This window comes from Dactylosporangium sp. NPDC049140 (assembly GCF_040648435.1).
Genome location: NZ_JBEZDS010000005.1, coordinates 1 through 57,319 on the forward strand (window position 1 = coordinate 1; position 57,319 = coordinate 57,319).

The following is a 57,319-nucleotide window of genomic DNA, read 5'->3' on the forward strand; positions in this document are numbered from 1 at the left end:
CGCAACGACCGCCCCACGAACAAGAACGTCGCGACACCCACGATCACCGTCAACAACGGCAACCCGACCGCAAGAGCGCCGACCGCGGCCTCGGTACCGTCGTCGATCTCGTCGATGGACTGCCCGACGAGCACGGTGCGCGGCCCGGCATCGGTCGCGACGCCGAGCGCGGTGATCCGGAAGTACTCGTCGTGGGCCACGGCCAGCCGCCGCTGCTCCCGGCGCGTCTGACCGGCGGCCGGGCGCAGCGACGAGATCGGCTGGGCGCCCATGATCAGCGCGGAGGCGCGCAGCACCCGGCCGTCGGGGCCGAGGACCTGCACGACGGTACGGTCGCGCAGCGAAGGCCGCATCACCGCCGCGAGCGCCGCCTCGTCGTCGAGCTCCCCGGCCACCTGGGCCGCGCGGTCGCCGGTGTCCTGGTCGACGTTGCCGGTGAGGATGACCCGGGCGGCGACCACGAACGCGACCCCGGTGAACACGGACGCGACCGCGACGACGGCGGACGCGGCGAGCGCCGAGCGCATACGCACCCCGAGCCGCTGCCGAATCCGCCCCGCAAACCCAGACACGCCCCGACGCTACCTCGTGTTCGAAGCCCTCAGCTCAGCACCGCCGACGGCATCCGGCGCGGGGTGGCCGGCGGCGCGTCGTCCGGCCCCGGCACCCCGATGCGCATCCCGACGGCCGGGTTGCCGACCCCGCCGAGCAGCGACCGCAGCGCGTTGCGTACCCCGGCGACCTCCACGACCTCGCTGATCGGCGACGCGGCCAGCCCCCGCGCGGTGAGCGTGAGCCACACGTCGGAGAGCGCCTCGCCGGCCGCCAGCCAGTCGCGGGGCTCGTCGCCGTCGGTGACGAACAGCGCGTACACGGTGCCGCGGTCGCTCCCGCCCCCGGCCGCCAGCCCCGCCTTGATCGCGAAGTCCCGCGGCGCGACGGTCCGCCGCGCGGTCGCCACGACGCTCTCGGTCGTCACCCCGTCCCCGTGGGCCCGGTTCGTCCAGGCCCGCAGGTCGGCGCGGAACCGCGGATCGTCCCGCTCCACCTCGGCCGCGTGGGCGACGGCGCCCGCAAACGCGGTGACCTGATCCTCCCGGACAACCTGCAGGTGTACCCCATGCCGCCCCGCCACCGCCCGCAGCTCGTCCAGCACCGCCTCGGCGGGGCGCTCGTCGCCGAACGGCCGCCGGTCGGTGTGCCGCCGCTCGATCGCCGCCGCCACGTCGGCATCGCTGAGCCGGCCGGGCTCGACCGCCGCACCCACCTCGGCGTCGCCGGGCCGGTCGGGCGCGGTCGCCGCCGCCACCTGGGCGTCGCCGACACGGTCGGGCCCGGTCGCCGCGGCCACCTCGGTGTCGCCGGGCCGGGCGGCGCCGCCGCCGGTGGCGCCCCGACCGTCCCGGGCCGGGCGCTCGCCCCCGCGTCCGAACCGGGCCACGAGATCGGGCCGGTCGGCGTCCGGGAGCCGGTCGACGTCGGCCTCGAACCCGGCCGCGTGCAGCGCGGCGACCGCATGGTGCAGCGCGGCGCCGCAGCTGAGCAGGAGCAGCCGCCCGTCCGGGTCGAGCCCGGTGAGCTGCCGCGACCGGTCGGCCCACAGCTCGGCGTGGTCGCCGGCGAGCCGCCAGCGCCACGGCTGGCTGTTGAGGATCGACGGGGCCCGCAGCGCCGCGACGGACGCCTCGGCCACCAGGTCGATCTCGGCCCGAAGGTTGCGGTTCATGGCGTTCTCCTCTGGCGGCGGTACCGGTGTCACCTCCACGGTCGCTCCGCCCCGCCCCCGCCGGCAGGGCCGAAAGTCACTGATTCCCCGGGACCCGGCCGACCAGCTCGAAGCCGTTGACCAGGTCGCACTCGATCCCGATGACGCAGTTCACGGGCTCGTCGACCCAGGGCTGCAGCGCCGCCTCGTACCGCCGCAGCCGCTCCTCGTCCAGCACCAGTCGCGCCGTCCCGGTCACCACGACGCTCCACCCGGCGTGCGTCCCGGCGTCGATCTCGTCGGCCTCGTACGCGACCACCAGCGCCCCGTGCGCCGTCGCCGCCGACGCCAGCCCGCCGCCGAGGCTGCTGCGGATCACGATCGTCTCCCCGTCGAGCAGGTGGTTGACCGGCCGGATCGCCGGCAGCGCCCGGTCGGTGAACACGACCCGCCCCACGGCCACGGACCCGAGCAGTTCAAGACACCGCCGCCGCCCCAACGAGCGCATCGTCCCCATCGCCATCACCACCCTCCAGCGTCACGATCGAGTCCACGTGGTCACGGGCGTCCGCCCGGTGCGTGATCAGCAGCACCGTCCGCCCGCGCGTGGCGTCCATCAGGTCCTTCAGCAGCGCGACCGCGTTCTCCTCGTCGAGGTGCTCGGTCGGCTCGTCGAGCACGAGCACGGGAAAGTCCGCGAGCAGCACCCGCGCGAGCGCGATCCGCCGCCGCTGCCCGCCCGACACCGCGACGCCGTGCTCCCCGACCGCGGTCCCGAGCCCGTCGGGCAGCCCGCGCACCCATGCCCCGAGCCGAGCCCGCTCCAGCGCCGCCGCGAGCTCGTCCGCGGTGGCGTCGGGCTTGCCGATGCGCAGGTTCGCCTCGATGGTGCTGTCGAACAGGTACGCGTCGTCACCGAGGTACCCGATGACCCGCCGCACCTCGTCCCCGCGCACCGAGCGCAGATCGACCCCGCCGACCGTGATCCGCCCCGCGCACGGATCGAGCCACCGCACGAGCAGCGCCGCGATCGTCGACTTCCCGGCCCCGCTGGGCCCGACCAGCGCGACCCGCGCCCCGGGCTCGAGCACGAACGAGACGTCCCGCACGACCGCCCGCCCCGGCACCCACCCGGCCGCGACCCCCTCGACCCGCACGACCGGCCCGGCCCCGCCGGCTCCGGCATGCCGAACGCCCGGCTCCGCGGGTTCGGGCGCCACACCCACTGGGTCGGGCGCCGGGTCCGGCGTAGCGGCCACCTCGGCGAGCCGGCGCACGGCGGCCCGGGCGGCCGCCCAGTGCTGAGCCGCGAGCGGCACCGCGCCGACGATCTCGAATACCGCCAGCGGAGTCAGCACGACGACCGCGAGCAGCTCGCCGGCCAGCGTCCCGCCCCGGACCGCCAGCGCCCCCGCGGCCAGGGCCGCGAGCACCGCGAGCCCCGTGCAGAGCGCGGTCACCGCGGCCGAGACGCCCGTGGCCGCGCTCGACCGGCGGGCGGCGCCCAGCAGCTCCCGGTCGGTGCGGTCGAGGGCCGCGAGGGCGTCGCCGACCGCGCCGTACGCGATCAGGTCGGGCAACCCCTGCACGAGATCGACGGTCCCGGCCGCGAGCGCACCCCGCAACGGAGCCAGCCGCGCATCGGCCCGCCGGACAAGAGCGGCCTGCAGCAGCGGTACCGCCACCCCGGCAACCAGCACCCCCGCCCCCAGCGCCAGCCCCGCCGCGGGCAGCAGCGACCACACCACCAGCACGGACGCGAGCCCGGTGACCCCGGCGACGGCGATCGGCAGCGCGACGCGGACGACGAGGTCCACGACGGACTCGACGTCGTCGACGAGCCGGACCGCGAGGTCGCCCCGGCGGAACCCGGCCAGCCCCGCGGGCGCGAGCCGCTCGAGCCGCCGGAACACCCGGACCCGCAGCTCCCCCAGCACCCGCAGCGCCCCGTCATGCCCGGCGACGCGCTCGGCGTAGCGCAGCACACCCCGCCCGATCCCGAACGCCCGCACGGCGACGATCGCCACCATGAGGTGCAGCACCGGCGGATGCACGGCGGCCCGCGAGATGAGCCACGCCGACGTCGCCATGAGCCCGACCGCACACCCCGCGGCCGCCACCCCGGCCAGCAGCGCCAGGCCGAGCCGCCCCGCCGCCGGCCGCACCAGCCCGAGCCCGGTCCGCACCGTCCCGCTCACCGCCCCACCCCCGACCCCAGCCGCCCGCGTCCCGCCGGCCCCGCGGGAGCCGGGGTAAGCGCGAGCACGCGATCGGCGAGGGCCACGAGGGTCGGGCGGTGGGCGGCCATGATGACCGTGCGGCCGGCGGCGTGGGTGCGGATCGCGACCAGGAGTTCGGCCTCCGTGGCCGGGTCGAGGCCCGCCGTCGGCTCGTCCAGCAGGACCAGCGGCGCGTCGCGCAGGAAGACGCGGGCCAGGGCTATCCGCTGGCGCTGGCCCGCCGACAGGCCGGCGCCGTCGTCGCCCAGGGGGGTGTCGAAGCCGTCCGGCAGGGCGTCGATGAAGGACAGGGCGCCGGCCCGGGCGGCGGCGTCGCGCAGGGCCGCCTCGGTGGCGTCCGGGGCGCCCAGGCGGATGTTGTCGGCGATCGTTCCCGCGCCGAGCCAGGGGCGCTGCGGCAGCCAGGCCACCCGGCGGCGCCACGCGTCGAGGTCCAGCGTGGCGAGGTCGGCGCCGCCCACCGTCACGCGGCCCGACGCCGGGGTGGCGAAGCCCATCAGCACCGACAGCAGGGTCGACTTGCCGCAGCCGCTCGGGCCGGTCAGCGCCACCAGCTCGCCCGGCGCGACCGTGGCCGTGAACGGGGGCAGCGGCGGCCGGCCCGGGTAGGCGACCACCACGTCCGCGAACGCCACCGCGCCACCGGCACCGGCGGAACCGCCCGAAGCCGACCCCGGCAGCGGCGTCTCCAGGATGGCGAAGGCCTCCTCCGCCGCGGCCAGGCCCTCCGCGCTCGCGTGGTAGTTCGCGCCCACCTGGCGCAGCGGCACGTACGCCTCCGGGGCCAGGATCAGCACCAGCAGCGCCGTGGCGAGCGGGAGGGCGCCGTCGACCAGGCGCAGCCCGATGCCGACCGCGACCAGCGCCACCGACAGCGTCGACAGCAGCTCCAGCACCAGCGACGACAGCAGCGCCACGCGCAGGGTGCGCATGGTGACACGGCGCTGCCGGGCGCTGAGCGCGGCGATCACGGCGGCCTGGCGCCGGGCCCGGCCGAAGACACGCAGGGTCGGCAGGCCCGCCACGACGTCGAGGAAGTGGTGCGACAGGCGGGTCAGGAGCCGGAACTGGCGCCGGTTGGCCGCCTCGGTGTGCCGGCCGACGAGGGTCATGAAGAGCGGGATCAGCGGCAGCGTGAGCGCGACCGTGCCGGCCGCGACCAGGTCGGCCGGGGCGAGCCGGGCGAGCACGATCAGCGGGACCAGCGCGGCGAGGACGAGCTGCGGCAGGTACCGGGCGAAGTACGCGTCAAGCGCGTCGAGCCCCCGCGTGGCCAGGGTGGCGAGCCGGCCGCTCGCCGGGGCCGCGGCCGGGCCCAGCGCGGCGGCGTGGGCCAGCAGCCGGGACCGCAGCTCGCGCTTGACCGCGGCCGAGGCCCGGGTGGCGGCCGCCTGCTGGGCCCAGGCGACGGCGGCGCGCAGCGCGACCACCGCGGCCAGCCCGAGCAGGGTCCCGCGGATGGCGCGCACGTCCGCGCCCTGCAGGTAGACCCGCGTGATCGCGTCGGCGAGCAGGGTCGCCTGGGCGACGACGAGCCCGGCCAGGGCCACGCCCAGGGCGACCGACAGCGCCAGGAAGGCGCGCGTCGCCCGGGCGTAGCGCAGCAGCCGCGGGTCGAGTGCGCGCATCAGTGCCCGCCGGCCGGGATGTGCTCGACGCGCAGCCGGCGCCGGAACACCCAGTAGGTCCACGCCTGGTAGACCAGCACGATCGGGGTGCAGCCCGCCGCGACCCAGGTCATGACCTTCAGCGTGTAGGGCGTGGAGGCCGCGTTCGCCGTCGTGAGCGAGTCGCCGCCGGGCAGCGTCGTGGGCATCACGTCGGGGAAGAGCGTGACGAACAGCGCGGCGACCGCGAGCACGATCGTCGCGCCGGTGGCGATGAACGCCCAGCCCTCCCGGCGCGCCCGGGCCGCGAGCACGCCACCGGCCAGGGCCACCGCCGCGGCGCCGGACAGCGCCCAGCCCCAGGCGTCGCGGTGGGTCAGCTGGGTCCACAGCAGGAACCCGGCGGCGACGACGATCGTGGGCCCGGCGACCCGCACGGCCAGCCGTCCGGCCCGCTCGCGCATCTCGCCGTCGGTCTTCAGCGCCAGGAACACCGCGCCGTGCAGCAGGAACAGGGTGAGGGTGGTGAGCCCGCCGAGCAGGGCGTAGGGGTTGAGCAGGTTGAAGAAGCCCCCGACGTACTCGTGGTCGCGGCCGATCGGCACGCCGCGCACGATGTTGCCGAAGGCGACGCCCCACAGCACCGCGGGCACCAGGCTGCCGCCGACGATCGCGAGGTCCCACCAGAACTTCCACTGCTGACTGTCGGACTTCCCGCGGTACTCGAAGGCGAGGCCCCGCAGGATCAGCGCGACGAGGATGAGCAGCAGCGGCACGTAGAAGCCGGAGAAGAGCGTCGCGTACCACTCCGGGAACGCCGCGAACGTGGCCCCGCCGGCCACGATGAGCCACACCTCGTTGCCGTCCCAGACGGGGCCGATGGTGTTGATGAGCAGCCGGCGCTCGCGGTCGTCGCGGCCCAGCACGGGCAGCAGCAGGCCGACGCCGAAGTCGAAGCCCTCGAGCAGGAAGTACCCGGCCCAGAGCACGGCGATGAGGATGAACCAGACGGTGGTGAGCTCCATTTGCGGTGCCTCCCTTCAGTACGCGAATGCGAGCGGGCGGTCGGGGTCGTCCTCGTCGGTGGGTACGACATTTTCGGGCGCGCCCTGCTTGGCGTACCGCAGCATCAGCATCAGCTCGACGACGGCCAGCCCGCCGTACAGCAGCGTCAGCACGATGACCGAGAGCGCGGCCTGGCTCGTCGCCACCGACGGCGACACGCTCTCGGCCGTCCGGAACAGCCCGAAGACGGTCCAGGGCTGGCGGCCCACCTCGGTGAAGATCCAGCCGAACGAGTTGGCCAGCAGCGGCATCGCGACGGTGGACACCGCCGCGACCCACAGCCAGCGTCCGCCGGGCAGGCGCCCCTTGCGGGTGCTCCAGAGCGCCAGGAGCGCGACAGCCATCGCCAGGCCGCCGAAGCCGATCATCAGCCGGAACGACCAGTACGTGACCGGCACGTAGGGCACGTAGTCGCCCTCGCCGTACTCGGACCGGTACCGCTGCTGCAGGTCGTTGATGCCCTCCACCTCGCCCTGCGGGTCGGCCGTGGCCATGAACGACAGGAGCGACGGGATGCGCACGCTGTAGACCTCCTCGCGCCCGTCCAGCGAGCCGATCGTGAACACCGAGAAGGATGCGGGCCGGCTGGTGTCGTAGAGCGCCTCGGCGGCGGCCATCTTCATCGGCTGCTGCTCGGTCATGACCCGCGCCTGCAGGTCGCCGGTGATGAGCACGGCGAGACCGGAGACGAGCACGACCCAGGCGCCGAGCCGCAGCCCGGGGCGGAACACCTCGGCCTGGTGGCGGCGGCGCAGGTGCCAGGCGCTGACGGCCAGCAGCAGCGCACCGGCGGTGAGGAAGCACGCGGCGATGGTGTGCGGGAAGGTGACCAGGGCGGTGCTGTTGGTCAGCACGGCGCCGATGTCGGTGAGCTCGGCCCGGCCCCGGGCGGCGTTGATGGTGTACCCGACCGGGTGCTGCATCCACGAGTTGGCGGCCAGGATGAAGTACGCCGACAGCATCGTGCCGATCGCGGCGAGCCAGATGGTGGCCAGGTGCACCCGCCGGGGCAGCCGGTCCCAGCCGAAGATCCACAGCCCGAGGAACGTCGACTCCAGGAAGAACGCGAGCAGGCCCTCGATGGCCAGCGGCGCGCCGAAGACGTCGCCGACGAACCGCGAGTACGCGCTCCAGTTCATCCCGAACTGGAACTCCTGCACGATGCCGGTGACGACACCCATCGCGAAGTTGATCAGGAACAGCTTGCCCCAGAACTTCGTGGCGCGCAGGTACTGCTCCTTGCCCGTGCGCACCCACGCGGTCTGCAGCCCGGCGACGAGCGCCGAAAGGCCGATCGTGATCGGCACGAAGATGAAGTGGTACACGGTGGTGATCGCGAACTGCCACCGCGCCAGGTCGAGCGTGTCCATGCGGCGAGTCTCCGACCCCGGCCCGGCGGCCGAGCAGGGCCGAAGGTCACGTCCCGGGCGGGACTTCCGCGGGCCGCACGAGCCCGGTGCCGCCGTCGTAGCGGCGGTACACCAGGCAGCCCCGCCCCGTGCCGGCGTCGGTGAAGAACAGGAACGGCAGCCAGCCCTCGGCCATCCGCGCGGCCGCGGCCTCCGGGCTCAGCACCGGCGGGCGGCGCGGGTTGACCGTCGGCGGCGGGGTGCCGGGGCCCGCGGCCGGGTGCATGCTGCGCTGCCGGGTCAGCTGCAGCCCGGTGGGGCCGGCCCGGTGCACGAGCGCGTCCTCGCCGGTGGCGGCGTCGATGAACAGGAAAGCGTCGTAGTCCATGGCGGCCAGGTGCGCGGCGGCCTGGCAGAAGCTGCGGCGGTACAGCCGCGGGCTCTTGCTTCTCGTGATGGAGGGCCGCCCGGGGACGGCGAGCGGCCGGCGCTCCGGATCGGGCCAGGGCCACGGCTCCCACGCGGCGGACAGGCGGCGCACCTGCCGGTCCAGGCGGGCGGCCCCGGCGGCGATGGCCTCGGCCGGGTCGCGCCCGGCCACCTGGATGCGCGCGGGCGCCCCGAAGAGGCGGAGGTTGGCCTGGACCAGCATCGGCCCGCCGGGAACCGCGGCGCCGGTGAGCCGCACCCGCAGCGCCCCGCCGACCCGGTGCCGGACGGCGAGGGCCCCGAACAGCGCCTCGGCCGCGGTCCGCTCGTGCGGCCGCAACCCGCGCGTGATGACATCCATACTGTGCTGCCTTTCCTGGGGGAGCTCCGCTCCACCCAGGCCCCCTCCCACACGTCGGTCGCCGTCCGCGGCGAAGGGGCCGGGTTCGTTTTTGGCGCACGGCCTCCACGGACCGCACCACATCCACTACAAATCCACAGCGCCGCGACCGCGGGACAGGGCCGAAGGTCCCGAAGACGGGACCTTGTTCCCTGGCGCCGCGCCGGAATGCTGGTAGAAAGAACACATGATCCGGGTGTATCTGCTCGACGACCACGAGGTGGTCCGCTTCGGCCTGCGCGAGCTCCTCGAGCGCGAAGGCGACATCGAGGTCGTCGGCGAGTCCGGCTCGGCCGTCGAGGCCACGCACCGCATCCCGGCGCTGCGGCCGGACGTCGCCGTGCTCGACGGGCGCCTGCCCGACGGCAGCGGCATCGACGTGTGCCGCGACGTGCGCTCGATCGACGCGTCGATCAACGCGCTGATCCTGACGTCGTACGACGACGACGAGGCGCTGTTCGCGGCGATCATGGCGGGCGCGGCCGGGTACGTGCTCAAGCAGATCCACGGCACCGACCTGGTCGACGCGGTGCGCCGGGTCGCGGCCGGGCAGTCGCTGCTCGACCCCGCGGTGACCGCGCGCGTGCTCGAGCGGATCCGCAACGGGCCCGAGCAGCCCGACGAGTTCAAGCACCTCACCGAGCAGGAGCGCAAGATCCTGCTGCACGTCGCCGAGGGGCTGACCAACCGCGAGATCGCCGAGCGGATGTTCCTGGCCGAGAAGACGGTGAAGAACTACGTCTCCAGCCTGCTGGCCAAGCTGGGGCTGGAACGGCGGACGCAGGCGGCGGTGCTCGCGTCGCGGTTGCTACAAAAGAAGCCGTGAACTCGCCGCTGCCGCTGCCCGAACTGTCCCGCGTCGACCTCGACGCGCTGCTGCAGGAGCTGCTCGCCCGCGTCGGCGAGGTGATGACCAGCCGGGAGCGGCTGCGCGCGCTGCTCGACGCGGTCGTCGCCATCGGCTCCGACCTCGACCTGCACAGCACGCTGGAGCGCATCGTGCAGGCGGCGTGCCGGCTGGCCGACGCGCGGTACGGCGCGCTGGGCGTGATCGGCTCCGACCGCATGCTCGTCGAGTTCATCAACCACGGCGTCTCGGCCGAGGAGCGGGCGGCGATCGGCGACCTGCCCCGCGGCCACGGCGTGCTGGGGCTGCTGATCGACGAGCCGCGCCCGATCCGGCTCCTGGACATCACGCAGCACCCGCGCGCCTACGGGTTCCCCGCCAACCACCCGCCGATGCACAGCTTCCTGGGCGTGCCGGTGCGCATCCGCGACCAGGTGTTCGGCAACCTGTACCTGGCCGAGAAGCGCGGCGGCGAGCAGTTCACGCAGGACGACGAGGACCTGGTCGCGGCGCTGTCGGTGGCGGCCGGCGCGGCGATCGACAACGCCCGCCTCTACGCCCAGGCCGAGCGGCGCCAGCGGTGGCTCGCCGCGGCCGCGGAGATCACCTCGGTACTGCTGGGCGAGGTGCGCCAGACCGAGGCGCTCGAGCTCGTCGCGACCCGCGCCCGCGAGGTCGCCGGGGCGGAGCTGGCCATGGTGCTGCTCGCGGCCGAGGACCGGCTCGTCGTCGAGGTCGCGGTCGGCGGCCCGGCGGGCGCGGCCGGCTGGTCGATCCCGATCGCCGGCAGCGACTTCGCGGACGTGCTCGAGCACCGGCACGTGGCCGTCGTCACCGACCTCGGGGCCGCGGCCGGCTGGCCGATCCTGCTGCCGACCGGCACCGCGCTGCTCGTGCCGCTCGCCGTCGGCGGGGTGGCGCTCGGTGCGCTCGTGGTCGCGTTCGGCAAGGAGAGCGCGCCGATCACCGAGGGCCTGGAGCTGGCGATGGTGGAGACCTTCGCGGGCCAGGCCGCCCTCGCGCTGGAGCGCGCCCGGGCGCAGGACCAGCGGGAGATGCTCGCGGTCGTCGGCGACCGGGAGCGCATCGCCCGCGACCTGCACGACGTCGTCATCCAGCGGCTGTTCGCGGCCGGGATGCAGCTGCAGGGGGCGGCGTACCGCAGCTCCCAGGACGACGTCCGCGAGCGCATCGGCCGCGTCACCGATGACCTGGACACGACGATCCGGGAGATCCGCGGCGCCATCTTCGAGCTGCGCGGGGTGCCCGGCAACAGCCTGCGCAAGGCCCTGCGCGACCAGGTCGACGAGGCCGAGGACGCACTCGGGTTCCGCCCGGTGCTGCGCATCGACGGCCCGGTCGACACCGCGGTGCCCGACGCGCAGCGGACGGCGCTGCTGGCGGTACTGCGGGAGTCGCTGAGCAACATCGCCAAGCACGCCCGGGCCACGTCGGCGCGGGTGCTCGTCGCCGTGGGCGGCGGCTCGCTGGACCTGACCGTCGAGGACGACGGCGTCGGGCCGGCCGGCGGGTCCTCGGCCGGGCACGGGCTGCCGAACATGCGAGCGCGCGCCGCCGACCTGGGCGGGGAGTGCACGGTGGGGCCGGTGGAGACCAGGGGTACCCGGGTCATCTGGAAGGTGCCGGTCTGACCGGGCGGCACGGGCCCGAATGGGTCCGTGCCGCCCGGCGGTCAGGAGGCCGTCGGCGTGGGTACGGCCGTCGTCCGGGCCGTCGTCGGGGCCGGAGCCGGCGGCCGGTTGCGGTCGAAGCGGCCGTTGCCGGGCGCACCGGGACCGCGCGGGTCGCGGGGGTCGCCGCCCCGATAGTGCTCGTAGCGGTCGTGGCCCGGCCCGACGCGCTGCGGGCCGCCGTGGTGGCCGAAGACCACCGCGCCGACCGCCGTCACGCCCGCGCCCAGGCAGCAGCCGACCACCAGGGCCACGATCGCGATCAGCACGCCGTTGCGGCGCCCGCGGCCGCCGCGCCAGCCTCCGGGCCACCCGCCCCACGCCGGACGGCCGGGCGGAGGAGGAGGCGGCGGCGGGGGCGCCGGTGGCGGAGCCGGTGCTTCCACAGGCTCCACCGGTTCAGCAGGCTCCGCGGGCGGCGGAGGCTGCTTGGAGAGGTCGTCGTCGGTCATGCATCAAGCATCGATCCCCCGCCTAAGGAGTGCGCGCTCCCACACCTAAGAATTGCGTGAGAGAGTCGAGCTCTTAGGCAATTCTTAGGCCCGCCCCGCCGCCGCTCTCACCCGCGGTGGCCAGACTCGGGCCGTGGACGAGGGGGCGGGCTTGCGGATTCTGGTGGTCGACGACGACGCCGCCGTGCGGGACTCCCTCGCGCGGACGCTGCGCTTCGAGGGGTACCAGGTCGAGACCGCCGACAACGGGGCCGCGGCGATCCTGGCCGTGCGGGGCGCGGAGCCCGACGCCGTGGTGCTCGACGTGAGCATGCCGGTGATCGACGGCCTGGAGACCTGCCGGGAGCTGCGGGGCGAGGGGGTGCTCGTGCCGGTGCTCATGCTCACCGCCCGCGACAGCGTCGGGGACCGGGTCGCCGGGCTCGACGCGGGCGCCGACGACTACCTCGTGAAGCCGTTCGCGCTGCAGGAGTTGCTCGCGCGGCTGCGGGCACTGCTGCGCCGGGCCCAGCGCACCGCGGCCGCGCCGTCGGGCGAGCTGCGCTTCGCCGACCTGCGCCTGGACCCGCAGACCCGCGAGGTCTGGCGCGGCGAGCGGCCGATGCGGCTCACCCGCACCGAGTTCGCCATTCTCGAGGTGTTCCTCCGCCACCCCCGGCAGGTGCTGACCCGGGAGCTGCTCTTCGAGCACGTCTGGGGCTACGACTTCGGGGAGACGAGCAACAGCATTCACGTGTACCTCGGGTATCTGCGCCGCAAGCTGGAGGCCGACGGCGAGCAACGGCTGCTGCACACGGTGCGCGGGGTCGGGTTCGTGCTGCGGGAGGAGCCGCTGTGACCGCCTGGTGGCACCGCCGGACCCTGCGTGACCGGCTCTCCATCCTGGTCTCCGGGGCCGTCGCGGTCGCGGTGCTCACGGTGGCGGCGGTGGCGTTCGCGGCCGTGTTCGAGATCCAGCACCGGCAGCTGCAGACCCAGCTCACCACCGACGCGCAGGCGATCGCCGCCCAGCCCGACCAGTGGCGCGCCGGCGGGGCGCAGCTGCCCGACCCCGAGCCGAAGTTCGGCCCCCCCGACGGCCACGGCCCGCCCTGGCACCGGCCCAAGGACCTCGGCACCCGCTGGCAGATCATCGACGGCGACGGGGCCACGGTGAGCGACTCCGCGTCGCTGCCGATCACCGCCGGGGTGCGCCAGGTCCTCGCCGGCCGCCGCGCGTCCGTGCAGGAGATGGTGGTGCTGGACGGGGACCGGTACCAGATGCTGACCCTCCCGGCCACCGGCGGCGGCGCGGTGCAGGTCGCCATCAACCAGGACCCGTCCGGGCGCACCCTGGGCCAGCTCGGGCTCCTGCTCGCCGCCGGGTGCGCGGTCGGGATCGCGGGCGCGGCGCTGCTCGGGCGGGCCGTCGCCCGGGCCGGCCTGGTGCCCGTGTCCCGCCTGGCCGAGGCGGTCGAGGAGGTCGCCGTCACGATGGACCTGACCCGGCCCGTCCCCGTCCACGGCGTCGACGAGATCGCCCGCCTCGGCCGCTCGGTGAACACGATGCTCGGCGCCATCGACGCGTCCCGCCGCGCCCAGCGCACCCTGGTCGAGGACGCGAGCCACGAGCTGCGCACGCCGATGACGAGCATCCGCACCAACGTCGAGCTGCTGCTGGCGGTCGAGCGGCGGCCCGAGCTCGCGCACCGGCTGCCGCCCGAGGAGCGCGCCCGGCTGCTGGCCGACCTCGAGTCGCAGGTCGGCGAGCTGGCCACGCTCACCACCGAGCTGGTCGAGCTGGCCCGGGAGGAGACGGCCCGCGAGGAGCCCGAGCCCGTCGACCTCGCCGAGATCGTCGCGGCGGCGATCCAGCGGGTGCGCATCCGGGCCCCGGGCCTCACGTTCGCCGCCGACCTGGCCCCGGTGACGGTGCACGGGCGCCCGGGCGAGCTCGAGCGGATGGCCGTCAACGTGCTCGACAACGCGGCGAAGTGGAGCCCGGCCGGCGGTACCGTCGCCGTGGTCCTGACCGCCGGCGGCCGCCTGACCGTGCGCGACGAGGGCCCCGGCATCGACGAGGCCGACCGGCCCTTCGTGTTCGACCGCTTCTACCGGGCGCCGGCCGCGCGGGGCATGCCCGGCTCGGGGCTGGGCCTGGCGATCGTCGCGCAGACCGCCGCGCACCACGGCGGCACCGTCTCCGTCGCGCCCGGCGACCCGCGGGGAACGGTCCTCACGATCCAGCTGCCGGTGCTCGCATGAGGGCGGCCCCGCTGGCGCTGGTCGTGCTGCTGGCCGGCTGCTCCGCCGCGCCGGCCGGGCCGGCGTCCCCGTCCTCGCCCCCGTCCGCGCCGGCGTCGCCGTCCGCCGTCGCGTCGTCCGCGCCGCCGGCCGCGCCCGTGGACCTGACGTTCGCCTTCGCCGGTGACGTGCACTTCACCGGCCGCACCGCCGCGCTGCTGCGGGACCCGGCGACCGCGATCGGCCCGATGGCGCCGGTGCTGTCCGGGGCCGACCTCGCCGTGGTGAACCTGGAGAGCGCGGTGACCGAGCGGGGCACGCCGGAGCCGAAGGAGTACCACTTCCGCGCCCCGGCGACGGCGTACACGGCCCTGAAGGCGGCCGGCATCGACGCCGTGACGATCGCGAACAACCACGCCCTGGACTACGGCCGGGTGGGCTTCGCCGACACCCTCGACCTCGCCGCGGCGGCGGGCCTGCCCGTCTTCGGCGGCGGCCGCACGATCGACGAGGCCTACGCGCCGCTGATCCTGCCCGTGCACGGCGTGCGGGTGGCGCTGCTCGGCTTCAGCCAGATCCACACCCTGGCCGAGTCCTGGAAGGCGGGGCCGGCGACCCCGGGCATCGCGATGGCCTGGGACGTGCCGCGCGCCACCGCCGCGGTCCGGGCGGCCCGTGCGCAGGCCGACATCGTGATCGTGTTCAACCACTGGGGCACCGAGACGGTCTCGTGCCCGAACGCCGACCAGAAGTCCTTCGCCGCGGCCCTGGCCGGCGCGGGCGCCGACCTCATCATCGGCGCGCACGCCCACGTCCTGCAGGGCGACGGCTGGCTGGGCCGCACGTACGTGGCCTACGGGCTGGGCAACTTCGTCTGGTACGTGGGCTCCGGCGACACGGGCGTCCTGCAGGTCAAGGTCCACGGCCGCACCGCGACGCAGGCGACGCTCGTGCCGGCGGTCGTCTCGGGTACGGGCCAGCCCCGGCCGGTGACCGGCCCCGCGGCGGTCAAGCGCTTCACCGACCTGCGCGGCTGCACCGGGCTAGCAGACCGATACGTGGGCGTGGACGATTCGCCAGCCCTCCGGTAGCCGGACCCACGTCTGGGACTGGCGGCCCTCGCCGGCGCCGCCCGGATAGGCGAACAGCGTGGTCACGGTGGCCAGGTCCGGGCCGAAGGCGGTGATCCGGGTGTCGAAGAGGCGCCGGCCCGCCGGGAGCGGGGGCTGGGCGGCCCGCCACTCGTGCAGGGCGGCCGCGCCGGTCTGGCGGTCCGCGATGCCGAAGCGGGTCACCGCCGGCGAGTCCCAGAACCAGGCACCGAGCGCCCGGACGTCGCCGGCGACCAGCGCCTTCTCGTAGTCGGTGAAGGCGGCCGCGACCTCGGCGACGACGTCCGGGCGATCGATGTCCATGGGTTCCTCTCTAGACGGCCGGGGCCGGGGCCGGTTCGGGGGCCGCGGCGGGCGCCGGGTCCTCGGCGCCGTGCAGCCGGTCGAGCTCGATCTCGTCGGACTCCTTCGCGCGCGGGGCCGGGCGGGTCAGCGCGAACAGGCCGCAGACCACCGCGATGAACAGGTACCCCAGCGCGACGGGGCCGCTGGCGTTCCAGCCGACCTTCTCGGCGTGGATGAGCCCGACGAAGGACAGCAGCGCGCCGGCCAGGGCGAAGATCCCCGCGTGGATGAAGCGTTTGTCGATGATGAACGCCACGATCGAGCCGAGGACCAGCCCGGCCAGGATGGCGCCCTGGCCCAGGGTGAGCAGGCCGCCGTAGATGACGCCGTTGCCCTCCAGGGCGGCGGTGCCGACCTTCGCCGCGGTGGTGCCGGCGGCGGCCAGGGAGTTGTCGATCTGGCTCGTCGCCCACTGCGCGATGTTGGGCACCAGGGCCGCGATCACCGCCGCGGCGTGCGCCTTCGGGGTGAACTGGAAGGCCTGGGCGCCGATGAGCAGGCCGATGTACAGCAGGATCGGCACGATCGCCGGCATCGGGAGCACCGCGCCGAGCAGGCCGAACATGCTCAGGAAGCACAACAGCGCGATGACGATGCCGGTGGCCATCGAGTAGCCGTTGCGCCCGCCGGCCTTCTTCCAGCCCGGGTGGCCGACGTAGACCGCCGGCGGGAAGGGCGAGCCGAGCGCGGAGCCGATGATGGCCCCGGCCCCGTCGGCGAGCAGCACGCTGCGCAGGTTGTAGTTGTCGCCGGCGGCCGCCGCGCTCTCCACGTTGGACATGCCCTCGGTGAAGTTGTACACGCCGAGCGGGATGGCGGTGGCCAGCAGCGGGGCCACGTCGGACAGGCCGGAGAACAGCAGGTTCAGGTGCAGGCCCGGCAGCGCGAAGCCGATCTCGTGGGCGGCCTCGCTTACCGCGTTGCCGTGCATGGCCCCGCCGATCCAGCCGACGGCCGTGCCGACGAGCAGCGCGGCGAGGCCGATCGGGAAGTTGCCGGGCAGCTTCGTGTCGGTGAGCAGGCCGATGAGCAGCAGCGCGAAGACCGGCAGGGCGACCCACGCGAGGTTCCACATCCGGGCCGCGGGCAACATCGCGATGAACGTGACGGAGATGCCGGCCAGGGTGCCCAGCAGGGCCGCCCGCGGCGCGTACTTGCGGATGAAGGGGCCGACGAACGCGCCGATGAGCACGATCACGCCGATGATGAACGCCCAGGCGAGGCCGGCCTTCCACGCCTTGGTCGCGTCCTGCGTGCGCAGGTACACCGGCAGCATGATGACGAAGATGACGATGAACATGTGCGGGACGCTGGGGCCGTAGGGCAGCGCCGTCACGTCGGTGCGGTTCTCGCGCCGGGCCAGGCGCCGGGCGAGGAAGGTGTAGTAGACGTTGCCGGCGACGAGGGCGATGCCCAGCGCCGGCAGGATCGCGTGGAACACGTCGTGCTCGCTGAGCTTCACCACGAACAGGCACAGCGACGTCAGGGTGAGCACGTTGACGAGCACGTTGACGCCGAAGCCGAAGAAGGCGTTCGTGTCGCCGCGCACCCACCACGGGATCTTCAGTTCCATGTCGGCTCCTTGACCGGCTGCAGGGCGGCGATGAACGCCGGGGACTCGGCGACCCAGCCGAAGATGCCGCCCTGCGCGGCGATCATCTTCAGGCCCGCCGCTTGGAACTCCGGGAAGTACGACCCGACGCAGTCGGCGAGCACGAGGCACTCGTACCCGCGGTCGTTGGCCTCCCGGACGGTGGTGTGCACGCAGACCTCGGTGGTGACGCCGGTGACGACGAGGCTGCGGATGCCCCCGGCGGTCAGCCGTTCGCCGAGGTCGGTCGCGTAGAACGCGCCCTTGCCGGGCTTGTCGATGACCGGCTCGCCCGGGGCCGGGGCGAGCTCGTCGATGATGTCGTGGCCGGGCTCGCCGCGGATGAGGATGCGGCCCATCGGTCCGGGCGCGCCGATGCGCAGGCTCGGGTCGCCGCGGTTGAGTTTCGCCGGCGGGCAGTCCGACAGGTCCGGCCGGTGCCCCTCGCGGGTGTGGATGATCGTCAGGCCGGCCGCGCGGGCCGCCGCGAGCAGGGCCCGCGTCGGCTCGATCGTGCGGCGCAGCTGGGCGACGTCGTTGCCGAGGGTCTCGCCGAAGCCGCCCGGTTCCATGAAGTCGCGCTGCATGTCGATGACGATCAGCGCGGTGGTCGCAGGGTCGAAGGAGTACGGTCCGGGAAGTGCGTCGACAATGGCCACAGTGGACACTCCTAGCCGGCTGTTGCCGCGATGACGTCGCCGGAGGTGGCGACGGCGCCGAAGACCCCGCCCTGCATGGTGACCATGTGCAGGGCGGCGGCGTGGTTGGACGGGTCGGTGGCGCCCGTGCAGTCGGACAGAATCAGGCACTCGAACCCGCGGTCGTTCGCCTCGCGCATCGTGGTGTGCACGCAGACGTCGGTGGTGATGCCGGTCAGGATGAGATGCGTGATGCCGTGCGTGCGCAGGACGAGGTCGAGGTTGGTGGCGTAGAAGGCGCCCTTGCCGGGCTTGTCGACGACCACCTCGCCGGCCAGCGGCGCGACCTCGGGCACGATCTGCCAGCCGGGCTCGCCCCTGACCAGGATCCGGCCGCACGGGCCGGCCGAGCCGATCTCGGCGCCGATCCGGGCCGAGCGCCAGCGCTTGTTCGGCGGCAGGTCGCTCAGGTCCGGGTCGTGGCCCTCGCGGGTGTGCACGACGAGCATGCCCAGCCCGCGGACGTGGTCGAGCAGCTTCGCCGTGCCCGGCAGGCCGGCCCGGGTCAGGCCGATGTCGTAGCCCATGCTGTCGACGTAGCCGCCGGGCCCGCAGAAGTCGGTCTGCCAGTCGATGCACAGCAGGGCGGTGCGCCCGACCGGCACCTGCCCGTCGTAGGGCCAGGCGTAGGGCTTCGCGCCGACGACCGGGCCGATGGTTGCGCTCATGGTCCCTCCTCGTGCCGGTAGGCCCGCCAGCCGCCGCCGGCGGTGATGTCCCGTGCGCCGGCGGCCGCGTACGCCTCGCACAGGAAGCCCTGGGTGACCGGGCCGTCCACGGTGGACACGAACCCGATCGACAGCGGCGGGGCGACGCCGGCCAGCAGCGCGCCCAGCGCCGTGCCCGGCAGCCGCCAGATCTCGACCTCGATCGCCGCGCCCGCGCCCGCGCCGACCCGCACCAGCCCGGGCACGCCGCTGGGCAGCCGGTACAGCCGGTAGCAGTCCGCGGTGCGGGTGGTGCGCGCGAAACGTCCGCCGAGCGCGACGAGCTCCCCGTTGCGGGCCTCGCCGCGCCGGTGGTGCCCGACGACCGCGAGCTCGACCAGGTCTTCGCCGGGCCGGACGGCCGCCGGGGCCTCGCCCAGCAGGGCGGCGGCCAGCGCCAGCAGCGTCGGCTCGCTGAACGCGGGCCCGATCAGCTGCAGGCCGGCCGGGCGCCCGTCCGGGGTGTGCCCGTTCGGGACGCTCACCACGGCCAGGTCGAGCAGGTTCGCGAACTGCGTGTACCGGCCCAGGACCGCGTTGCGGCCCAGCGGGTCCGCGGCGATGTCGGCGAGGGTGTACGTGGTCGGGACCGTCGGCAGCGCCAGCACGTCGTGGCGCTCGAAGAGCCGGTCGGCCGCGGCCCGCAGCTCGCGCAGCCGATGCTGGGCGCGGAACGTGTCGGCGGCGGTGTAGCGGCGCCCGCCCTCGATGATGCCCCGGGTCAGCGGCAGCACCTCGCCGGCGTGCCCGCGCAGGAAGTCCTCCAGGTCGGCCAGGCGCTCGGCGACCCACGGGCCCTGGTACAGCAGGCCGCCCGCCTCGAGCAGCGGTTCGATGCCGGCCGGGTCCACCTCGGCGGTGAGCCGGGCCAGGGCCACGCAGCCGGCGACGTAGCGCTCGGCCTGGCCCCGGTCGCCCTCGAAGTCCAGCGCCTCGGGCCGGGCGACGGCCAGCCGTACCGAATCCGGGTCCTTCGTCGGGGCCCGGCCGGTGCGGGACCAGGGGTCCTCGGGGTGCGGCCCGGCCGCCACGCCCAGGACCGTCACGGCGTCGGCGACATCGCGCGTGAAGACCGAGACGCGGTCCAGGGACCGGCAGGCGGGCACGACCCCGAGCGTGCTGAGCAGCCCCCGGGTCGGCTTGAGCCCGACGATGCCGTTGAGCGCGGCGGGCACGCGGCCGGAGCCGGCGGTGTCGGTGCCGAGCGCGAAGGCGACCGCCTCGGCCGCGACCGCGACCGCCGAGCCGCTGCTGGAGCCGCCGGCGATGAGGCCGCCGCCGTAGACGCTCTCGACGGCGCCGTAGGGCGAGCGGGAGCCGGTGAGGCCGGTGGCGAACTGGTCGAGGTTGGTCTTGCCGGCCAGCATCGCGCCCGCGGCGAGGAGCCGCTCGACCACCGGCGCGGTGCGCGGCGCCGGGTAGGCGAACGCGGGGCAGGCGGCCGTGGTGGGCAGGCCGGCGACGTCGATGTTGTCCTTGACCGCGAACGGGATGCCGTACAGCGGCAGATGCTCCTTGCCTTGCAGCTCCCGCGCCCGGCGGCGGAGCGCCTCGGGCTCGGTCCGGCCGATCCACACCCCGTCCGGGGCATCGGCGGCGATCACCTGCTCCGCGACGTCGGCGGGGTCGACCGCACCGCGCCGGTAGGCGTCGCGGAGGGCGGCGATCCCGCTGCGGGCGGCGATGCTGGTCATGCTGTCGATTGTCGACAATTCTGTTACACGAACCGCCACGCCGTGTAACGCATCGATGTCCGGCGTCTCACTTCGCCGGCTTCCGCCGGAGCGCCTCAGGCGAGGTAGGAGCGCGCCCCGTGCCCGGCCAGCGCCCGCAGGACCGCTTCGCCGTCGTGGGTGCCGACGGCCTCGTGGAGGCGCTCGTGGCGGTGCACGCCGTCGTGCGGGCGGGCGACGGTGGCCTCGCGGCGCAGGTTGAGCGCCATGTACAGCTGGATCTTCACCAGCACCGACTCGTACACGAGGGTCAGCTGCCGGTTCCCGGCCAGCGCCACCACCGCGACGTGGAACTCGCGGTGCGCGGTGGCCACGTCGAAGTGGTCGCCCCGCGCGTCGGCGGCCTGCATCGCCTTCATCGCCGCGGCCACGCCGGCCAGGTCGGCATCGGGCGGCGTGGCCTGCACGGCGTGGCGCTCCAGCACGTCGCGGACCGCGTACAGCTCCTGGATGTCGGTGTCGGAGAGGATCGCCACGCGCACCCCGCGCCGCGGCAGGTGCTCGACGAGGCCCTGCTGCGCGAGGAGCCGCAGCGCCTCCCGCAGCGGAGCGCGGCTGATGCCGAAGCGCCGGGTCAGCTGCTCCTCGACGAGGCGCTCGCCGGGCTCGGTGCCGCCGCCGAGAATTTCCCGGGTCAGCCGGAGCGCCGCGAGCTCGACCAGGCTCGCGCCGGGCAGCTCCTCGCTCTCCTTCATCGGCCCAGTGTGGCAGACGCGACGGGAGACCCGTCAGCTCAGCTCCGCCGTCACGAGCGGTGAGGCCCGCGCACCGCGGCGAAGCGGGCTTGCGGAGGGCCTCGAACGCGTCGCGGGCGGCGCGGACCGCGGCGAGGTCGGCCCCGCGTTCACCGCGCCTTCACGCCCGCGACGCCGTGACGAGCCACGCGCGGGCGCCGAGCCACACGCCGTCGCCGGTCAGGTGTGCGGCGAGGTCGGCGCGCAGGCGCAGGAGCGCGTCCTCGGTCGCGGCGCCGGCCCCGGCGAAGCCGCGGACGAAGCCGAGGGCCGCGTCCGCGTCCGGGCCGTAGTACACGGGCTCCTCGACCTCGGTGCACGCCACGTCGGCGAAGCCCGCCGCCGCGAGGATCGGGGCCGGGTCGGCGAGCGAGAACGGGGACTCCGGCAAGGGGAACGCGCGGCGGAGCGTCACGGCCCACTCGTTGCGGTCCGCGGCCTGCCAGACCAGCATCACCAGGCGGCCGCCCGGGCGCAGTGCGCGGCCGATGTTCGCGAACGCGGCCACCGGGCCGGCGAAGAACATGGTGCCGAAGCGGCTGATCGCCACGTCGAAGGAGGCCGGAGCGAAGGCGTACGTCTGCGCGTCCGCACACTCGTAGGCCGCGCCGCCCGCCTCCCGGGCCCGGGCGACGGCGTCGGCCGACACGTCCACGCCGAGCACGTGACCGGCGGATGCGGCACCGGCCGCGGCGCGGGTCGTCTCCCCCGCGCCGCAGCCGATGTCGAGGACGTTGTCGTGCGGCCGGATGCCCCAGGTACGGCGCAGCACCGCGCCGTACCTGGTCAGCTCGGCGTCGTAGTCAAGCGGCACCGGTGCAGTGAACCATCTGGGCGCCAGTAGTCGCTGCTCGCCGCCGGGACCTGCTCGTCCGAGCGGTCCACGAACAGCCGGGCCGGGGTCGCGAACAGCAGTGCGGACGCGGGGGAAGGCCCTACCGCGCGCGCAGTCCCGCGATGACGAGCCGGATCATGCGCCGGGCGTCGTAGCCGGGGTCCGCCGCGCCGATGCACAGGTTGCCGACCCCGCGCATCAGGACCAGCGCGTCCATGCCGGGCTCGATCTCGCCCGAGCCGGCGGCGGCCTCGAGCAGCTGGGCGCAGACGGGGACGAGGCGCTCGATGAAGTACCCGTGCAGGCTCTGGTCGGCCAGGCCGTGCTTGGTCACCAGGAAGTCGGCGAACAGCTCGATCCAGGCGGCCAGCGCGGCGTGCGGCGACGGGCTCGAGGCCAGCAGCGCCGGGCCCGCCTCGGCGCACGCCTCGACCTGGTGGCGGTACACGGCCACGACGAGGTCGGCGCGGGTCGGGAAGTGGCGGTAGATCGTGCCGACGCCGACCCCGGCCCGGGCCGCGATGTCGCGCACGGGCGCGTCGACGCCCGACGCGACGAACGCCGCGGCCGCCGCCTCGAGCAGGGCCTGCTCGTTGCGGCGCGAATCCGAGCGGCGCTTGCGCGGCGGATCGGCCACCGTAACCCCCGTCACAAAGAGTGGATACCGGAACCAGGTTCCGGATAACTTAGCGGAACCAGGTTCCGTTAAGACAGCATACCGGAGGACCTCCATGCCCACGCCCGTCGTCTCCGTGCACCCGATCGCCCTCACCCGGCCCGTCCGCGTCTCCGCGCCCGTCACCGGCACCGGCCTGCCCGTCATCGTGTTCTCGCACGGGTTCGGGCAGTCGGCGCGCGGCTACGAGCCGCTCGCGGCGTACTGGGCCGCGCACGGCTTCGTCGTCGTCCAGCCGACGCACCTCGACTCCCGGACGCTGAACCGGCCCCTCACCGACGACGTCTGGCGCATCCGCATCGACGACCTCAAGGAGGCCATCGACCGCCTCGACGAGCTGGAGGCGGCCATGCCCGGGCTCGCGAACCGCGTCGACCACTCACGGATCGCCGTGGCCGGGCACTCCTGGGGCGCCCAGACCGCCAGCACCCTGCTCGGCGCGCGCACCCCGAGCGGCGAGGACTTCACCGACAAGCGGGTCTCCGCGGGGGTACTGCTGGCCCTCACCGGCAAGGGCGGCGACGACCTGACGCCGTTCGCGGCCGAGCACTTCCCGTTCATGAGCCCGGACTTCGAGCACATGGAGACGCCCGCGCTCATCGTCGCCGGCGACCACGACCAGTCGGCGCTGTCGGTGCGCGGCCCCGACTGGTTCACCGACGCCTACCACCTCAGCCCGGGGCCCAAGCACCTGCTGACCCTGTTCGGGGCCGAACACTCCCTCGGCGGCATCTCCGGCTACGAGTCGGCCGAGACCACCGACGAGAACCCCGAGCGGGTCGCGCTCATCCAGCGGCTCACGACGGCGTACCTGCGCGGCGAGCCCCTCGACGCGGACGGCGCCCTCGGCTCACTCGCCGCCAAGTAGGGGCACGGCCAGGCGGGCCCGCAGCTCGTCCACGGTGGTGCCGAAGGTCTCGGCCACGACCACGCCGGACGGGCCCAGGCGGAAGACGGCGTGCTCGGTGTAGACGCGGCTCACGCAGGCCAGGCCGGTCAGCGGGTACGTGCACGCCGGCACCAGCTTCGGGGAGCCGTCCCGGGCGAAGAGGCTCATCATGACGTACACCTCCTTCGCCCCGATCGCGAGGTCCATCGCACCGCCGACGGCGGGGATCGCGCCCGGCTCGCCGGTGTGCCAGTTGGCCAGGTCGCCGCCCGCCGACACCTGGAAGGCGCCGAGCACGCAGACGTCCAGGTGGCCGCCGCGCATCATGGCGAAGGAGTCGGCGTGGTGGAAGTACGCGGCCCCGGGGAGCTCGGTCACCGGCTGCTTGCCCGCGTTGATGAGGTCCGGGTCGGGGTCGTCCTCGTTCAGCGGGCCCATGCCAAGCATGCCGTTCTCGGTGTGCAGCACGATCCCGCGCTCCGGGGCGAGATGGTCCGCGACGGTCGTGGGCTGGCCGATGCCCAGGTTCACGTAGGCACCGTCGGGGATGTCCCGCGCCACCAGGGCCGCCATGTCCGAGCGGGACAGGGTCATCCGGCCACCTCCACGAGCCGGTCGACGTAGATGCCCGGCGTCACCACCGCTTCCGGGTCGATGGCGCCGGGCTCGACGACGTGCCGCACCTCGGCGACGGTGAGCGCCGCCGCCGTGGCCATCACCGGGCCGAAGTTGCGGGCGGTCTTGCGGTACACGAGGTTGCCCATCCGGTCGCCGGTGTGCGCGCGGATCAGGGCGACGTCGCCGCGGATCGGGTACTCCAGCACGTAGGCGCGCCCGTCGATGACCCGCGTCTCCTTGCCCTCGGCCAGCGGCGTGCCCACGCCGGTGGGGCAGTAGAAGGCGCCGATGCCCGCACCCGCGGCGCGCATGCGCTCGGCCAGCGTCCCCTGCGGTACCACCTCCAGCTCGATCTTCCCGGCCCGGTAGAGCCCGTCGAAGACCCACGAGTCGGCCTGGCGCGGGAACGAGCAGATCACCTTGCGGACCCGCCCGGCCGCCAGCAGCGCGGCGAGGCCCGTGTCACCGTTGCCGGCGTTGTTCGACACGATGGTCAGCCCGGCGGCGCCGTGGGCGATGAGCGCGTCGATGAGCGTAACGGGCATGCCGGCCATCCCGAACCCGCCGACGAGCACGGTGTCGCCGTCGCGCACGGAGGCGACGGCCTCTTCCGCGGTACACACCGAAGTCACTGCTGCCCCGGGAACGTCAGGAACACCGTCTCGTCGTCGCCCTGGAGCCGGATGTCGAAGCGCCATCCGTGCGGCTCGGCGACGGCCAGCAGCGTCTCGCGGCGGTCCACCGGCGGCAGGTCCTCCGCGCGCAGGTAGGCGCGCGTGAACAGCCGGTCGGTGAGCCCGCGCGCGAACACCGTCAGGGCGAAGAACGGGCGCGGCCCGCCGGGCGCGAGCGTCGAGAAGGTGTACCGCCCGGTCGCGTCCGTGCCGGCCCGCCCCCAGCCGGTGAACGTCCAGCCGTCGCGGCGCAGCGAGCCGGCCGCGCGCACGACCCGGCCCTCGGCATCGGCCTGCCACAGCTCGATGAGCGCGTCCGGCACGGGATCGCCGGCCCCGTCGAGCACAAACCCCTGCAGCTGTACGGCCCCGGCCCGCCCGGGCGGCACGAGCTCGCTGTCGCCGGGGTAGGGCAGGCCCAGGTGGAAGAACGGACCGACGGTCTGGCCCGGCGTCATGCCTCGTCCTCCAGCGGGGTGCGGTGCGTGCCGGTGAGCACGATGTCCCAGCGGTAGCCGAGGCTCCACTCCGGCGTGTTGAGATCGTGGTCGTAGGCGGCGATGAGCCGCTCCCGGGCCTTCGGGTCGGTGATCGACTGGAAGATCGGGTCGCGGGCGAACAGCGGGTCGCCGGGAAAGTACATCTGCGTCACCAGGCGCTGGGTGAAGCCGGTGCCGAACAGCGAGAAGTGGATGTGCGCGGGGCGCCACGCGTTGACGTGGTTGCGCCACGGGTACGGCCCCGGCTTGACGGTGACGAACCGGTAACTCCCGTCGGCGCCCGTGATGCAGCGCCCGTGCCCGGTGAAGTTCGGGTCGTGCGGCGCCGGGTGCTGGTCGCGCTGGTGGCGGTACCGCCCGGCCGCGTTCGCCTGCCACACCTCGACGAGTTGGTGGGCGACCGGCCGCCCGCCGCCGTCGAGGACCCGCCCGGCCAGCACGATCCGCTCCCCGATCGGCTCCCCCGCGTGCTGGATGGTCAGGTCGGCCTCGTCGGCGGCGACGTCGCGGGGGCCGAAGACGGGCGCCCACAGCTCCACCCCCTCCGGGTCGACGGGCACCGGGGGGCGGGCCGGATGGCGCAGGGTCGTGCTGCGGTACGGCGGATAGTCCAGCCGCGTCCCGTGGCCGGCCGTGCGCGCCGCGGCGATCGCCGCGATCTCTTTGTCGATGTCGGCCTGGGTCGGCAAACTGCTCACGTCCGAACCGTATGCGCCCGCGGCCGTCCCCGCGAGCAGTCCCTTCCGTTCAGTGGAACCCGGGCCTTGTCCCGCCCGGCCCGGCGGGGTTGGCTGGGGGACATGCGCACCGAGGTCGCCATCGTCGGCGCCGGCCCCGCCGGACTGCTGCTCTCGCACCTGCTGGCCCGGGCCGGCGTCGAGTCCGTCGTGGTGGAGTCGCGGTCGCAGGAGTACGTGGCCTCGCGCATCCGGGCCGGGATCCTGGAGCACTCCAGCGTCGAGTTGCTGACCGAGGCCGGCCTCGGCGACCGCCTGCGCGCCGAGGGCCACGAGCACCGCGGGGTGTACCTGCAGTGGCCGCACAAGCGCCACCACCTCGACTTCGTCGACCTCGCGGGCCGCAGCGTGTGGGTGTACGGGCAGACCGAGGTGCAGAAGGACCTGGTGGCCGCGCACTCCGGCCCGGTCCTGTACGAGGTCTCGGACACGCGGCTGCACGACCTGACCACGGACCGCCCGTACGTGACGTTCCGCGACCGCGACGGCGCGGCCGTCAAGCTGGAGGCGTCCGTCATCGCGGGCTGCGACGGCTCCTTCGGCCCGAGCCGCGCGGCCGTCCCGGCGTCGGCGCGGCAGGTCTTCGAGCGCACCTATCCCTACTCCTGGCTGGGCATCCTGGCCGACGTGGCCCCGTCGACCGACGAGCTCATCTACGCCTGGCACCCCGACGGGTTCGCGCTGCACTCGATGCGGTCGGAGACGGTCTCGCGGCTGTACCTCCAGGTGCCCAACGGAACCGACGCCGCCGCCTGGTCCGACGCGCAGGTCTGGGACGAGCTCGCCAAACGGCTCGGCCACGGCCAGGACGGCTGGACCCTGGCTCCGGGCCCGATCACCGACAAATCGGTCCTGCCCATGCGCAGCTTCGTGCAGACCCCCATGCGGTACGGCCGCCTGTTCCTGGCCGGCGACGCCGCGCACATCGTGCCCCCGACGGGCGCGAAGGGCCTGAACCTGGCCATCGCGGACGTGGCCCTGCTGTCGCGCGCGCTGATCGCCCTCGTCAAGGAGCGGGATGCCGGACCGGCCGACCGATACTCGGACGACGCCCTGCGCCGAGTCTGGCGCTGCACCCACTTCTCGTGGTGGATGACGACGATGCTGCACGCCTCGGGCGACCCGTTCGACGCGGAGCTCCAGCTATCCCAGCTACGGTGGGTGACGACGAGCATCGCGGGCGCGACGGGCCTGGCCGAGAACTATGCCGGCCTACCGATATGAGCTGTGCCTCCTAACTCGGCGGGGGAGGCTTCGCCTCCACCCGCACCCCCTCACGATCTGCGCCTCACGCGCCAGGCCGCGCGGGGCCCGGCGACGGGCTTCCTGCCATCGGCCCGAAGACGCGCTCCTGGTCACGTACTACTACGGGAGCGTCCGCGCCGGATGACCGCTCGCTTGACCTTCTCCTCGGCACTGCTTGGTTACGGCGTGGCACGAGCCGAGGAGAGCGCGGGCGCTGAATACCAGATCCCCCGCTTGCGCGGAGGTTCCCGAGTCGAACGGAATAGGAGGAAGCGCCCTCATGGCCTCGGCTCGCGCCGTCTATGCCGGGATCAGCTCGGTGAGCCGATCCAATGTATACACCTCGGACCCCTCCGGCAGGTTGTCCGGGGCCTCGAGGCCGATGTACGTCACCGGCCCGTCCGGCGCGCGGCCGTCCCACGTCGTGACCTCGGTCCGCGTGCGCCAGCGGTCGATGAGGTACGCCATGGTGAGGTACCGCCGCTCCATCAGGGCCCGGACGCGGTCCGCGGTCGTGAACTTGTTGTCCTCGACGCGGTTGAACGCCGGGCGGCCGTGCAGGTACAGGTGCAGCCACACGGCCTGCCAGCCGCGCTCGCCCTTGGCGAAGACCATCGGCAGCGCGATCCGGCCCTCGCCGCGCATGTGCGAGCGGGCGCGGACGGTGCGGGCGTCGAACGGGGTGCCGTGCTGGTCGGCGGTGCGGGTCTGGTACCCGAACATCGACTCGGCGACCTCGTCGAACGACTCGCCCGCGTAGATGTACACCTGCGGCACCACATAGCGTCCGCCCACGGTCAGCGGCACGTCGATGAACTCGGTCGCGCCGTTCGGGGCGTCGGTGATGTCGCCGGAGTGCACCACGCCGTCGTGGTGGTAGTTCGTCCACGACACCTGGCCCGCCGTGTGGAAGTCGTCGTCCAGCAGCAGTACCGACAGGTCGTAGTCGGTGCGGCGGCTGTTCTGGCGCCAGTACGTGAAGAAGCGCAGCAGCTCGCCCGGGACCGGCGCGCGCGAGCCCCGCGGCAGCACCGCGAAGCCGCCCTCGGCCGCCTTGCCCGACAGGGGCAGGGCGACGTCGAGCACGTCCGGGTCCACCAGGAGCGGGTGCGCCGGCTGCGGCAGCCGGGCGCCGATCTCCGCGTCGAGCCGGGCCGACAGGTCGGCCACCAGCTCGGCCGGCAGCGGCGGCCGCTCGTCCCGGCCGACCCACGCGCGCCGCGAACGGTTCGCGTACATCCGCGCCGACACGGGCGCCAGCCGGTTGCCGACGTGCTCCCGCAGGGAGCACAGCACGCGACCCGACGCCGAGCCGAGCGCGGCCGTGACCGCGTCGACGACCGCGGCGCGCTGGGCCGGCGGGGCGAGCCGCAGCAGCCGGTCCGCCGACCGCAGCAGAAGACCCGGAGCCGCCGACAGTACGGTCGCAGCCCGGTCGGCCGCGCCCGTGCGGACCGCCGCCTCGGCGCGACCGGCGAGGTTGCGCACCCGCCGCTCACCCCGAGCGACCGCGAAGACCTCGCGGGCCTGCGGCCACTGGGCGTACTCGTGCGGATGCAGCCGCTCCCCGAGCCGCTTCCACGGCTCGGCGTGGCGCGCGACGTCGCCGAGCTTGTCCGGGCTCGCCGCGACGATCTCGTGCAGCGCGGCCAGCAGGACCCGCCGCTCCCGGCGCCGGAAGGCCCGGAACCGGGTCGGGGTGGCGAGCGAGGCGTCGCCGCCGGAGACCTGGCAGGCCAGGCGCAGCACGTCGGTCGTGGTGTCCACGGCGACCAGCGGCCGGCCGAGGACGAGGCGGACGCCGTTGAGCACGGCGCGGTGCTCGCGCACCGGAACCGTCGCCGGCTGCTCGCCGTCCAGGCAGGCCACGGCGAGCTCGCCGAGGATCGCGAGGTCGGCCTCGCCGAGCGGCACCGCGCCGCCGGCCAGGGCCAGGTACAGCCGCGATGCCTCGGCCTCGGCGCTGTCGCCGAGGTGCAGCACGGTCAGCCGGTCGCCGGCCGCGGCGACGAACGCGTCGTGCGCGGCGAGCAGCTCGTCGTACGTGTGCTGGTAGGTGCCGTAGCCCGGCAGGTCGAGCAGGTTCACGCCGCCCGTGCCGAGCAGGCTGCGCAGCTGCTCGTCGGTGGCCGAGCCGCCTCCGGCGAGTACCGCCGCCCGCAGCCGCCCGGTCCAGAACTCGACGGTGTCGGGCACGTCGTCGGGGAAGCCGATGAAGTACGCGTTGTGCCGGACATGGTCGCCGACCAGCTCGCGCACCGCGGAGACGACCGTGGCCGCGAGGTCCATGGCCGGGCCCGGGGCCAGGGCGCCGACGTGCTCGAGCACGGCCCGCGACGCGGAGAACCCGGCGTCGAGCAGCGCCGCGTCGAGCTGCCGCGCGACGGGCGCACCGTCGCCGGGCGCGCCGGTGCTAACCGGCACGCGCAAAGTCTTGGAAACAATCAGCTTCTCGAGCACGAAGGGTCGCCCCCGTTCCGGCGTTCGTGACCACAGGTGGGCCCCGAGGTTACCGCAAGCCGGAAGTGCGACGGTGGTGGTTTTTCGCCGGGGTACGGGCGGATCACGGCCGCCGCGGCGCCTGGGCCGGATCGGCGTACCAGCCGATCACGTCGTAGCGCAGGCCGGCCGGTGGCGTGCCGGTCGCTTCGGCATCGTGGAACCCGAACACGGTGGCGCAGTTGGGGTACAGGGCGGCGAACGTGGGGTCGCTGTAGCCCTCGCCCGAACCCAGCCCGAACCCGACGGCGCTGAGCGTCTGCACGTACGTCGCGCCGGCGTCCGCCCCGGTCCACAGCTCCCGGGCGATGCGGCGGCCCAGATAGCGCTGCGAGGAAACGGCGCCCAACCGGGCATAGCCGGGCGCCCTCCGCCGCACAAGCGGCCCGCGGGGATCAGCCGCGCGACCGGGGCAGGCAGCACTTCTTGTACTTGCTCCCGGACCCGCACCAACACGGCTCGTTGCGCTCGGGCGGCCAGGCGATCCGTCCCGAGCCGGCGGCCAGCCGGTCGGCGTAGCCGGCGCGCGTCTGCGGGTCGGCCGGCGCACCGTCCCGGCCGGCGAACCCGATCAGGCCCGCGACCGAGCCGCGCAGCAGGGACCGGCCGGTGCCGGCCGACCGGACCAGTTCACGCTCCAGCCGGGCGCGGTGCTCGTCCCAGGTCCCGCCGTACGACTCGGACAGGGCCGGCCACTGCGCCACCAGGCGATCGAACTCGGCCTGCGGCCAGAACAACAGGTCATCGGCCGAATCAGCGGCCGCGGCGGCGCCGGTCACGGCCAGCTTGCTCTCCAGCCGCTCGGCGAGGTTGTCATGGGCGTCGTGCGACCGGCCGATGGCGTGGCGGACCCGGTGCCGCTGCTGCAGCAGGAAGAACAGCAGACCGGCGTCCTCGGCGCTGGGCGGCTCGGCGGACCGATCCGTGGTGGCGGCGCGTTCGGCCAGCGCGACCCGCACCGCCTCGGTCAGCCACTCCTCGGCGACCAGGTTGCGCCCGCCGGCGGCCAGCGCGGCCCCGAGGTACGCCGCCGCATCGGGATGCCGCCCGAGCAGCGGGCGCAGCGGCTCGAGCTCGGCCATCGCCTCGTCCTCGCGCCCGGATCGGAACAGGATCCGGGCCCGCAGTGCCCGCGCGGCGCCGGCCTCGCTGTCGTCCCGCGGCCCGTAGGCGTCGATGGCCCGCTCGACGTACCGCAGTGCCGCGTCGAGCTTCGTCCGGCTCTCGGCGATCTCGGCGGCGAGCATGAGCGCGAACCCAGCGTCCTGCGGATCGGCCAGACGCTCGCCATCGACGGCCCCGGCCAACTCCGCCGCGACGCCGAGCGGATCGGCCGCACCGAGCGCGGACTGCCGGATCTCACGAAGGTCCGCGCTGGTGAGCTTCCCTTTTGTCAACACACCGCCACGCTACTGCGACTGATTCGCCTTCGCCGTTGATCTGCGTCTCACTCGTCCAACTGTGGCTCCCACGTGCCCGGCGAAGTGCGACCGGGGTCAACGGCGTCCTCACATTACGAAACGGTCCGCGCACTCACCCCGGCGCGCGCATCCCCTCATCCAACGCGGCAACGACCCGATGCTTAACGTCCGCCCCAGGAGGCTTCATGCTGGTGGTCAATTCGACGAACACCGCCCATGTCGGAGACGTCGCAGTCGAGGGCACCGCGTTCCGGAGGTGTGTGGTGAGTGATGTCTGACGGTGGATACATATTCGTCAGCTACGCCCATTCTGACCGTGATTACGTGCATCGGCTGGTCGCCTCGCTGGCTCGGTCCGGGGTGGATGTGTGGGCCGACGATGAAATCGCGACGGGAGAGCGCTGGGAGCAGGTGCTCCGGGAGCGGATCACATCGTGCTCTGCGCTGCTGGTCGTGATGTCCCCGGCGGCCGCGGCATCGAGATGGGTGGCTCGCGAGGTGGACCTGGCTCAGCACGCGGGCAAGCCCGTTCTGCCGCTGCGCCTGCGCGGCGACATCATTCTTGGTCTCGACGAGATCCAGGTGGAGGACGTACGCGACGGTCGGATGCCCGGAGCGGCATTCGTCCAGCGATTGCGGGGGCAGGCGCCGTTGAGGCGTACGGTTCGCCATGCTGTAGGCCCTGTGCCCAACGGAGCGGACTGTTTCCAGCAACGCACGGTGGCCGCCGACCTGGACGCCGCGCTGGCGGCCCGCGGTACAGCCATTCTCACCGGCTCGTCGGCGCAGATTCTCTCGGGCTTGGGCGGGGTAGGCAAGACCCAGCTGGCGGCGGCCGTAGCGCGGCGTCTGCGCGACAATGCGCAGTTGGACATCCTTGTGTGGATCAACGCCCAGAGTCGCAGTGCGATCGTGACGGGCTACGCCCAGATCGGAGCCGAGATCACCGGGGTCGACCAGGCTGATCCGGCGTACGGCGCCGCCGCATTTCTGGCCTATCTCGGCGTTACGACGGCCCGCTGGCTGGTCATCCTCGACGACCTGACGGACCCGTCCGATCTGGACGGGTGGTGGCCGCCGGCAACCCATGGTGGCCAGGTCATTGTGACCACACGGCGCCGGGATGCGTCATTGCGCAGCCATGGAGAGGTGCTGCCGGTCGGGTTGTTTACCCCCTGGGAGGCCCGCGCCTACCTGGCCGAGCAATTTGCGGAGGACCCGGCCCGGCTCGATGAGGCCGACGATCTGGCCGCGGACCTGGGCTACCTTCCCCTGGCTCTTGCCCAGGCCGTCGCCTACATCTTCGACGGTGACCTGACCTGCGCGGAGTACCGAGTTCGCTTCTCCGACCAGCACAACGCGTTCGCCGCCCTCGTGCCCGCCTCTCTGCCAGATGACTACTCACGACCCAGCGCCATCACGTTGACCCTGTCGGTGGAGGCAGCCGATCAGCTGGCACCGCGAGGGCTGGCCCGCCCGCTGTCGGTACTGCTTAGCCTGCTGAACCCAAACGGCGTTCCGATCGAGCTGATGTCGGCACGGGCAACGGTGGAGTTCCTAACGGCTGTCCAGCCGAACGCCTCAACGGCCGAGCCGGTCACAGCAGATGTGACGCGCGATGCGATCGCCTGCCTGGTTCGGCTCAATCTCGTGGTCTTGGACGAGGACGCGGCCGGCAACACCAGCAGCGTGCGGGTTCACGCTTTGGTGCAGCGGTCGATGCGGGACCAGACCTCGCACGACCTCCTCCTACGCGCGGCCCGTGCAGCGGCCGACGGGATAGTCGAAATCTGGCCCGAAGTCGACCGAGACGTCGCGCTGGCGCAGTCGTTGCGGTCCAATGTAGATGCCTTGCGAAGTCACGCCGAGGGCAGTCTGTGGACGACCGCAGCGCACGCCGTGCTCCTGCAGGCAGGATACAGTCTCGGCAGCGCTGGGCTACTCCAGGCTGCGACTGCCTACTTTGACCAACTGACCACCGACGCATCCTCGCGGCTCGGCGCCAGCCACCGTGACACTCTGCTCAGCCGCGCGTACTCGCTTCGCTGGCGTGGTGAGTCTGGAGACGCCGCAGCTGCCGCGGCGGACGCCGAAGTACTTATCGCCGATCAGGTTACAAGCCTCGGACCCGACGATCCTGACGTCCTGGCGGCCCGCAGCAACCTCGCGCGCTGGCGCGGCGAAGCGGGTGATCTACGCGGTGCGATCGAGGCTAACCGGGCGTTACTCGCCGACCAGGTACGGATTCTCGGGGCTGACCACGGTGAGACCCTCTCGACCCGCAACAACATCGCCCACTCGCGCGCCCGCGCCGGCGATCCCGCCGGGGCGGTCCCCGAGTTCGAAGCACTGGTCGATGACTACAGCCGCGTGCTAGGCCCACAGAGCTACCGGACGCTGACCATCCGCGGCAGCCTGGCCCGATGGCGCGGAGTCGCAGGCGACGTGCCGGGCGCGGTCGCCGCCTACCGGACGCTGATCCCGGAGCAGATCGCAGTGCTGGGGCCGGACCATCCCATCACCATGCGCAGTCGCAGCAACCTGGCGTCGATGATCGGGGAAGGCGGCGACGTCGCCGGCGCCATTATCGGATTCGAGGAGCTGCTCGACGACCAGCTGCGCATTCTCGGGCCTGATCACCCCGACACCTTGGCAACCCGCGGCAATCTCGCCTCGTGGCGCGGCGAGGCCGGCGACGTCGGCAAGGCGGTCGACGAGTTCGAGGCACTCGCAGGCGACTTCGCACGCGTGATGGGTGTGGACCATCCGCAAACCCTGACCGGACGCGGCAATCTGGCGTACTGGCGGCAACGGGCCGGTGACCTCGCCGGTGCGGCCGTCGCCTTCGCTGACCTGCTCTCCGATCGGGTACGCGTCCTCGGACCCGACCATCCCGACACGCTGTGGAACCGGGCAAACCTCGCCACACTGTTTGGCGATGCCGGCGATCCAGGTGCCGCCGTCCAGGCGTTCGAGGAAGTGCTCTCCGATCGGGTACGCGTCCTCGGACCCGATCATCCTGAAACTCTGGGCACCCGAAGCAGCCTGGCATTCTGGCGGGCCGGATCCGGCGACCCAGCGGCCGCGGTCGCCGAGTTCGAAGGCCTCCTCGGTGACCTGGTCCGGGTATGCGGCCCGGACCATCCGGCCACTCTCGAGGCCCAGAACCGACTCGGACTATGTCGGCAGCAACTCGACCGTTGACCGACGTCCACCAGCGCCACGTTTCGGGACACGGCCGCACTGAGCGCCGCCTATCCCCTCGTCGGCCTCTGCGAGGAGTAGCCGCTACGTGACGGGCCGGATCATGGCTGGCATCCTTGCCGTGGAGGGCTTCCGGATCACCAGGATCGAGGCCGGGGAGGGACGGTGACCCCGAAGCCGCTGCTCGGCGCAGGGCCTGGGATCCGGTCCAGCAGCCCTACGTGCTCCGACGGCCGGCGATGGGGACCCGGCCGCTTGTCGGGACAGGAAACCGGTGCTGTCCGCGACCGGCACAGCTCTACCGTGACTCGGTGACCGAGTAGCGAAGGTAACGCGGGTTCTGGTTGGACCTCGGCTCGCGACGCTCACGCATGCGGCGAAGCTTGTCGATGGCTTTGGACCGGGTGATGCCGACGCCTCGGCCACTCTGCCCGCGTACCGTTGGGCGCTCGTCGGTGCTCATGACTCCGGCGCGCGGCGCGGCCGCGATACCGTGCCGCGCATGTCCTGCCGCTGCGGGGACGTACTGTGCATCTCCGGCGGGCGGGAGCCGCCGAGCCCCGCGCGGCCCGGCAGGCCAGGCGCCGATCGTGAGGGGGTGCGGGTGGAGGCGAAGCCTCCCCCGCCGACTAGAGACACGGTGGGTCGCCGGGGACTCGAACCCCGAACCCTTCGGTCCAAAAGGAGAAGGAAGTACTCCCATGGCCGCCGCGAGGGCGGGGGGCGGAAGGACTAACCAGCCGAATGCTCTACCAGTTGAGCTAGCGACCCAAGGCATTGACGATCGCACGGTACGCGCGGCCGGGCTAGCGGTTTACGTGCAGGGTCTCGCCCTCGATCACGGTGCAGGGCAGGAGGCGCTGCAGCTGGGCCGGGCGGCCCTCGACCAGGGCGGCGAGCACGTCCACCGCCTGCGCCCCCATCTCCTCGCGCGGGATCTCGATGCCGGTGAACACGACGCCCGCCGGGTCGGCCGCCCGCGTCGGCTCGCCCAGCGTGATGACGGACAGGTGCGGGGCGACGGCGTGCACGGCCGGGCCGTCCGCGGCCTCCTCGCACACCACCGCCGTCACGCCCGCCGCGCGCACCGCGTCCGGCGTGCCCAGGCGTACCGCCGTCGCGCCCGTGCCCTCCAGGCCGGCCGTGAAGCCGCGCCAGCGGTCGGTCCAGGCCTCGGCGCCCTGCCCCGCGCCCAGGTACGCCAGGCGCGTGTGGCCCAGGCCCACCGCGCGGCGGACCACCGCGGCCGTCGCGGACGCGTAGTCGGCGCCGACGTACGGCACCGGGCCGCCGGCGTCGTCGCGGCGGCCGACGGAGACGAACGGCGGGCCCGAACGCACCAGGCTCGTCAGCTCGGCGCGGTCCAGCGAGCGGCCCAGCAGGATGGCGCCGTCGGCCAGGCGCAGGCGCTGGAGGACCTGCCGCCGGCCGCTGGTCAGCAGCAGCAGGTCGATGTCGAGCTCCTCCGCGCGGCGCTCGATGCCCACCAGGAACGGGTGGTAGAAGTCGCGGGCCGAGCTCGGGAAGACCGGCTCGTAGGTGAAGACGCCCAGGATGCGGTTGCGGCGCTCGGCCAGGCGGCGGGCCACCGGGTCGGCCACGTACCCGGTCGCCTCGATGGCCCGGCGGACGCGCTCGCGGGTCTCCGGGGCGATCTTCAGGCGGGGGTCGTCGTCGCGGCCGTTGAGCACGAACGAGACCAGGGTCTGGCTCACGCCCGTCATGCGGGCGATGTCGCGCTGGGTCACCCTCCGGGCCACCGCATCAGCCTCGGGCCACGGACCGGCGAAGTCAACCAACTAATACGTATTAGTCTCTTGACGGGGGCGGCCGGCGAAAACCACACTCGCCGCCATGACCGCACGCCGCCACGTGATGATCTGGGTGCTCGTCTCGGCCCTCCTGACGCTCATCTACCCCACGCACGCCGATGCGGCGACCCCCGACACCGCGCAGAAGGTCACGCTCAACGGGGACGCGTGGCAGTTCAAGGCGGTCAAGATGCCGTTCTTCGGGTGGGAGCAGCAGGACACCCCGCTCGACCGGCACTTCATCCGCGACGCGATCGACGCGGTGCCGGCCGCGGAGTGGAGCACCTGGCACGACGTGCGGGTGCCGATGGCGTGGAACAGCGTCGGCGAGTTCGACTTCCCGAGCTACTGGCACTACATCCACAAGGGCGAGTACAAGCGGACGTTCGCGGTCCCGGCCTCGTTCGCCGGCCAGCGGGTCAAGCTGCACTTCGAGGGCGTCAACTGGCAGACGACGATCACCGTCAACGGGACCGTCGCCGGCACCCACGAGTTCGCGCTCACGCCCTTCGACGTGGACATCACCGACCTCGTCACGCCGGGCTCGGCCAGCAACACGCTCGACGTGCTCGTGCAGGACATCACCGCGAACTTCATCGGGCCGTCCCCGGCGGAGTACAGCGTCGTGAAGTACCCGATGGGCGTGCGCGGCGAGTACTGGAACCAGAGCGACGGCAGCGCCCCGCGGCTCTACCACGAGGCCAAGTCGGGCCTGTTCAAGGACGTCGAGCTGGTCGGGGAGCCGAACGTGTACGTCGAGGACGTCTTCGTCCGCCCCGACCGCGCCGGCGGGAAGGTCACCGCCGAGGTCACCGTCCGCAACGAGTCGGGCGCCGCGCAGACCGTCTCCGTGGCCAACCAGGTGAACCGCTGGTCCGACGGCGCCGCCGCGCTCACGTTCGCCGGCAGCCCGGTGCAGACGGTTCCCGACGGCCAGCGCGTCAAGATCACCATCACCCAGCCCTGGACCACCTTCCAGCTCTGGTGGCCGGACGACCCGGTGCTGTACAACCTCGTCACGACGCTCAAGATCGGGGCCACCGCGGTGGACCAGCACACCGAGCGGTTCGGCGTCCGCGACGTGAAGGCGGTCAGCTCCGGCGACCCGAACCTCCGCGGCGTGTACGTCAACGGCGTGCGCACCGCCCTGTTCGGCGAGTCGATCGAGACCAACCTGCACGGCGCCGGCGCCGGCGGGATCGACGCCGACGGGCTCACGTTCAACGGCAACTGGGCCCTGACCCGGTCGTACTTCAGCCAGGTCATCGACGTCGCCAAGGCCATGAACATCAACGTCCTGCGCATCCACCGCGGCTGGGCCCTCAACCGCGACATCGTCGACATCGCCGACGAGAAGGGCATGATGCTCATCGCCGAGAACCCGATCACACACCCGAGCTGGGAGGTGCCGCTCGCCGCGACCCAGCGCGAGACCGGCCTCGAGGCGGTGCTCGGCATCGCCCGGCACTACCGTAACCACCCGTCGATCGTGATGTGGTCGATCTCGAACGAGAACCCGGCGTACAACGCCGACCTGACCGCCGGCATGCAGACGGGCTACGGCGGCGAGGACGCGGTGAACCCCGACATTCAGCTCGTCTCCGCCGACGCGGAGACGGCCGAGGTGAAGTCCGACGGCTACCTCGGCGGCTACCTGTCGAACCCGACCCCGAAGACGTGGTTCACCTACGAGGAGAACGCGTCGTACCTCAAGCTCGGCGACGCCGCCCGCCGCGCCTCCGTCGTCGACTCGATGCGCATCTTCCGCCAGCAGCGCATGAGCCTCGGCTACGACGCGAAGGTCATGCTCGCCTTCTACAACTTCCAGAAGGTCTTCTCCCTGCCGGCGAGCTCGTACCAGATCCCGTGGACGAGCACGGACGTCCCCGGGTACCACGCGCAGTACCTGTGGCACAGCATCCTGAACCCGTACACGAGCCCGCCGTCGACGACCGCGATGCCCGACGCCCAGGCCCTGTGGACGGACACCTACGCGCCCGTCGCGGTCTTCGACAAGGCCTGGGTCGACGGGGCCATGACGGGGCCGGGGCTCAGCACGACGTACAGCAGCAGCCGCACGTTCTTCGTCTTCAACAGCGACCTCGCGGACCGCTCGACCGCCGTGACGGTCGGCTGGAGCCTGCTCGACGCGGACTCCGGCGCGGTCATCCGCTCCGGCTCGAGCGTGGCGACGGTACCGCTGGGCGGCTCGGCGAGCGTGACGGTCGACACCGGCGGGGCCGCGACCCCGAACGTGCTGCTGCGCCTGACCGCGGCCAAGTCCGGCACGGTGCGCTACGACGAGACCCTGGCCTTCGGCGGGGCCGTCGCGGCGCCCCCGCCGACCCAGTCCGTCCCCGGCGCCGACGTCGTGGTGCTCGACAACGGCGAGCCGGGCACGGCCACCAGCGGGCTCACGCGCTCGACCGCCTACTCCGGCACGTACGGGCTCGACGCCGCCGCGAAGTCCGCCCCGCAGCCCGGCGACCTGGCCCGGTTCACGCCGTATCTCGGTACCTCAGGGCAGTACGACATCTGGGTCCACGTCCCGGGCGGGCTCTCCGGCACGCAGAACGTGAACGTGGTGCGCGACGACGGCGGGCTGGTGCAGAGCACCGCGACCGTCGACACCGGCGGGGCCGGGTGGGTGAAGGTGCCCGGCGGGCCGTACCGGATGAGCGCGAGCCAGGCCGCGAACTACGTCGAGCTGGTGCCCGGCGGCAGCGCGCCCGCGCTCGTGGCCGACGGGGTCGCGTTCCAGCGGGTCACGGGCGGGGCGACGACGGTGAAGGTCGACGAGAGCCGGGCGCCCGGGAACGGGACGACCTGGCAGTACCTCGGGAAGTACACCTGCGGCGGCGGCACCTCCTGCTCGGTGCGGCTGAGCAACGCCGCCAACGGGCGGGTCGTCGCCGACGCGGTGCAGTTCCGCCGGGCCGGCACCACCGTCACGGTCGACGAGGACCAGGCGGTGCGCACCGGAACGTGGCTGAGCGCCGCGAAACCGGCCTCGGTCGGCGGCGACGTCCTCTACGCCGACCCGGGCGCGGCGGCCACCATCACCTACTCCCCCGCGCTCCCGGCGGCGGGCGAGTGGGAGGCGTACCTCACCTGGGACAACAACGCCGGCAACCAGCGCGGCACCGACGTGCCGGTCACCGTCACGAGCGCGGCCGGCTGGGACGTCTTCGACGACGGCATGGACGCGCCGGCGGCGTGGACCGGCGTCGGCGGCGGCGGGGCGACCACGTGGACGGGCTCGGCGGCGCGCGTCGTCGACTCCAGCACCGCCGACTACTACGCGATCGCACGCGCCGGCTTCACCCCGCCGGCCGGTGCCTTCACGTACGAGTTCGTGGCGCACACGAACGCGGCGGGCAGCGGCGAGGTGGCGGTCCGCTCGGGGGCGTACTACATCCGGGTCGTGCTCAACCACGGCACCGCGGGCACGGTCACCGACGGCTACGGCGGCGCGGCGAAGTCGTTCACGCTCGACACGACGGTGGATCACACGTACCGGGTGGTGGTGCACGGCTCGTACGCTTACGACCTCTACGTCGACGGCGTGTTGCGCTGGTCCGGCGCGGTGAGCAAGGGCACCGGCACCAACATCGTGAAGATCGGCTCGGAGCCGGCCACGCGGGCCGACCTGACCGTCGACCGGGTGTCGCTGGGCACGGGCGAGCGGCTGCCGTGACTCACAGGACCTTCGGCGGCGTGTTGCCGGCGGCCTCGATCGCGCGCCGCACCGGCACCAGCAGCAGCATCGCGAGCCCCGCGACGAAGAAGACGAGCGTCGACACGATCGCGATGCGGTACGTGCCGGTCAGCTGGAACGCCAGGCCGAACAGCAGCGGGCCGAGCCAGCTCGTGCCGTCGGAGGAGATCTCGTACAGGCCGAAGTACTCGGCCTCCGAGCCGCGCGGGATCATCTGGCTGAACAGCGACCGGCTCAGCGCCTGCGAGCCGCCCAGCACGATGCCGATCAGGGCGCCCAGCAGCATGAACAGCACCGGCGTGCGCTCCGGCAGCGGGTAGGCCAGCGCGATCGCGGCGCACCACACGACGAGGCTGGCGACGATGGTGCGCCAGGCGCCGTAGCGCTCGGCGACGCGGCCGAGCAGCCACGCGCCGCCGAACGCGACGAACTGCACCAGCAGGATGGTGGCGATCTGCACCGACTGGTCCAGGTGCAGCTGCTGGTCGGCGTAGATGGTCGCGACGGTGACGACGGTCTGGATGCCGTCGTTGTAGACCAGGTACGCGGCGAGGAAGAACAGCGTCAGGGGGTACGACCGCGCGCTCTTGAGGGTGTGCCGGAGCTGGCGGAAACCGTCGGCGAGCGCGTTGCCGCGGCCGCCCTCGCCGGCGACGGCCGGGCGGTCGCGCAGGCGCACGACCGCGACGGTGGTGAACGCGGCCCACCACACGCCGGCCGAGACGATCGACCAGCGGGCGACGGTGCCCGAGTACTCGTCGCCGAGGCCGAGCAGCGCGCCGAGGTTGACGACGAGGAGGATCCCGCCGCCGATGTACCCGATCGCCCAGCTGAAGCTCGACACCCGGTCCCGCTCGTCGGGCCCGGCCAGCTGGGGCAGGTACGAGTTGAAGACCACCTTCGCGGCGCCGTAGGCGATGTTGGCGACGAGCAGCAGCGCGGCGCCGAGCAGGTACCGGTCGCCGGTCAGGAACACCATCGCGACCACGCTGCCGGCGCCGATGTAGGCGAACAGCGCCAGGAGCCGCTTCTTGTGCGAGCTGCGGTCGGCGAGCGCCCCGACGAGCGGCAGCAGCGGCACGGTGAGCAGCACGGAGGCGGAGATGGTGTACGTGAAGAGCGAGCCCGTCGCCACCGGCACGCCGAGGACCCGCACGAGCCCGTCCGGCCCGGCGGCCCGCTCGGCGACGGTGGTCAGGTAGGGCCCGAGGAAGACGGTGATGACGGTGGCGCGGAAGGCGGAGATGGCCCAGTCGTACGAGTACCAGCCGATCCGCTCCGAGCGCGTGGAGACGGCGGCGGGCGCGTTCATGGCGGACATGCTGCCAGCGCGGGCCTTCGCCGTCGATTGAACGCCGGGTGAACGTTCAGCTACCGGCCGCCGCGCCCGCGCCACGACGCGCCGGTCCTCGACGCGTCAGCCGGTGAAACCGGCTACCGCTCGGAGGCCTTGCGGGCGCGGTACGCGGCGACGTTCTGCCGGTTGCCGCAGCCCGACTCGCAGAAGCGGCGCGAGCGGTTCTTCGACAGGTCCACCAGCACGTCGGCGCAGTCCTCCGCGGCGCACACGCGCAGGCGGTCGAGCTCCCCGAGCCTGATCACGTCGACCATCGCCATCGCGAACTCGACCATCAGCCGCACGGCGAAGGGCTCCGCCGCGTCGGTGGCGTGCAGGTGGTAGTCCCAGCCGTCGTGCCGCACCAGCTGGGGCAGGGCGCGGCCCTCGCGGAGCATGGCGTTGACCAGCTCGACGGCCGTGTCCTCGTCGGTGCCCCAGACCGCCCGCAGCCGGGGCCGCAGCGCGCGGACGGCCTCGAGCTCCTCGCGGTCGTGGCGGAGGACGCCGGTGTACCGGTTCCGCCCGATCCACGCGTCGAGCGCGGCGACGTCGGGCAGCAGCTCGCCGTCGTCGGCCGAGTCGGTGTTGATGAGAGCCGCGGTCGACGTGAGCGTGGCCTCGGTGTCATGAGCAAAAATCTTCTTGACTCCTTACCGGCGTGGGCCTACGTTGCAGTCATGAGCATAACGCGGTTTGCCAATTACAGGCTAGACGGCAGACGAGGGCGCGGGGCGGCCGGTTTCGGCCTGGCCGTGCTCGGCTCGGCCATGTTCGGCACGTCGGGCGTGTTCGCCGACGCGCTCATGGCCACGGGCTGGACGCCGGGCGCCCTGGTCACCTTCCGGATCGCGATCGCCGCGCTCGTGCTCACCCCGTTCGCGCTGTTCTCGCTGCGGGGACGGATGCGGCTGCTGCGCACGGCGCTGGGCGAGGTGGTCGCGTTCGGCGCGGTCGCGGTCGCCGGGTGCCAGCTGTTCTTCTTCAACGCGGTCGAGCGCCTCGACGTGGGCGTCGCGCTGCTGCTGGAGTACGGCGGCATCCTGCTCGTGGTGGCCTGGGCCTGGCTGCGCCACGGGCAGCGGCCGCGCCGGCTCACCGTCGCCGGGGGCGCCGCGGCGCTGGGCGGCCTCGTGCTGGTGCTCGACCCGGCCGGCGGCGGCCTCGACCCGGTCGGCGTGCTGTGGGGCATCCTGGCGGGCACCGGTCTGGCGGTGTACTTCGTGATGGCCTCCCGCGGCGAGGGCGCCCTGCCCCCGATCGCCCTGGCCTGGGCCGGCATGGTCGTCGGCGCCATCGGCCTCGCGGTCTTCGACGTCACCGGCCTGCTGCCGTTCCGCACGAGCACCGCCGACGTCACCCTGCTGGACCGCCAGCTGCCCTGGCCGGTGCCGATCGCCGGGCTGGCCGTCATCGCCGCCGCGCTCGCGTACGCCACCAGCATCGCCGCCACCCGCCTGCTCGGCGCGCGGGTCGCCTCGTTCACCGGCCTGCTCGAGGTCCTCTTCGCCGTGCTGTTCGCCTGGCTCGCCCTGGGCCAGCGCCCGGGCGCCTGGCAGCTAGCCGGCGGGGTGGTCGTGCTGGCCGGGATCGCGCTCGTCCGCGCGGACGACGATCGGGAAGTCCACCCGGACGAAGGGGTTCGCCAGGCCGTACCGCTCGGCGAGGCCGGCATCGTCGACCGTCTCGAACTCGCGGACGAGGCTCTCCTTGACCCCGAAGACGGCATCGGAGTCCAGGTAGGGCGACCCGGCGACGAACACGTGCGTGGTGAGAGTGCGCACGCCGGGCGCTGAGACCTCGACGTGGATGTGGGCCGCGCGGTACGGGTGCCGCGCGGTCGCCCCGAGCAGCCGCCCGACCGGCCCGTCGGTCGGGATCGGATAAAACCGCGGAACGATCGTGCGGAACCAGAAGCGCCCGTCCGCGCCGGCGGTGAACAGTCCCCGGAGATTCTGCGGCGGTACCGTATCGGGCCGCTGCACGTCGTAGAAGCCATCGGCATCGGCCTGCCACACGTCCACCCGGGCCCCGGCCACGGGCCGCCCCTCGGTGTCGAAGACGCCCCCGGTGACCAGACAGGGCTCCCCGTCACCGGCGAGCGCGATACTGTCCCCGAGCGCCCGCGGCGGCGACGCGACGAGGTGGAACGGCCCCTCGACGGTGGTCTCGGTACTGCCGTCCACCGACGGGTTGGCGAGGCTCTCGACGAGCATCGACACCCCGAGCACGTCGGAGAGCAGAATGAACTCCTGCCGGGTGGCGTCGCAGCGCTGCCCGGTGTCGGTCAGGAACCGGACGCCGGCCGCCCACTCCTCCCCGGTGAGCCCGACGTCCTTGACGAACGCGTGAGCGTGACGGACGAGCGACGTGAGAATCTCCCGGAGCCGCGGGTCCGGGGCCCCGGCGAAGCTCTCGGCAACGACGTCGGCAGAGTGCTCCTCGTCGAACATGGCGGCAGCCTACTGTTTCGCTAGCTCGCTGCGCTCGCGGTGGGGGAGCTGTGTTTCCTAGCTCGCTGCGCTCGCGGTGGGGGAGCTGCGCTCCACCCACACCCCCTCAAAATCTGCGCCGGCGCGCTCTGGCAGCACAAGGGTGCGCCGGTTTCGGGGCGCCGCGTTCACATTCTCGGCGGGTCGTACAGGTTCAGCTCGTCGGGGTCCGGCGGTTCGAAGAGCGGCACGTGCCAGTCGAGCATCTCGCGCGTGATCCGGGGCGTGCCGCGGGCCTCGAGCCGCCGGGCCAGTTCGTCCAGCGGCACGTCCAGGTAGTGCAGCTCGACCGCCGCCCCGAGGGACCGGGCGCCGAGGCGCTTCTCGTCCCGGTCGGCGCGCAGCCAGAAGCCCGCCTCCAGGATGACGTCCTGCCCCAGTGTCAGCAGCCGCCGGGCCAGCTCCCAGAAATGCCGCTCCAGCCGCACGCGGGTCTCGACGTCGAACAGGTCGAGGCCCAGCCCGGCCATCCACTCGTCGGCGCACAGCCGCACGGCCGGCCCCTCGATCTCCAGGCGTTTGGCCAGGGTCGTCTTGCCGGAGCCGGGCAAGCCACAGATCAACATCAACGTCGCGACGCCGATCATGTTACGGTACTTACCGTGCGGTCTGAAAACATACCGAGCGGTAAGTCGGAGCGGACGTTCGTCGAGCGGGCCCGTCGGGCGCAGCTCGTCGAGTGCGCGATCGACGCGATTGCCGAGCTGGGGCTGCCCCGGGCGTCGCTGGCCGAGGTCGCCAAGCGGGCCGGGGTCACGAAGACGACGATCTTCTACCACTTCGCCAACCGCGAGGAGCTGATCCACGAGGTCTTCGCGCACACGCTGCGCGAAGGGGCCGAGTTCATGGCCGCGCGCACCGGCCGGGCCGACGGGCCGGCCGCGGAGCTGCGGGCCTACATCGAGGCGAACGTCGCGTACATCGGCACCCACCGCAAGCATGTGCAGGTGCTGACCGCCATCGCGATGAACTTCACCGACGAGGACGGCCGGACCCGGCTGCGGCACGACGCCTCGGTGTACGGCACCAGCCTCGCCCCGCTGCAGGACCTGCTCGAGCGCGGCCAGCGCGCGGGCGAGTTCCGCGACTTCACGACGCGCACCATGGCCATGACGATCCGGGCCGCCATCGACGCGATCGGGCCCCAGGTCAGCGTCATGCCGGAGCTCGACCTGGACGCGTACGCCCGGGATCTGGTCCTGCTTTTCCGCCACGCCACCGAGAAGGAGGCCCGCCCATGACCCGCGACCGCCGAACCGGAGCCGCGCTCGCACTGGCGCTGGACGTCGTCATCCCCCTGGCTGTCTTCTACGGGGCCCGCGCGGCCGGCGTGAACCAATGGCTCGCGCTGCTGCTCGCGACCCTGGCGCCGCTGGCCGGCATCGGCTGGACCTGGGCCCGGTCCCGCCGGCTGGACCCGACCGCGGTGTTCGTCATCGCCACGATGGCGTTGTCGCTGCTGGTCGCGCTGGCGTCCGGCGATGCCCGGGCGCTGCTGGCCCGGGAGAGCTGGCTGACCGGGGCCGTCGGGCTGTGGATCCTCGGCTCGATGGCCACCGGGCGGCCGTTCCTGCTGGACGTGGCCGGCAAGGTGAGCCCGACCGGCATGGCCGCCCGGTTCGACCGGCTGTGGGCCGGCAACCGGGTCTTCCACCGCTGGGTGGTGCTGGCCAGCGTCGCGTGGGGCAGCGCCTTCGTGCTGGACGCGATCATCCGGGTCGTGTTCGCCTACACCCTGGCCCTCGACACCGTGCCGGCCGCCGGCACCGTCTCCCTGATCGTCCTGATCGTGCTGGCCCAGGGCATCGCGATGGTGCACGGCCGGCGCAGCGGCGCCCTGGCCCTGATCCGCGAGCGGGAAGGCGCGCCCACGACCTGACGGATCCGGGCCGGCCCGATCAGCCGATGTGCGGCAGCGACCGCGTCTCCTCCACGGCCTTGATGATGTGGAGCGAGGCGATGGAGGACACCCGCGGAGCGTATCGGTCCGCGCCCGGGCGGGAATGTCCTTGCGGGCCGGGCCCGGGCGGCGAACGATCGGATGCCGTGCCGATAGTGGGTATGGACGCCGGGATCCCGGCCGGGCGGGTCGTCGTCGTCATCGACGTCATCCGGGCCTTCACGACGGCCGCGGTCGCCTTCGAGCGCGGCGCGGCGGAGATCGCCTGCGCGCCGTCGGTCGAGGCCGGCCGGGAGCTGCGGCGGCGGCACCCGGACCGGCTGCTCGTCGGGGAGGCCGGCGGGCTCAGGCCCGCGGACTTCGACTTCGGCAACTCGCCGTCGGAGTTGTCGGCGGCGCGGCTCGACGGCCGGCGCCTGATCCAGGCGACGTCGAACGGCACGCGCGGGCTGGCCCGGTGCCCGGACGCGGCGGCGCTGCTCGCGGTGTCGGCGCCGAACGTCGGGGCGACCGCCCGGTGGATCGCGCGGCACCACCCCGGCGTGCCGTGGACGCTCGTCTGCACCGGGCGGACGGCCGAGGACCGGGCCTGCGCGCGGTACCTGGCCGGCCTGCTCGACGGGTCGGCGCCGGAACGGGCGGACCTGGTCGCGGGCATCGAGGAGGGCGCCGCCGAGCACGCTCACGCCTACGCGCAACGACCCGCGTCCGAACGCGTCGACCTGTCGCGGGACCTGCCCTTCTGCCGCGACGTCGACCGGTCCGGGTTCGCCATGGTCGGCGCGGTCCGCACGGGACACGTCGTCCTCACCAGGGTTCCGTGCTGACCAAGGGCGCGTGCGCGGCCCGGCTATCATCCGGAGCTGACGACGATCGATCGGAGCGTTCCTGGTGCCGCTGTCGAATCGGCTGATCCGCCCCCTGCTGGCCTCGGTCGCCACCTGGTCGCTGGCCGACGACGAGTGGTCCACGGTCAACGCCACGCTGGCCGCGCTGGGCGAGGCCGTCCGCGCCGGCGACGACGGCCGGGCCGGGCGGGAGGCGGCGCGCCTGGCCGAGTACGGCGGTGCGGTACGGATCGGGCGGCGGATCGACGCCGGCCTGGGTGACCCGGCCGCGCACGGGGCCGACGAGGAGACCCGGTCGCTGATCAACGACCTGGTGCACCGGCTGACGACCGAGCCGGCCGAGCCCGACCACGCCGAGCCGGCGTGACGGCGCCGTTGGTCCGCCGGCCGGCGGTGCTGAGCCTGACGTACTGGACCGCGGGCCCCGGCGGCGACCTCCCGGCCGGCCTGCACGCCGCCTGGGCCGCGGCCGGGCGGCTCGGGCTGACCGAGGAGATCGAGCCGCACCCGGCGCAGCTGCGGGCGGCGGTGCCGTTCGACCATCCCGGGCGGCTGCGGGTGCTGGGCGCGCGCGGCGCCGGGGCGGGCCCGCAGGTGGAGCAGGCGTACGCGTACCAGCTGCACGACGTGATCGGCCTCGCCCTCATGCGGGCCCCCAACCGCGACGCCGCCGAGTGGGCCGCCCTCGAGCCCGCGGCCCGCCCGGGCGATGCGATCGGACAGGCCACCGTGTACCTCGGGCTGCTCGGCGACCGCGACGCGCCCACCACGCACGGGGCCGCCGTCGCGCTCGGGCGGCGGCTGCGCGGCCTCGTCCCGGGCGGCGAGCGGGGCTGGCCGGGGACCGCGTGCGGGTTCCCCGCCGGGATCACCGCGTGGGACGTGTCGCCGGGCGGTGGCGACGGCACCGGGCGGCGGCTGCTGGTGCTCGCACCGGAGCGGGCCGAGGACGCGGTCGACCGGTGGGTGTGGCTCGACGACGGGCCGGGGCTGCCGCCGTTCGCGCTCTATCTGCTGCACGCCGCGAAGCTGCGGTACGAACGCGCCGTCCTGGTGCGTGAACTGCCCGCGCTGCGCCGGAACCTGGCCGCGGCGAACGAGGAGAGCGCGGCCCTCAGCGGCGTGCTCGGCTCGGACCGCGGGTCCGACCGGCTCCTGGCCGCCGCGACCCGCCTCACCGACCTGCAGACGCGGGCCGACGGGCTCGTCGACTCGCTGGCCCGGGTACGCACCCTGGCCCGGACCGTCGAGACGGCCCAGGCCAACCTCGCCGCGGTGCTGCCCCAGCCGGTCTACGAGGGCGACGGCGGGCCGCTCGGCGACGACCGCCGGATCGCCGGATGGACGGCCGGGCAGCTGCGCAGCGAGGAGACGTACCTCGACGCCGCGACCGCGCGGGCCGGGGCGCTGCTCGGGACCGTGACCGCCGTCGTCGACACCGGCCTGCGCGCCCGCGACGACGGCCGCACCCTGATGCAGACCTCGATCATCGGCGGGCTGCTCGTCGCGCTGGCGGCGGTACAGAGCCTGAACTACGCCGTCGACCTGCCGGGGCCGCTGATGGGGCCGCTGATCCTGCTGCTGACCGCCCTCGCGATGTGGCTGCCCTCCGCGGTGCTCCAGGTCGGCCGGGCGGGCCGCGTGCCGGCCGGGTGGGCGCCGCTGGGCGTGCTGCTGCTCGCCCTGACCGCCGCGGCGGCCGGCTGGACCGCGGTCACCGGCGCCTGGCTGGTCCGCGGCGGGCCGGCCCCGCCCTGGGCGAGCGTCGTCACCGCGGTGGGGGCCGCGACCGTCGCCGCCGCTGCGGCGCTGGCCTACCGACGGCGGAAAGGCCGTGCCGATGACCGGCGATGAAGAGCTGCTGCAGCGGTACCTCGAGGCGCCCACCTGGGAGGAGGCGCTGAGCTCGCCCGCACCCCCGGCCGCGTGGTTCGCCGACAGCGCCGCGCGCGCCGAGAGCGAGAGCAACGACGGGATGGCCGGGTACCTCCGGCGGCACGCGGCGGTTCTCGCGAAACTGGACGCCGACGGGTACGATGCGGCCCTCGCACTGGCCCGCGGGCGGATCGACCCCGAGGAGCCGAAGGACTTCCGCGCCTGGCTCGAGGTGATCGCCGACCTCGAGCCGGAGCACCTGGCCGGACTGCTCCGGGAGCACCCGTGGCTGCTGTCCGGCGCCACCGGCGAGCGCCTGACGCAGATAGTCGGCCGCGCCGCCGCCGATGGCGACCTGGCCCGGCTGGTCGACGTGGAGTACCGCCGGCTGTTGTTGCACTGCGCACGGCACTCGGGCGTGGCCCGGACCGTCGCCGCGCTGGGCGGTGGGGCCGGTGGCGGCGACGGCCCCGGCGACCCGGACCTGCAGATGCTGCGCAAGCTCGCGCTAGTGCGGCGCGTCTGGGACACCGAGCCGGCCCGGTTCGCGCTGCACGACGTGGCGGCGGGGTTCGTGCAGCGGTACCACCGCACCGGCGGTACCGACGATCTCGCGATCGGTCTGCTGCTGTACCGGACGCTGCTCGACGCCCTCGGCGAGGACGACCGCGACTTCGCGGCCGCGCTCTCGGGCAACCTCGCGGGCACGCTGCAGCTCTGGGAGCGGGCCACCGGCGAGGTCGAGCACCGGCCGGAGGCGGTCGAGCACTACCGGCGGTACCTCGCGCTGAGCGACCCGGCCGACCCCCGCCGGCCCTCGATCATGGTCGAGCTCGCCGGCGTCCTGCTGCGGACCGGCGGGCCCGGCGCCCCGGCCGAGGCGCGGGAACTGGTCGCCGCCGCACTGCCGCGGCTCGCCGGCCACAACGCCGAGCAGCACATCATCGGCCTGATCCACCTCGCCACGGCCGACCTCGACGACTTCCGCCGCGGCGGCGACCCGGCGGCGGCCCGGGCCTCGACCGCGGCGGCGGCCGACGCGATCGCCGCACGGCCCGCCGCCGACCCCGACCGGCGCCGCCTCGCCGACGCGCTGGGCCAGACCGTCATGGCGATGCTGCAGGCCCGCACCGACCCCGGCCTGCTGGACGCCGCGAACCGGGCCTTCGGGCTGGCCGCCGACGCCGCCGGCACCGGCTCGCCCGAGGTCGACGTGCTGCTCAACCAGGCGTCGATGCTGGTGACGCGGTTCGAGGAGCGCGGGGCCGAGGCCGACCTCGACGAGGCGATCCGGCTGGCCCGCGCGGCCCTGGCCCGCACCGGCGCCGGTCACCCGCAGGAGCCGTACGCCCTCGACGTCCTCGGCAGCGCGCTGCGGCAGCGGTTCCTGCGCGCCGGCGACATCCGCGACCTCGACACGTCGGTCGAGGTGCTGCGCCGGGCGGTCGAGGTGCAGGGCGACGCGATCGTGGTGCCGGCCGCGCTGACGAACCTCGGCAACGCGATGCTGGAGCGGTACCAGCACACGCGGCGCCCCGAGGACCTCGACGAGGGCGTCACCGCCTTCGGCCGCATCGTCGCGGCGACCGGACCCGGCGACCCGGCGCGCGGGAACCGGGTCAGCGGCCTCGCCGCCGTGCTGCGGCTGCGGGCCAAGCACCGCGGCCGCCCGGACGACCTCGACCGGGCGATCGCGCTGCTGGAGGAGGTCCTGGCCGCCGCAAGCCCGGACCAGCGCGGCGCCTTCGCGCTGTGGACGTCGATGGGCCTCGCCCTGCGCGACCGGTACATGAACGGCGGCGACGACGCCGACATCCGCCGCGCCGCCGAGCTCACCCGCGCGGCCGCCGAGCGGACCCCGGCCACCGCCGCCACGCTCCCGCACGTGCTCACCAACCACCTGCTGGTCCTGCTCGCGCCGGCGCTGCGGGCGCGGGAGCGCACCGGCGCGCCGGTCACCGACCTGGACCGCTGGCTGACCGTCACGCTGCGGCAGGCGTCGGCGCGGGCCCGGGCCGGTGGCGACGTCGCCGCGGCGCTCGCGGGCATCGTGGCGCCGCCCGCCGAGGGGCCGGTGCCGACCGGCGACGAGCCGCCGGACCGGCCCGCGCCGAACCGCCCCGGACCGCCGGACCCGGAGGCGGCCCAGGACGATGGTGTACCGCGGTCGCTGCTCGGCCCGCCGGCCCGGTTCACGACGCCGGAGTACGCGCTGGTGGCCTACCACCGGGCCGAGGCGGCGCTGGAGCGGTACATGCGCACGAGCCGCCCGGCCGACCTCGACGAGGCGGTGCGGAACTGGCACGCCGTGCTCGACAACCCCAACTTCGCCGCGGTCGACCGCGCGGTGCGCCGGACCCTCGCCACGGCCGCGACCCGCGTCTACCACGCGGCCTACGGCGCGCACCCGGACGGCGGCTCGCTGGGGCGCCTGGTCGACGGCTTCCGGCTGATGTACGACCTCACCGACGAGCCCGGGGACCGCCGGACCGTGGCCCTCGACCTGGCCCGCGCCCACATCACCCGGTTCGGCCGCATCGCCGACCCGGCCGACCTGGACCGGGCCTTCGCGGTACTCACCGCCGCGATGGACCCGGCCGAGCCCGGCGACCCGATGTGGCGGCAGGGGCTGCGGTACCTCGTCGGGACCCTCCAGGAGTATCCGGAGCCGAGCACCCGCACGGCCGCCCACTGGGCCCGGCTCGACCTGGTCGCCGGCCTCCTCGACCGGCTGGGCGACAAGCGGGAGGCGCCGGCCTGGGTGGCCGCGCGGGCCTTCATGGCGACCGCGTTCGCCGAGCTGAGCAAGGACCCCCACCATCGCGCCGAGGCGCTGCAACGGGCCCGCCGGATCGCCCCCGCCGAGATGCTCGACGCGATCGACGAGCTGGCCGCCCTCGCCGGCCCCGAGGCCGAGGGGGTCGAGGTCTCGCTCGGCGACCTGCAGGAGCCGCTCGACGACCCGCGGCTGGAGGCGGAGCGCGTGGCCCGGCTGCGCATCTTCGCCACGCGCATCGACCCGGCCACGGACTACGAATGGTGGCTGCAGGCCGGCACCACCCTGGTCCTGGCGCTCATGCGCCAGGGCGACGCCGACGCGCAGGACGAGGCGCTCGGCGTCGCCGAGGCCATCGCCCGCGAGGCCGCCGGGCACGACGACCGGCCGATGCACGTGCTCGCGCTGGCCATGATCCGCGAGCTGTACGGCGAGCGCATCCACGGCAACGCGGCCGACAACCGTGACCGGGCCGTCGCCGCGGCGCAGCGGCAGCTCGCGCTGTGCGAGCCGGGCACGACTGCGTGGGCCGGGGCGAGCGCCCAGCTCGGGGCGGCGCTCAGCCGGCGGGCGGCGTACGGGCGGCCCGGCGAGGGCGACGCCGAGCGGGCCATCGCCTGCTGCCGGGCGGCGGTCGAGGCGCTCGGGGCCGACGCCCGCCCGGACGAGGCCGGCATGGTGCACTTCCTGCTCGGCAACGTGCTGCTCGACCAGGTCACCGGCGGCCGGGCCGAGAACATGGAAGCGGCGATCGCCGCGTACCGCACCGCCCTGGAATACCTGCCGGCCACCGAGCCGGCCGGGGCCAACGCGCACCACCAGCTCGGGATCGCGTTCACCAACCGGCTGCGCGGCGGCCGGGAGGACAACCTGCGCGTCGCGGTCGGGCACTTCGAGGCCGAGCTGGACGTGTTCACCCGCGAGCGGCACCCTCGGGACTGGGCACTGGCCCAGGTGAGCCTCGGCAACGCCTACAGCCAGGCGTACGGCGACGACCCCCGCCGTACCGCCGAGCTCGCCGGCGCGGCGTTCACCGCGGCGCTGACCGTCTTCACCCGCGACACCGACGCCTACCAGTGGGCCCGCATCCGCAACAGCCAGGGTCTCCTCGCCATGGACGCGGACGGCGTCGGCGGGCGGCCGTCCGACCCGGACGCGGCCCTGGCGCACTTCAGCGCCGCGCTCGAGGTCTACGACCGGGACCGCTTCCCGGTCGACTGGGCCCGGGTCCAGGAGTACCTGGCCGTCTGCGAGCTGAGCCTGGGCCGGCCGGAGCGCAGCGCCGAGCATGCCGAGGCCGTTCTGGCGCGGTACGCCGGACAGGGACACAGCATCGAGGAGGGCCGCGCGCGGGTGAGCCTCGCCGGGGCCCGGATCGCGCAGGCCGGCCGCGACCCGGCCGCGCGTGACCGGTACCTGACCGAGGCGGTCCGCCACCTCGAGACCGCGCTGGTGATCCTGGCCGGCCACGACATGACGGCCGGCATCCGCGACGCCGCCACCGAGCTCGCCGAGGCGTACGGGGCGCTCGGCTGGTGGGCCGAGAGCGTACGCGCCTTCGAGACCGGCATCGCCGCCGCCGAGGCCGGCTACTCCGCCGCGCTGCTGCGCGCTTCCCGCTCGGCCGAGCTCGAACACGGGCGGCGGCTGGTCCGGATCGGGGTGCGCGCCCTCGTCGCGGCCGGGCGCCCCGCCGACGCCGCCGTCGCGCTGGAGCGGGGCCGGGCCCGGTGGCTCGGGGAGAGCGTCGCCCGTGACGCCGCCGACCTGGACCGCCTCGCCCTGGACCATCCGGGCCTGGCCGCCGGCTTCCGCGCGGCCGCGGCCCAGGTGAGCGCGGCCGAGGCCCTGGAACGGCGGGCGGCCGGCGGCGACACGCTGTCCGAGGCGGGGCGGGCCCGGGCCGCGCTCGACGCACAGCTCGCGCGCATCCAGCGGCTGGCGGGGTACGAGCGGTTCCTGGACCTGCCGGGCCTCGGCGACATCGAGCGGGCCGTCGAGGCCGGGCGGCCGCTGGTGTACCTGCTGCCGGCCCACGACGGCACGGTCGTGCTGCTGGCCCACCGCACCGCGGACGGCGACCTGGACGTGCGGGACCACGCCGCCCCGGGCCTCACCCTCGACGGCCTCGACGAGCTGCTGTTCGGCCCGGACGGCTTCCTGGCGGCCCAGCTGCGCGGCGGCGAGCAGTTGCGGGGCGCTTTGGCCCGCCTCCTCGACGACCTCGGCGAGCGGCTCATGGGACCGGTCGCGGCCGCCCTCGCGGGCGTGCCGGCGGACGGCGTCGCGATCGTTGCCGCGGGGCGGCTCGGCGTGCTGCCCCTGCATGCCGCCCGCTACGACACCCCGCACGGCCGCCGCTGCCTGCTGGACGACCACGCCGTGTCCTACACCCCGTCGGCCTGGATGCTGGCGAACACCAGGGCGGCCGAGCCGGCCACGGCCGTGCTGGCCGGCGTCGGCGACCCGACGGGCGACCTGCCCTTCGCCGGCGGCGAGCTGGCCGACATCGCCGCCCTGTTCCCACCGCAGAGCCGCGTGTTGTACGGCGACGCCGCCACCGCCCCCGCGGTCCGCGCGGCCCTGCCCGGCGCGACGCACGTGCACTTCGCCTGCCACGGCGGGTACGACCTCGCCGACCCGCTCGCCTCGGCCCTGGTCCTGGCCGGCGGCGACGAGCTGACCCTGCGCGAGCTGCTCGACGGCCAGCTGCTGCGCGACGCCCGCCTGGTCGTGGCGTCGGCCTGCCAGACCGCGATCAGCAACGTCCTGCGCCTGCCCGACGAGGCCCTGGGCCTACCGGCGGGCTTCCTGCGCGCCGGAGCGGCCGCCGTCGTCGGCACCCTCTGGCCGGTCGCGGACCTACCGACGGCGCTGCTCATGCACCGCTTCTACACACACCTGCTCGGCGCCGCGGGGACCGCACCACTGCGCCCGGCCGCGGCCCTGCGCGCCGCCCAGCACTGGCTGATCCGCCTGAGCACGGCCGAACTGGCGGCCCTGCTCATCGGCGCACCGCCCGCCGCCCCGTCCGGCGACGAGCCGGGCCCCTTCGCCGACCCGTACTTCTGGGCCGGCTTCGTACTGGCCGGCCAATAGCCACCGTACGAAAGCGCACGGCACGCCCCCGATCACCCACGAGACGCTCGAATGGCCCACCGCTCCTCGAACCGCCGGACCCCAACGAACTGCACCTGTTCGCCCCACCGCGGAGATGAGGCCGTGAGTTTCACCTTCGACGTCAACAACGAGGAAATCTGGAGCCCGGCCAACAACGTCGCTCGGCTCTACCTCGACACGGTCGACGCGGCCTCGCGCTACGTCGACCGGCCGACCGGGCTCACCGATGTCTCGGGAGACTGGTACACGATCGAACCTGACGCCTTCCGCGACTTCGTCGGGGCGATGCTCCACGCCTATGTGGAACGCGGGCGTGGGGACGTCCGGGCGTTGCTCCGCGGGCCACTGGCCGTTTCCCTCGACCTGTTGCGTCGGGCGGGCATCGCGCTGGACGGACGGACCGACAACGAGGTGGCCGCGCTGAGCGAGCTCAGGTCCGACCTGCCGTTCTGACCGGCCGCACACGAGCTGATCCTGTTCGGCCGCCGCGAACGTGAGCTCGGCACCCCGAAACCCGCGCACCCTTGGGGTGCCAGAGCGCGCCGGCGCAGATTTTGAGGGGGTGTGGGTGGAGCGCAGCTCCCCCACCGCGAGCGCAGCGAGCTAGGAAAGCGGACAGGTGTCTCTGTACTCCTCGATCGCCGATCCGCTCGGGGCCGGGCACAGGAACTGCTCGTAGCGCGTGTCGTTGTCCACGAAGCGCTTCAGCCACGAAATGCTGTACTTCGCCACCGTCACGTTCGCCGACGTCGGGGCCGAGTGGGTGGCGTTGTTCAGCTCCAGGTACGCCTTCTCCGGCGCCGCCGTCATGCTCGTGTAGAACGGCTCCGCGTGCGAGGCGACCGGGGCCACGGTGTCGTTCTCCGCGCCGATGACGAGGGTCGGTACGCGTACCGACGACCAGTTCCTGGTCTGGTGCCACGGCGTCATCGGGATCGCCGCGCGCAGCGACGGCCGGCTGCTCGCCGCCGACAGTGAACCGCCGCCGCCCATCGAGTGGCCCATCACGCCGAGCCGGGTCGCGTCCACGCGGGTGCGTACGGCGCTGGAGCCGGTGAGGTAGTCCAGGGCGGCGAGCAGCTGGCGGCCGCGGCTCGCCGGATCGTCCACGGTGGACAGTGTGTCGATGGTGATGACGACGAAGCCCTGCGAGGCCAGGCGCGGGCCGAGCCACGCCACGCTCGACTGCGACGCGGTGAAGCCGGGCGAGATGGCGACGCCGCCCCAGGTGCCGTAGGCGGTGCTGGCCGGGTAGTAGATGGTCCCGCCGCCGAAGCCGCTCACCGCGGAGCGGGCCACGGTCGTCGAGGCGGTCGCGAACGGGCCACGCGCGGCCTCGATGCTCGCGGTGGTGGGGGCGGGGCCGCGCTCGTAAGGGTTGGCGGCGAGCGCCGGGGCGGCCCCGGCGAACACGAGCAGCAGCCCCAGGGCGGCGACCGACAGGCGTCTGAGGATGGGCATGGCGGGGCTCCCTCACATGGACATCAGTAAATGCGATGCCAGTCTGGAGGGCCCTGCTACCGGCCGGTAATCCCGTCGTTCAAGGGAGCGCGACGGTATGCCGTGAACCGGGACGGGCCCGGGTGCGTGGCCCCCGGCATGCGGATCCTTTTCACCGCCAATCCGATGTACGGTCACGTCAACCCGATGCTCCCCCTCGTGCACGCCGCCCGCGCCGCCGGGCACGACGTCGTCGTCGCGACCGGCTCCGACCTCGTGCCGCACCTGGCCGGGCACGGCGTCACCACCTGGACCGCCGGGCCGTCGCACCGGGAGGCCGGCGGCGGCCCCGACGCCGACTGGCTCGCCTACTTCGTGTCCTCCGCGCAGCGCCGGGCCGCCGAGCTCGTGCCGCTCGCCGCCGACTGGAAGCCCGACCTGGTCGTCTCCGAGGACACCGAGCTCGCCGGGCCGGTCGCCGCGGCCGTGACCGGGGCGCGGCACGTCGTGCACGGCATCGGCCTGATGCCGCCGGTCCAGCTGTGGCCGGTGCTCGGCCCGGCGATCCGGACGATGCTGCACCGGTACGGCGCGGAAGCCGACCACCGCGCCGCGACCTACCTGGAGCTGTGCCCGCCGAGCCTGCGCCCGCCCGGCGAGCGGATCTGGCCGCGAACCCTCGACCTGCGCCCGGTCGCGGGCCTGCCGGCCGCCGGGCAGCGCCTGCCGGCGGCGCTGGACGCGCTGCCGTACGAGGACACGGTGCACGTCACGCTCGGAACCGTCTTCCACGACCACCGCGAGGTGCTGCGGACCGTGGTCGCGGCGCTGGCGGCGCTGCCGGTGAACGTCGTCGCGACCGTCGGGCCCGGCACCGACCCGGCCCGGTTCGGCCCGGTGCCCGGCAACGTGCTGCTGGCGCCGTACCTCCCGCACGCCCTGCTTCTGCCCCGGTGCACGGCGGTCGTGTCGCAGGGCGGGGCCGGCATCCTGTTCGGCGCGCTCGCCCACGCCCTGCCGCAGCTCGTCCTGCCCCAGGGCGGCGACCAGTTCGGCAACGCCGCCGCGCTCGCCGCGTCCGGCGCCGGGCTCGCGCTCGACTCGGCCGCCGCGGTCGCGGACGGGGTCAACGAGCTGCTGCGCGCCTCGTCGTTTCGAGCCAAGGCCGCGGCTGTACAGCGGGAGCTCACCCTGATGCCCGACGCGCCGACGGTCCTGGCCCGCCTCACCGCCTGACCCGGCACGGAACGGCTTGGAACGCCTCCATGGACGTAGAGACCGTTCGGGATCAGTGGAGGTGTCATGAAGTACAGAACAGGTCTGCTCGTCATTGCGCCCTTGGCGGCGGCCGCGCTCATCGCCGCGCCCGCGCAGGCCGCGGCCCCGACGTTCACCGTCTCGCCGGGCGGCGCCTGGACGGGGACGCGGGCCGCCGACGGCACGGTCGGCATCCGCGACGCCGTGTCCAACCAGACGACCCTGTGCGCGGGGCTGGCGGTGTCGGGCCGCTTCCGGGCCGGCGCGGGTCAGAGCGGTACCGATATCGGCGCCCTGAGCAGTATCTCGTTCACCGGCTGCAAGGCCGAGGGGGTGGCCGTCACGGTCACCGTCACCACCTCGGCGGCCAACCCGGCCCCGATCAGCCTGACCGGGGCCTTCCCGTCCGACCCGGCCGTCTTCACCGGCCAGGCCACCAACATCTCGCTCACCCTGGACGACACGAACGGCTGCCACGCCGTCGTGGGCGCGAGAACCTCCAGCGGCGGCGGACCCGGCT

47 protein-coding genes, 1 tRNA gene and 2 pseudogenes (1 of these 50 cut by a window edge) are annotated in these 57,319 nt (G+C 74.0%); 19 read left to right on the forward strand and 31 right to left on the reverse strand.

The annotated features are described in order from the left end of the window. The 8 genes and pseudogenes from AB0B76_RS10590 to AB0B76_RS10625 form a co-directional block, all read right to left on the reverse strand. A pseudogene (locus AB0B76_RS10590) lies at positions 1–572 on the reverse strand (sensor histidine kinase); the annotation flags it as partial. A 29-nt stretch (positions 573–601) separates the two neighbouring features. Next, on the reverse strand, positions 602–1,726 hold the full coding sequence (locus tag AB0B76_RS10595) for a nitroreductase (RefSeq protein WP_360372761.1): 1,125 nt from the start codon (positions 1,724–1,726) through the stop codon (positions 602–604). Between the two features lie 76 nt (positions 1,727–1,802). Then, on the reverse strand, positions 1,803–2,213 hold the full coding sequence (locus AB0B76_RS10600; protein WP_360372764.1) for a pyridoxamine 5'-phosphate oxidase family protein: 411 nt from the start codon (positions 2,211–2,213) through the stop codon (positions 1,803–1,805). After that, the gene (gene cydC / locus AB0B76_RS10605) at positions 2,182–3,903 is read right to left on the reverse strand and encodes a thiol reductant ABC exporter subunit CydC (RefSeq protein ID WP_360372766.1); all 1,722 of its coding nucleotides are present in this window, start codon (positions 3,901–3,903) and stop codon (positions 2,182–2,184) included. The genes AB0B76_RS10600 and cydC overlap by 32 nt, the downstream gene beginning before the upstream one ends. Further along, positions 3,900–5,573 carry a thiol reductant ABC exporter subunit CydD gene (cydD, locus tag AB0B76_RS10610; protein WP_360372769.1) on the reverse strand — a complete coding sequence of 558 codons (1,674 nt, stop codon included), beginning with the start codon at positions 5,571–5,573 and terminating at the stop codon, positions 3,900–3,902. The genes cydC and cydD overlap by 4 nt, the downstream gene beginning before the upstream one ends. Further along, positions 5,573–6,577, reverse strand: coding sequence for a cytochrome d ubiquinol oxidase subunit II (gene cydB / locus AB0B76_RS10615; protein WP_360372772.1), 1,005 nt, complete (start codon positions 6,575–6,577; stop codon positions 5,573–5,575). Before cydB ends, cydD begins: the two co-directional genes overlap by 1 nt. A gap of 15 nt (positions 6,578–6,592) precedes the next feature. Next, positions 6,593–7,987 carry a cytochrome ubiquinol oxidase subunit I gene (locus tag AB0B76_RS10620; protein WP_360372774.1) on the reverse strand — a complete coding sequence of 465 codons (1,395 nt, stop codon included), beginning with the start codon at positions 7,985–7,987 and terminating at the stop codon, positions 6,593–6,595. 46 nt (positions 7,988–8,033) lie between these two features. Beyond that, entirely contained in the window at positions 8,034–8,756 is a 723-nt protein-coding gene (locus AB0B76_RS10625; protein WP_360372777.1) for a sigma 54 modulation/S30EA ribosomal C-terminal domain-containing protein, read from the reverse strand. A 226-nt stretch (positions 8,757–8,982) separates the two neighbouring features. Between AB0B76_RS10625 and AB0B76_RS10630 the strand changes: the two genes are divergently transcribed. Together AB0B76_RS10630 and AB0B76_RS10635 are read left to right on the forward strand one after the other, a co-directional pair. Continuing rightward, positions 8,983–9,621 (forward strand): response regulator transcription factor, encoded by a 639-nt coding sequence (locus AB0B76_RS10630; RefSeq protein WP_360372779.1) that lies wholly within the window; start codon positions 8,983–8,985, stop codon positions 9,619–9,621. Then, complete coding sequence (locus tag AB0B76_RS10635; protein ID WP_360372782.1) at positions 9,618–11,294, forward strand: GAF domain-containing sensor histidine kinase; 1,677 nt, start codon at positions 9,618–9,620, stop codon at positions 11,292–11,294. Before AB0B76_RS10630 ends, AB0B76_RS10635 begins: the two co-directional genes overlap by 4 nt. A gap of 41 nt (positions 11,295–11,335) precedes the next feature. Here the strand turns inward: AB0B76_RS10635 and AB0B76_RS10640 are convergent, their stop codons facing one another. Continuing rightward, on the reverse strand, positions 11,336–11,785 hold the full coding sequence (locus AB0B76_RS10640) for a hypothetical protein (RefSeq protein WP_360372785.1): 450 nt from the start codon (positions 11,783–11,785) through the stop codon (positions 11,336–11,338). A 151-nt stretch (positions 11,786–11,936) separates the two neighbouring features. Here AB0B76_RS10640 and AB0B76_RS10645 point away from each other — a divergent pair, with 151 nt between their 5' ends. Genes AB0B76_RS10645 through AB0B76_RS10655 form a run of 3 tightly spaced genes read left to right on the forward strand, consistent with a single transcriptional unit; the run spans position 11,937 to position 15,099 of the window. After that, entirely contained in the window at positions 11,937–12,623 is a 687-nt protein-coding gene (locus tag AB0B76_RS10645; protein ID WP_360373627.1) for a response regulator transcription factor, read from the forward strand. Continuing rightward, entirely contained in the window at positions 12,620–14,029 is a 1,410-nt protein-coding gene (locus AB0B76_RS10650) for a HAMP domain-containing sensor histidine kinase (RefSeq protein ID WP_360372787.1), read from the forward strand. Before AB0B76_RS10645 ends, AB0B76_RS10650 begins: the two co-directional genes overlap by 4 nt. Further along, entirely contained in the window at positions 14,026–15,099 is a 1,074-nt protein-coding gene (locus AB0B76_RS10655; protein ID WP_360372790.1) for a CapA family protein, read from the forward strand. Before AB0B76_RS10650 ends, AB0B76_RS10655 begins: the two co-directional genes overlap by 4 nt. Here the strand turns inward: AB0B76_RS10655 and AB0B76_RS10660 are convergent. The 8 genes from AB0B76_RS10660 to AB0B76_RS10695 all read right to left on the reverse strand — a co-directional run bounded on the left by AB0B76_RS10660 (position 15,052) and on the right by AB0B76_RS10695 (position 22,415). Next, the gene (locus AB0B76_RS10660; protein WP_360372793.1) at positions 15,052–15,423 is read right to left on the reverse strand and encodes an AtzH-like domain-containing protein; all 372 of its coding nucleotides are present in this window, start codon (positions 15,421–15,423) and stop codon (positions 15,052–15,054) included. The two genes, AB0B76_RS10655 and AB0B76_RS10660, sit on opposite strands and share 48 nt — an antisense overlap. Positions 15,424–15,433: 10 nt before the next feature. After that, positions 15,434–17,038 (reverse strand): regulator, encoded by a 1,605-nt coding sequence (locus AB0B76_RS10665; protein WP_360372796.1) that lies wholly within the window; start codon positions 17,036–17,038, stop codon positions 15,434–15,436. Beyond that, positions 17,029–17,715: a cysteine hydrolase gene (locus AB0B76_RS10670; protein ID WP_360372799.1), complete on the reverse strand. Its 687-nt coding sequence runs from the start codon at positions 17,713–17,715 to the stop codon at positions 17,029–17,031. Before AB0B76_RS10670 ends, AB0B76_RS10665 begins: the two co-directional genes overlap by 10 nt. Positions 17,716–17,726: 11 nt before the next feature. Next, the gene (locus AB0B76_RS10675; RefSeq protein WP_360372801.1) at positions 17,727–18,422 is read right to left on the reverse strand and encodes an isochorismatase family cysteine hydrolase; all 696 of its coding nucleotides are present in this window, start codon (positions 18,420–18,422) and stop codon (positions 17,727–17,729) included. Next, a complete protein-coding gene (atzF, locus tag AB0B76_RS10680; RefSeq protein WP_360372804.1) occupies positions 18,419–20,155 on the reverse strand; it encodes an allophanate hydrolase in 1,737 nt (578 codons plus the stop codon). Before atzF ends, AB0B76_RS10675 begins: the two co-directional genes overlap by 4 nt. A 95-nt stretch (positions 20,156–20,250) precedes the next feature. After that, a complete protein-coding gene (locus tag AB0B76_RS10685) occupies positions 20,251–20,889 on the reverse strand; it encodes a GntR family transcriptional regulator (RefSeq protein ID WP_360372807.1) in 639 nt (212 codons plus the stop codon). Between the two features lie 160 nt (positions 20,890–21,049). Then, positions 21,050–21,742 carry a methyltransferase domain-containing protein gene (locus AB0B76_RS10690; RefSeq protein ID WP_360372809.1) on the reverse strand — a complete coding sequence of 231 codons (693 nt, stop codon included), beginning with the start codon at positions 21,740–21,742 and terminating at the stop codon, positions 21,050–21,052. A 121-nt stretch (positions 21,743–21,863) separates the two neighbouring features. Then, a complete protein-coding gene (locus AB0B76_RS10695; RefSeq protein WP_360372812.1) occupies positions 21,864–22,415 on the reverse strand; it encodes a TetR/AcrR family transcriptional regulator in 552 nt (183 codons plus the stop codon). On the opposite strand from AB0B76_RS10695, the gene AB0B76_RS10700 reads away from it, so the two are divergent. Next, entirely contained in the window at positions 22,381–23,307 is a 927-nt protein-coding gene (locus AB0B76_RS10700) for an alpha/beta fold hydrolase (protein ID WP_360372815.1), read from the forward strand. The two genes, AB0B76_RS10695 and AB0B76_RS10700, sit on opposite strands and share 35 nt — an antisense overlap. On the opposite strand, the gene AB0B76_RS10705 is transcribed toward AB0B76_RS10700, so the two are convergent. Genes AB0B76_RS10705 through pcaH form a run of 4 tightly spaced genes read right to left on the reverse strand, consistent with a single transcriptional unit; the run spans position 23,290 to position 25,818 of the window. Then, on the reverse strand, positions 23,290–23,922 hold the full coding sequence (locus AB0B76_RS10705) for a 3-oxoacid CoA-transferase subunit B (protein ID WP_360372818.1): 633 nt from the start codon (positions 23,920–23,922) through the stop codon (positions 23,290–23,292). The two genes, AB0B76_RS10700 and AB0B76_RS10705, sit on opposite strands and share 18 nt — an antisense overlap. Then, on the reverse strand, positions 23,919–24,578 hold the full coding sequence (locus AB0B76_RS10710; RefSeq protein WP_360372821.1) for a 3-oxoacid CoA-transferase subunit A: 660 nt from the start codon (positions 24,576–24,578) through the stop codon (positions 23,919–23,921). Before AB0B76_RS10710 ends, AB0B76_RS10705 begins: the two co-directional genes overlap by 4 nt. Continuing rightward, entirely contained in the window at positions 24,575–25,078 is a 504-nt protein-coding gene (gene pcaG, locus AB0B76_RS10715) for a protocatechuate 3,4-dioxygenase subunit alpha (RefSeq protein ID WP_360372824.1), read from the reverse strand. The genes AB0B76_RS10710 and pcaG overlap by 4 nt, the downstream gene beginning before the upstream one ends. Then, entirely contained in the window at positions 25,075–25,818 is a 744-nt protein-coding gene (gene pcaH, locus AB0B76_RS10720) for a protocatechuate 3,4-dioxygenase subunit beta (RefSeq protein WP_360372827.1), read from the reverse strand. Before pcaH ends, pcaG begins: the two co-directional genes overlap by 4 nt. Positions 25,819–25,920: 102 nt before the next feature. Here pcaH and AB0B76_RS10725 point away from each other — a divergent pair, with 102 nt between their 5' ends. Continuing rightward, on the forward strand, positions 25,921–27,081 hold the full coding sequence (locus tag AB0B76_RS10725; RefSeq protein ID WP_360372830.1) for a 4-hydroxybenzoate 3-monooxygenase: 1,161 nt from the start codon (positions 25,921–25,923) through the stop codon (positions 27,079–27,081). Between the two features lie 321 nt (positions 27,082–27,402). Here the strand turns inward: AB0B76_RS10725 and AB0B76_RS10730 are convergent, their stop codons facing one another. The 3 genes from AB0B76_RS10730 to AB0B76_RS10740 all read right to left on the reverse strand — a co-directional run bounded on the left by AB0B76_RS10730 (position 27,403) and on the right by AB0B76_RS10740 (position 31,001). Continuing rightward, complete coding sequence (locus AB0B76_RS10730; protein ID WP_360372832.1) at positions 27,403–29,562, reverse strand: hypothetical protein; 2,160 nt, start codon at positions 29,560–29,562, stop codon at positions 27,403–27,405. A gap of 103 nt (positions 29,563–29,665) precedes the next feature. Next, positions 29,666–29,950, reverse strand: a complete 285-nt coding sequence (locus AB0B76_RS10735) for a hypothetical protein (RefSeq protein WP_360372835.1) — start codon at positions 29,948–29,950, stop codon at positions 29,666–29,668. 46 nt (positions 29,951–29,996) lie between these two features. Beyond that, on the reverse strand, positions 29,997–31,001 hold the full coding sequence (locus AB0B76_RS10740) for an SEC-C domain-containing protein (protein ID WP_360372838.1): 1,005 nt from the start codon (positions 30,999–31,001) through the stop codon (positions 29,997–29,999). 291 nt (positions 31,002–31,292) lie between these two features. Here AB0B76_RS10740 and AB0B76_RS10745 point away from each other — a divergent pair, with 291 nt between their 5' ends. Beyond that, on the forward strand, positions 31,293–34,226 hold the full coding sequence (locus tag AB0B76_RS10745; RefSeq protein WP_360372841.1) for a tetratricopeptide repeat protein: 2,934 nt from the start codon (positions 31,293–31,295) through the stop codon (positions 34,224–34,226). Positions 34,227–34,867: 641 nt separating this feature from the next. Here the strand turns inward: AB0B76_RS10745 and AB0B76_RS10750 are convergent. Beyond that, positions 34,868–34,997: transfer RNA gene (locus AB0B76_RS10750), tRNA-OTHER, on the reverse strand. A 35-nt stretch (positions 34,998–35,032) separates the two neighbouring features. After that, the gene (locus tag AB0B76_RS10755) at positions 35,033–35,986 is read right to left on the reverse strand and encodes a LacI family DNA-binding transcriptional regulator (RefSeq protein WP_360372844.1); all 954 of its coding nucleotides are present in this window, start codon (positions 35,984–35,986) and stop codon (positions 35,033–35,035) included. 94 nt (positions 35,987–36,080) lie between these two features. Between AB0B76_RS10755 and AB0B76_RS10760 the strand changes: the two genes are divergently transcribed. After that, positions 36,081–39,734 (forward strand): sugar-binding domain-containing protein, encoded by a 3,654-nt coding sequence (locus AB0B76_RS10760; RefSeq protein ID WP_360372846.1) that lies wholly within the window; start codon positions 36,081–36,083, stop codon positions 39,732–39,734. A gap of 1 nt (position 39,735) precedes the next feature. Here the strand turns inward: AB0B76_RS10760 and AB0B76_RS10765 are convergent, their stop codons facing one another. Together AB0B76_RS10765 and AB0B76_RS10770 are read right to left on the reverse strand one after the other, a co-directional pair. Beyond that, complete coding sequence (locus tag AB0B76_RS10765; RefSeq protein ID WP_360372849.1) at positions 39,736–41,076, reverse strand: MFS transporter; 1,341 nt, start codon at positions 41,074–41,076, stop codon at positions 39,736–39,738. 113 nt (positions 41,077–41,189) lie between these two features. Continuing rightward, entirely contained in the window at positions 41,190–41,732 is a 543-nt protein-coding gene (locus tag AB0B76_RS10770; protein ID WP_360373630.1) for a CGNR zinc finger domain-containing protein, read from the reverse strand. 39 nt (positions 41,733–41,771) lie between these two features. Here AB0B76_RS10770 and AB0B76_RS10775 point away from each other — a divergent pair, with 39 nt between their 5' ends. Continuing rightward, positions 41,772–42,887 (forward strand): DMT family transporter, encoded by a 1,116-nt coding sequence (locus tag AB0B76_RS10775; protein WP_360372851.1) that lies wholly within the window; start codon positions 41,772–41,774, stop codon positions 42,885–42,887. Here the strand turns inward: AB0B76_RS10775 and AB0B76_RS10780 are convergent. Both AB0B76_RS10780 and AB0B76_RS10785 read right to left on the reverse strand, forming a co-directional pair. Continuing rightward, positions 42,816–43,544: pseudogene (locus tag AB0B76_RS10780) on the reverse strand (dioxygenase); the annotation flags it as partial. The gene AB0B76_RS10775 and the pseudogene AB0B76_RS10780 overlap by 72 nt on opposite strands. Before the next feature lie 167 nt (positions 43,545–43,711). Continuing rightward, on the reverse strand, positions 43,712–44,170 hold the full coding sequence (locus AB0B76_RS10785) for an ATP-binding protein (RefSeq protein ID WP_360372854.1): 459 nt from the start codon (positions 44,168–44,170) through the stop codon (positions 43,712–43,714). A 15-nt stretch (positions 44,171–44,185) separates the two neighbouring features. On the opposite strand from AB0B76_RS10785, the gene AB0B76_RS10790 reads away from it, so the two are divergent. The 7 genes from AB0B76_RS10790 to AB0B76_RS10820 all read left to right on the forward strand — a co-directional run bounded on the left by AB0B76_RS10790 (position 44,186) and on the right by AB0B76_RS10820 (position 54,555). Next, complete coding sequence (locus tag AB0B76_RS10790; RefSeq protein ID WP_360372857.1) at positions 44,186–44,824, forward strand: TetR/AcrR family transcriptional regulator; 639 nt, start codon at positions 44,186–44,188, stop codon at positions 44,822–44,824. After that, positions 44,821–45,462, forward strand: a complete 642-nt coding sequence (locus AB0B76_RS10795; protein WP_360372860.1) for a VC0807 family protein — start codon at positions 44,821–44,823, stop codon at positions 45,460–45,462. Before AB0B76_RS10790 ends, AB0B76_RS10795 begins: the two co-directional genes overlap by 4 nt. Positions 45,463–45,629: 167 nt before the next feature. Beyond that, the gene (locus tag AB0B76_RS10800; protein WP_360372863.1) at positions 45,630–46,310 is read left to right on the forward strand and encodes a 2-phosphosulfolactate phosphatase; all 681 of its coding nucleotides are present in this window, start codon (positions 45,630–45,632) and stop codon (positions 46,308–46,310) included. 64 nt (positions 46,311–46,374) lie between these two features. Continuing rightward, entirely contained in the window at positions 46,375–46,698 is a 324-nt protein-coding gene (locus tag AB0B76_RS10805) for a CATRA system-associated protein (protein WP_360372866.1), read from the forward strand. Then, positions 46,695–48,185, forward strand: coding sequence for a CATRA conflict system CASPASE/TPR repeat-associated protein (locus AB0B76_RS10810; protein WP_360372869.1), 1,491 nt, complete (start codon positions 46,695–46,697; stop codon positions 48,183–48,185). The genes AB0B76_RS10805 and AB0B76_RS10810 overlap by 4 nt, the downstream gene beginning before the upstream one ends. After that, complete coding sequence (locus AB0B76_RS10815) at positions 48,172–54,081, forward strand: CHAT domain-containing protein (protein WP_360372872.1); 5,910 nt, start codon at positions 48,172–48,174, stop codon at positions 54,079–54,081. The genes AB0B76_RS10810 and AB0B76_RS10815 overlap by 14 nt, the downstream gene beginning before the upstream one ends. Positions 54,082–54,204: 123 nt before the next feature. Further along, on the forward strand, positions 54,205–54,555 hold the full coding sequence (locus tag AB0B76_RS10820; protein WP_360372875.1) for a DUF6086 family protein: 351 nt from the start codon (positions 54,205–54,207) through the stop codon (positions 54,553–54,555). 150 nt (positions 54,556–54,705) lie between these two features. Here the strand turns inward: AB0B76_RS10820 and AB0B76_RS10825 are convergent, their stop codons facing one another. Further along, positions 54,706–55,563, reverse strand: a complete 858-nt coding sequence (locus AB0B76_RS10825) for a dienelactone hydrolase family protein (protein ID WP_360372878.1) — start codon at positions 55,561–55,563, stop codon at positions 54,706–54,708. A 165-nt stretch (positions 55,564–55,728) separates the two neighbouring features. Between AB0B76_RS10825 and AB0B76_RS10830 the strand changes: the two genes are divergently transcribed. Further along, the gene (locus AB0B76_RS10830; RefSeq protein ID WP_360372881.1) at positions 55,729–56,778 is read left to right on the forward strand and encodes a glycosyltransferase; all 1,050 of its coding nucleotides are present in this window, start codon (positions 55,729–55,731) and stop codon (positions 56,776–56,778) included. Positions 56,779–56,844: 66 nt separating this feature from the next. Then, positions 56,845–57,319: the 5' portion of a hypothetical protein gene (locus AB0B76_RS10835; protein ID WP_360372885.1), read on the forward strand. It continues 215 nt past the right edge of the window; the window shows 475 of its 690 coding nt (coding positions 1–475); its start codon is at positions 56,845–56,847; its stop codon lies beyond the right edge, outside the window.

What these genes read in the sequence shown, in the direction of transcription:
- AB0B76_RS10595 (WP_360372761.1), bottom strand. Translation starts at nt 1,726, where the DNA reads ATGAACCGCAACCTTCGGGCCGAGATCGACCTGGTGGCCGAGGCGTCC.
- AB0B76_RS10660 (WP_360372793.1), bottom strand. Translation starts at nt 15,423, where the DNA reads ATGGACATCGATCGCCCGGACGTCGTCGCCGAGGTCGCGGCCGCCTTC.
- AB0B76_RS10620 (WP_360372774.1), bottom strand. Translation starts at nt 7,987, where the DNA reads ATGGACACGCTCGACCTGGCGCGGTGGCAGTTCGCGATCACCACCGTG.
- AB0B76_RS10665 (WP_360372796.1), bottom strand. Translation starts at nt 17,038, where the DNA reads ATGGAACTGAAGATCCCGTGGTGGGTGCGCGGCGACACGAACGCCTTC.
- AB0B76_RS10675 (WP_360372801.1), bottom strand. Translation starts at nt 18,422, where the DNA reads ATGAGCGCAACCATCGGCCCGGTCGTCGGCGCGAAGCCCTACGCCTGG.
- pcaG (WP_360372824.1), bottom strand. Translation starts at nt 25,078, where the DNA reads ATGACGCCGGGCCAGACCGTCGGTCCGTTCTTCCACCTGGGCCTGCCC.
- AB0B76_RS10655 (WP_360372790.1), top strand. Translation starts at nt 14,026, where the DNA reads ATGAGGGCGGCCCCGCTGGCGCTGGTCGTGCTGCTGGCCGGCTGCTCC.
- AB0B76_RS10625 (WP_360372777.1), bottom strand. Translation starts at nt 8,756, where the DNA reads ATGGATGTCATCACGCGCGGGTTGCGGCCGCACGAGCGGACCGCGGCC.
- AB0B76_RS10765 (WP_360372849.1), bottom strand. Translation starts at nt 41,076, where the DNA reads ATGTCCGCCATGAACGCGCCCGCCGCCGTCTCCACGCGCTCGGAGCGG.
- AB0B76_RS10640 (WP_360372785.1), bottom strand. Translation starts at nt 11,785, where the DNA reads ATGACCGACGACGACCTCTCCAAGCAGCCTCCGCCGCCCGCGGAGCCT.
- AB0B76_RS10760 (WP_360372846.1), top strand. Translation starts at nt 36,081, where the DNA reads ATGACCGCACGCCGCCACGTGATGATCTGGGTGCTCGTCTCGGCCCTC.
- AB0B76_RS10705 (WP_360372818.1), bottom strand. Translation starts at nt 23,922, where the DNA reads ATGACCCTGTCCCGCTCGGACATGGCGGCCCTGGTGGCGCGGGACATC.
- atzF (WP_360372804.1), bottom strand. Translation starts at nt 20,155, where the DNA reads ATGACCAGCATCGCCGCCCGCAGCGGGATCGCCGCCCTCCGCGACGCC.
- AB0B76_RS10830 (WP_360372881.1), top strand. Translation starts at nt 55,729, where the DNA reads ATGTACGGTCACGTCAACCCGATGCTCCCCCTCGTGCACGCCGCCCGC.
- cydB (WP_360372772.1), bottom strand. Translation starts at nt 6,577, where the DNA reads ATGGAGCTCACCACCGTCTGGTTCATCCTCATCGCCGTGCTCTGGGCC.
- AB0B76_RS10745 (WP_360372841.1), top strand. Translation starts at nt 31,293, where the DNA reads ATGTCTGACGGTGGATACATATTCGTCAGCTACGCCCATTCTGACCGT.
- AB0B76_RS10685 (WP_360372807.1), bottom strand. Translation starts at nt 20,889, where the DNA reads ATGAAGGAGAGCGAGGAGCTGCCCGGCGCGAGCCTGGTCGAGCTCGCG.
- AB0B76_RS10795 (WP_360372860.1), top strand. Translation starts at nt 44,821, where the DNA reads ATGACCCGCGACCGCCGAACCGGAGCCGCGCTCGCACTGGCGCTGGAC.
- AB0B76_RS10815 (WP_360372872.1), top strand. Translation starts at nt 48,172, where the DNA reads ATGACCGGCGATGAAGAGCTGCTGCAGCGGTACCTCGAGGCGCCCACC.
- AB0B76_RS10775 (WP_360372851.1), top strand. Translation starts at nt 41,772, where the DNA reads ATGAGCATAACGCGGTTTGCCAATTACAGGCTAGACGGCAGACGAGGG.
- cydD (WP_360372769.1), bottom strand. Translation starts at nt 5,573, where the DNA reads ATGCGCGCACTCGACCCGCGGCTGCTGCGCTACGCCCGGGCGACGCGC.
- AB0B76_RS10725 (WP_360372830.1), top strand. Translation starts at nt 25,921, where the DNA reads ATGCGCACCGAGGTCGCCATCGTCGGCGCCGGCCCCGCCGGACTGCTG.
- AB0B76_RS10825 (WP_360372878.1), bottom strand. Translation starts at nt 55,563, where the DNA reads ATGCCCATCCTCAGACGCCTGTCGGTCGCCGCCCTGGGGCTGCTGCTC.
- AB0B76_RS10600 (WP_360372764.1), bottom strand. Translation starts at nt 2,213, where the DNA reads ATGCGCTCGTTGGGGCGGCGGCGGTGTCTTGAACTGCTCGGGTCCGTG.
- AB0B76_RS10785 (WP_360372854.1), bottom strand. Translation starts at nt 44,170, where the DNA reads ATGATCGGCGTCGCGACGTTGATGTTGATCTGTGGCTTGCCCGGCTCC.
- AB0B76_RS10630 (WP_360372779.1), top strand. Translation starts at nt 8,983, where the DNA reads ATGATCCGGGTGTATCTGCTCGACGACCACGAGGTGGTCCGCTTCGGC.